The sequence below is a fragment of the Bacillus sp. SIMBA_031 genome, from assembly GCF_046535225.1.
GTDB classification, from domain to species: Bacteria; Bacillota; Bacilli; order Bacillales; family Bacillaceae; genus Bacillus; species Bacillus velezensis.
Genome location: NZ_JAWRXC010000010.1, coordinates 1 through 55,057, shown reverse-complemented (window position 1 = coordinate 55,057; position 55,057 = coordinate 1). Strand labels below are relative to the sequence as shown.

Here is a 55,057-nt window from a genome sequence, read left to right as displayed (position 1 = left end):
AAAGGGAAAAAGCATGCTTTGTTGATAGTGGAAATCCTCCCAAATGAAGGAGTTTTATGTTAACTGGAAGAATAAAGAGCTGAGGTGACGTGATGAAAAAGCTGTTTCAATACAATTGGACGGTGCGTGACGAGTGGTTTATGATATGTGAAAAGCTGAGCCGGGAGGAACTGACGAAAACCCGGACGGGCGGAATGGAGAGCATCTTGCGGACTTTATTTCATATCATTGATGTCGAGATCAGCTGGGCTCGTGCCATTTTAGGTAAAGATGATGTTTTACCTGCTGAGTCTGACTATACGAGCATTCAGGATCTCAGAAAGCTGTCTGAACAGTATCGGGAGGATGTCATTCATGCGGTCTCCCTCAAAGGACCGGATCTTGTTAAGCCGGACTGGATGGACCAAACCTTTCCTAAAGAAGATATTCTCCGCCACATCCTTGCGCATGAGATTCACCATATGGGACAACTGTCGGTTTGGGCCAGAGAAATTGGAATAGAACCGGTTTCGGCTAATGTGATCAGCCGACCGCAGGAAAAAGCCGCAAAAAAACAGCACCTCTGACGGGATGCCGTTTTTATATTTTAATGCTTCTTGTTACGGAGTATGTATTAATGTATTCATCCAGCACGAGGCCGCCTTTGTCCTCGTAAAAACCGGCAACCATGAAGCCTGCGTCAATCTGACCTTTAATTTGATCCTCCAGCGTATGGCCGAATTCAAGCGCTTCATGATTATCAATAAGTTCCTTTACCTTTTTCTTACTCAGGTCTTTTTCATCCGAAAACGGAATGGAATACTTTACTTTGAGTACACCTTCCTGCTCTAAATCCATATCAAATAAGAACACGACGGGATTTACAAAACCGGAGACTAAAGACCCGCCTTTTTTCAATACGCGATGAGCTTCTTTCCATACCGGAAGAACCGTATCAACAAAGCAATTCGATACCGGGTGCACAATAAAATCAAATGACTCATCATCAAAACAGCTCAGATCATTCATGCTGCCTTTGACAGTCCGAAGCGTAAGATCGTCCCGCTCGGCAACCATTCTGTCTTGCGCAAGCTGTTTTTCCGAATTGTCAAAGATGGTCACGTCCGCTCCTGCAGCAGCAAGGACCGGCCCTTGCTGTCCTCCTCCTGAAGCGAGACAAAGAACCTTCAGACCCTCTATGGGCGGAAACCAATCCGCCGGCACATCTTTTCCGGGGGTCATTCTGATGCTCCAATTGCCTTTTTTCGCTTCACCAATCGTATGAGAATCAACCGCAACCGTCCATTCATTGCCTGTTTCGACTTTTTTATCCCATGCCTTGCTGTTATGTATGACTAACTTATTCATTATAACTGCGCTCCTTATTGGTAATGAATAGAGTATAACAAACAATTCTAGAAAAGCATCGGATAACCTCTTGAATATGAGAAAAAAATACAAAAAAACCACAACCAAGAAGTTGTGGTTTTTGCCATCCAAAACGATTAACGTTTTGAGAACTGAGGTGCACGACGAGCGCCTTTAAGACCGTATTTTTTACGTTCTTTCATACGAGCGTCACGAGTCAGAAGACCAGCACGTTTAAGTGTTGCACGGTATTCTGGATCTGCTTCAAGCAAAGCACGAGCGATACCATGACGGATTGCTCCAGCTTGACCAGATAAGCCGCCTCCATGTACGTTTACTAAAACATCATAAGTACCAGCTGTTTCAGTTAAAGTTAATGGTTGTTTGATATCTTCGATTAGAGCTGGAGATGGAATGTGCTCGCTGATTTCACGATTATTAACGACGATACGACCTTCTCCTGGAACTAAGCGCACACGCGCTACAGAACTTTTACGACGGCCAGTACCGTAATATTGAACCTGTGCCAAATTGGTAACCTCCTTTTTAATTAACCGCGAAGTTCGTAAACTTCAGGTTTTTGTGCTTCATGTGGATGCTCAGAACCACGGTATACGTTCAATTTCTTGAACATTTGACGACCTAGAGAACCTTTTGGAAGCATGCCTTTGATAGCAAGCTCAAGCATTTTCTCAGGGTAGTTTGTACGCATTTCAAGAGCAGTTCTTGATTTTAATCCGCCTGGATGTTGAGTGTGACGGTAGTAGATTTTGTCAGTTAACTTTTTACCAGTTAACTCGATTTTTTCAGCGTTGATGATGATCACATGATCTCCAGTATCAACGTGCGGTGTGTAAGTCGGTTTGTGTTTCCCGCGAAGGATAGATGCAACTTCTGTAGAAAGACGTCCTAAAGTCTTGCCTGCTGCATCAACAACTAACCACTTGCGTTCAATAGTACTTGCGTTAGCCATAGGTGTTGTACGCATTGAATTTCCCTCCTAAATGATCTGTCATTTTCAATAATCTTCGATTACGTTCTATTTCACAACACAATAAGTTCCGGGGCTTATCGTGGGGTTGAAATACATACCATATGATATCTTATAACTTTATGCAGACTCTGTCAAGAAAATGTTACACCTGGTTTAGTTGTCATAGCAAACGCTCCATAAATACAGCCCGTGCCCCGGTGCGGTGCGCCCCGCGGCTTCGCGATCTTTCGCTTCGAGCATTGCTTTTACATCATCCGGAGAAAATTTTCCAGCTCCTGTATCCAATAACGTTCCGGCAATGATTCTGACCATATTATAGAGAAAACCGTTACCGGTGATCCGCATCTGCAGGCCGTCTCCGGTCTCAGTCCAATCCAGCTCGTAAATCGTTCTGACCTTATCCTGAACCGCGGTATCAGCCGCGCAAAAGCTTGTGAAATCATGTGTCCCGATGAGGTGCCTTGAAGCTTCCCTCATTTTCTGCACATTAAGCTGATATGCAAAATGGTAAGCGTAATGTCGTTTAAATACGTCCGGGTGTTTCTCCGTATATACAATGTAGCGATATTCCTTTTGGACCGCGCTAAATCGTGCATGGAACCCATCATCCGCAATCTCTGCTGTTTTGACGGCAATATCATCAGGCAGCAGGGCATTGAGCGCAAACGGCCATTTCTCAGCCGGGATGGACAGCGGCGTATCAAAATGAATGACCTGCCCGGCAGCATGAACATCGCTGTCCGTGCGGCCGGATGAGTACACAGGCACTCTGCCGTCCGTTTTATGGATGATGGCCAGCGCTTTTTCCAATTCACTTTGAACGGTCCGCTTTCCAGGCTGAACCTGATATCCGTTAAATAAATGCCCGTCATAAGCAATGGTACATTTCACTCTCATTCAGCAGCACCTCTAACTTCTTAAGAAAAACAATAACACGGCTAATACCATGATGAGCAGAATAGCTCCGGTATCCTTTCCGGTCCAGACAAGCTTTCTGTATTTCGTTCTCCCCTCACCGCCCTGGTAGCCTCTCGCCTCCATGGCGACCGCGAGCTCTTCTGCGCGTTTAAAGGCGCTGACAAACAGCGGGACAAGCAGCGGAACAACCGCTTTGATTCTGTCTTTCACCGGGCCGCTTGTAAAGTCCGCACCCCTCGCCATTTGCGCCTTCATGATTTTATCTGTCTCTTCCATCAATGTCGGGATAAATCGCAATGATATCGACATCATCAATGCGAGTTCGTGTACGGGCAGCTTCACCTTTTTAAAAGGATTCAGCAGCTGCTCCATTCCATCCGTTATTTCAATCGGCGTTGTTGTCAGCGTCAGCAGCGTCGTCATAAAGATAAGGTAAACGAAACGGAGGGAGATAAAAATACCCTGTATAAGTCCGCCCTCATACACTTTAAACCAGCCAAGCTGAAAAATGACAGATCCTTCATGCGTCATGAAAATGTGTAATAAAAAGGTAAACGCCACAATCCAGATAATCGGCTTAAGCCCCTTCAGCAAAAAGCTGAACGGCACTCGTGTTAAGGCAATCACCCCGAATGTAAACAAACCGAGCAAAGCGTACGTCTGTACGTTGTTTGCCAAAAAAACGATACATACAAAAAGAAAGATGCTGACAAGTTTTGTTCGCGGGTCCAATCGGTGAATAAGCGATGATCCGGGAACATACTTTCCGATAATCATGCTGTCCATCATTGGTCCTTTTCCTCCTGAAAGAAAGCCTTAATTTCACTGGCGGCATCCTGCAGGGTCAGCATGGGTTTCTCATACTTGACGCCGAGAGCCTTCTCAAGCCGTCTCTGAAACTTCACCGATTCAGGAAGATCCAGGCCCATTTCAGCCATCTCTTCACCTTTTACAAACAAGTCACGCGGACTCCCCGTCGCTTTAATGGTTCCTTTGTGCATGACGATCATTTCGTCAGCATAGCGGGCGGCGTCCTCCATGCTGTGGGTGACGAGAACGGTAGTCAGGTTTCCCCGCTGATGAAGCGCATAGAACATGTCCATAATGTCCTGGCGCCCTCTCGGATCAAGACCGGCCGTTGGTTCATCCAAAACCAGCACTTCCGGCTCCATCGCGAGAACGCCGGCAATCGCCACTCTGCGCATCTGGCCGCCGCTGAGCTCAAATGGTGAACGATCCAAAATGTCTTCCGGAAGGCCCACAAGCCCCAGCATTTCTTTGGCTTTCCGTTCAGCGTCTTCTTTTTTTACACCGAAATTCATCGGTCCGAATGCGATGTCCTTCAGCACAGTCTCTTCAAACAGCTGATGTTCGGGAAATTGGAAAACGATTCCGACTTTTTTTCGTAAAGTCTTAAGGTCTTTATTCTTTTTACCGGCTGCCAGAATCGTGCTCCCGAGTTCAAGCTGTCCTTTAGTCGGTTTCAGCAAACCGTTTAAATGCTGCAGGAGCGTCGATTTGCCCGACCCTGTATGCCCGATGACGGCAACGTAGCTGCCCTCTTTTATTACAGCATTGATATCATACAGAGCAAGCCGTTCAAACGGTGTCTTCATTTGATAGCGGTGTTCTACATCATTGATTTTAATGTCCACAGCTCATTCACCAGCCCTTCCTGAGTCAGATGGTTTTTCGTTAACGCCAGTCCGCTTTCTTTCAAAAGCAGGCTGAGCTGGAATGAGAAAGGCAAATCAAGACCGATGCGAACCAAGTCTTCGTTTAATTTAAAAATCTCTTCAGGCGTGCCCTCTGCATATTTCCTGCCGCCGTTCATCACAATGATCCTGTCCGCCCTTGCGGCTTCTTCCAGATCATGTGTTATCGAAATGACGGTGGCCATGCCCTGATCTTTTAAGCGTCTGACAGTATCAAGGACTTCTTCTCTCCCAATCGGGTCAAGCATGGATGTCGCTTCATCCAAAATCATAATATCAGGACGCGCGGCAATAATTCCCGCGATCGCCACTCTTTGTTTTTGACCTCCGGAGAGATGGTGCGGCTCTTGATCAAGAAAATCCTGCATATTGACTTGTGTGACAGCCCAATCTACTCTCTCAATCATTTCTTCGCGCGGAACACCATTGTTTTCTAAACCAAAAGCCACATCATCGCGAACAGTCGTTCCGACAAATTGGTTATCGGGATTCTGAAAGACCATCCCTATTTTTTTTCGCACATCCCACACGGTATCCTCAGTCAGTTTGATGCCGCCGACTTCGATTTCTCCGGCCTCGGGCAAAATCAGTCCGTTCAGCGCTCTGGCCAAAGTCGACTTCCCTGAACCGTTGTGGCCTACGATAGCAAGCCATTCTCCTTCGTATACCTCCAGACTCACACCGTCCAGCGCCGGTCTTTCCGCATCTTTGCGGTATCGGAATAGAATGTCTTTTACGGATATAAGCTGTTTTTGATCCACGGGCGCCTGGCCTCCTCTCAGCTATAGCTCTGCTTGTCTGTCTCATGATAAAAAGTTCTGATATCTAAAAAAAGGGCATAGATCCAGTTAGAAACTGTCCCGCCCTTCTTTAGATACACAAAAATATGTGATTAAACCAATTCGATGATTGCCATTGGTGCACCGTCACCACGGCGAGGACCAAGCTTCATAATACGTGTGTATCCGCCTTGGCGCTCCTCGTAACGAGTTGCAATGTCAGAGAACAATTTTTGAAGTGCATCTTGGTTATTTTCCTCATTAGCAACCTCGTTGCGAATGTATGCAGCAGCTTGACGACGAGCATGCAAGTCACCGCGCTTACCAAGAGTGATCATCTTTTCAACAACAGAGCGAAGTTCTTTCGCACGTGTTTCAGTTGTTTCAATTCTTTCGTTGATGATCAAATCTGTTGTAAGATCACGAAGCATAGCTTTACGCTGTGAACTCGTACGTCCTAGTTTTCTGTATGACATGTGATGTCCCCTCCTTTAATGGAATGCTGTTTCTAAATAAAAAACACACGAAAATCCTAGTTCACATGGAAACTAGATCAATCGTCTTTGCGAAGGCCGAGTCCAAGTTCTTCTAGTTTCGCTTTCACTTCTTCAAGTGATTTGCGTCCCAGATTGCGAACTTTCATCATATCTTCTTCCGTCTTGTTCGCAAGTTCTTGAACCGTGTTAATGCCCGCACGCTTCAAGCAGTTGTAAGACCGGACAGAAAGGTCAAGTTCCTCAATCGTCATTTCAAGAACTTTTTCTTTTTGGTCCTCTTCTTTTTCAACCATGATTTCAGCATGCTGAGCTTCGTCAGTTAAACCGACGAATATATTAAGGTGTTCAGTTAAAATCTTTGAACCGAGCGCAATTGCTTCTTTCGGTCCAGTGCTTCCGTCAGTCCAAACATCAAGTGTAAGTTTGTCATAGTTTGCAACCTGGCCTACACGAGTGTTTTCTACCTGATAAGATAAACGAGAAACTGGCGTAAAGATTGAATCGATCGGAATCACGCCGATTGGCTGATCGTCTCTTTTGTTCGAATCAGCAGGTGTATACCCACGTCCTCTTTGTGCAGTAAGGCGAACTCGGAAACTCGCATTCTCACCAAGAGTCGCGATATGAAGATCCGGATTAAGGATTTCAACATCGCTGTCGTGTGTAATATCAGCTGCTGTGACAGTTCCTTCGCCCTGTACATCAATTTCAAGCGTCTTCTCTTCATCAGAGTAGATTTTCAATGCAAGCTTTTTAATGTGCAAGATTATCGTTGTAACATCTTCCACAACGCCTTCGATTGTCGAGAATTCGTGCAGTACACCATCTATCTGGATCGATGTTACAGCGGCACCAGGGAGTGAGGATAAGAGGATACGACGCAAGGAGTTACCCAGAGTTGTACCATATCCACGCTCAAGCGGCTCTACGACAAACTTACCAAATTTGGCATCGTCGCTGATTTCAACCGTTTCGATTTTTGGTTTTTCAATCTCGATCATTACTTAAAACCCTCCTTCAAAACGTCGAAACCTCGAATAGAATCATATGAGATTCCATCCGAAATTCCCCATTGTTTAGTCCCGTATGTGCTCAGGCAACGAGTCGGTGCATTCGTTTCATAAATAACTGTATCATAACCCATTATTGACAGGGACACAAAATCTATACAAACAAATTACACGCGGCGACGTTTTGGTGGACGGCATCCATTATGAGGAACAGGAGTTACGTCTCTGATAGCTGTAACTTCAAGTCCGGCAGCTTGTAAAGCACGGATTGCAGCTTCACGGCCAGAACCTGGTCCTTTAACAGTTACTTCAAGAGTTTTAAGTCCGTGTTCGATTGAACCTTTAGCAGCTGTTTCAGCAGCCATTTGCGCAGCAAAAGGAGTAGATTTACGAGAACCTCTGAATCCTAGAGCTCCGGCACTTGACCAAGAAATAGCATTACCATGAGTATCAGTGATCGTAACGATCGTGTTGTTGAAAGTTGAACGAATATGAGCGATTCCTGACTCAATATTCTTTTTCACGCGACGTTTACGCGTGTTTTGTTTACGAGCAGCAGCCATTGTTTAGGTACCTCCCTTACTTATTTTTTCTTGTTAGCTACAGTACGACGCGGACCTTTACGAGTACGCGCATTGTTTTTAGAGTTTTGTCCGCGAACAGGCAAACCTCTGCGATGGCGGATTCCGCGGTAGCTTCCGATTTCGATCAGACGCTTGATGTTAAGAGAAACTTCACGGCGAAGGTCACCTTCTACTTTCAGTTTGTCAATAACATCACGGATTTTACCAAGTTCTTCTTCAGTAAGATCACGCACACGAGTATCTTCAGAAACACCAGCCTCTTTCAAGACTTGCTGAGCCGTTGTGCGGCCAATTCCGAAGACATATGTTAAAGAAATAACAACACGTTTGTCACGTGGGATATCTACACCAGCAATACGAGCCATTCTCTGGGCACCTCCTTATTAATTATCCTTGTTTTTGTTTATGCTTTGGATTTTCACAGATCACCATTACTTTTCCTTTTCTGCGAATAACTTTACATTTTTCGCAGATTGGTTTAACTGATGGTCTCACTTTCATGTGTTTCCAACCTCCTTCAGTTTCCGGAGTGCTTTATTTGTAACGGTACGTAATCCTGCCACGAGTTAAGTCATATGGAGATAATTCTACCGTAACTTTGTCTCCAGGTAAAATGCGAATGAAGTGCATGCGGATTTTACCAGATACGTGAGCCAAAACCGTATGGCCATTTTCGAGTTCAACTTTGAACATCGCGTTTGGCAGTGTTTCGACAATCGTACCTTCCACTTCAATTACATCGTCTTTCGCCATTCAAGTGTTCTCCCTTCTTCAAATCAGTAACTTGCTCTCTGACAAATTTCAAAAGAGAAAATCTCAGTTATCCGTTTGTCACACGCCCTGTTTCGTTTATACTGTTCTGAACTTCCGGAGATACGCAATCATAAAGGGTGAATGATTGATATTCTTTTTCTAAGGAGAATGAAATGTACGCTTTTCTCCGTCTGCTTTAGTACACGATGATGAATCTTCATTCCGATGACAGCAGCTAGCCGGTTTTTCTTCCGACCAATTGTAAACCTACAATCTGCCCAGGTGCGGAATGAAAAACATATGTCATGGAATTCATTTCATCATCTAGACTTTTGTCAGTATATCAAAACCCGTTTCCGTAATCGCAATCGTATGTTCAAAATGAGCACACTTTTTCCCATCTACCGTTACAACCGTCCAGTTATCAGCCAATGTTTTCACATATCGGCTGCCAGCGTTAACCATCGGTTCTATAGCGAGAACCATACCAGGCTTCAGCCTAGGTCCTTTGTTTGGCGGACCGTAATGAGGAATTTGCGGATCCTCATGCAAGTCTTGACCAACACCATGTCCGACATACTCCCTAACAACTGAAAACTGCTCATTTTCGACATACGTTTGTATTGCGTGGGAAATATTCGACAAACGTTCACCTGGTTTTGCTTCCTTCAAGCCTTTATATAAAGACTCCTCTGTTACTTCCAGCAGTCGTTTATCATCATCACTGATGTTTCCTACCGGATATGTCCAAGCAGAGTCACCATGATAACCATTTAATTTAGCACCGATATCAATGCTGATAATGTCACCGTCACGCAAAACCCTTTTACCGGGAATTCCGTGAACGAGTTCTTCATTAACTGATACACAGATGCTCCCGCGAAACCCATTATACCCCTTAAAAGATGGGATTGCACCCTGCTTCTCAATAAAACGTTCGGCAATTTGATCCAATTCTTTTGTCGAGATTCCTGGTTTAATGTGCTTTTTCATCTCTTCATGAGTCAAAGCCACGATTCGCCCTGCTTCCCGCATGATGCCAAGCTCACGAGGGGTCTTACAGATAATCATTTGCTCAATCCTCCAAGAAGCTCTTTCACATCTTTGTACACGTCGTTAATGTCCTGCTGGCCATTGACGTTGACAAGATACCCTTTCTCAGAATAAAAATCGAGTAAAGGCTGAGTCTGCTTCATGTTGACCTCAAGCCGTTTTGAGACGGTTTCCTCATTATCATCTGCCCGTTGATAAAGGTCTCCTCCGTCTTTATCACAAACACCCGGCGTTTTCGGCGGATTGAAAACCAAATGATAGGTTGTGCCGCAAACACTGCAAATTCTGCGTCCAGTCAAACGTTCCATTAAAGAGTCTTTGTCTACTTTAATGTTAATGACATAATCAATCGGCTTGCCGTATTCCTCAAGAATGTTTTCAAGAGCTTCAGCCTGAGCGACTGTTCGCGGAAATCCGTCCAGAAGAAAACCTCTTTCACAATCATCTTTGCCGAGTCTTTCTTTGACAATGCCGATTGTGACTTCGTCCGGTACGAGCTCGCCTTTATCAATATAAGACTTTGCTTCGAGTCCGAGTGGTGTTTCTTCTTTCATAGCAGCACGGAACATATCTCCCGTTGAGATATGAGGTATCCCATAATCCTCAACAATTCGTTCTCCCTGTGTGCCTTTACCGGCTCCAGGAAGTCCCATTAAGACTAAGTTCATTCGGATTTCCCCCGTCCTCTCTTATTTAGAGGAATGGTTAAAACCAGTCCTCTAATTTTTCATAAATCCTCGGTAATTACGTTTCACTAACTGGCTCTCCAGCTGCTTCATTGTCTCCAAGGCTACCCCGACGACAATTAACAATGATGTTCCGCCAATCTGTGCACTTTGAGGCAATCCAGCGAATTGAATGAAAAAGATAGGAAGAATGGAAATCACGGCTAAGAATATAGAACCCACAAACGTAAGTCGATACAAAATGCTCGTAATTCTATCTTGAGTCATTTTCCCTGGACGAACCCCCGGGATATAGCCACCCTGTTTTTTTAGGTTATCAGCCATTTGTTCAGGGTTTACCTGCACAAAAGCATAGAAGTACGTAAAGGCGATAATTAATGCGACATAAACCGCCATGCCCACCGGATGTGTATTGTCAAAGTTGGCTTGAATCCACTTTGTCACATTGTTTTCTCCGAAAAATGACGCGATAGTACGCGGCGTAATAAGAAACGCAACCGCAAAGATTACCGGAATAACCCCTGCCGGATTCACTTTAAGCGGAAGGTGAGTTGACTGGCCTCCGCCAACAGGTGAACGACCTTGCCCTTTTGCATATTGAATCGCGATTTTGCGTACGGCCTGCTGAATGAAAATAACACCAACAATAACGGCCAAAATCGCAATCACCAGTAAGGCGATTTTTACAATATGAATAAACAGCTGATCGCTGCTGCCGACAAATTGAGTCTCATAAATCTGCCCAACAGTTTTCGGAATACTAGCCACAATCCCCGCGAAGATGATGATCGAAATTCCGTTACCTACTCCATTGGAAGTAATTTGTTCTCCCAGCCACATTAAAAAAGCAGTTCCTCCAGTGAGTACTAAAGCAATAATCAGATATGTCGATATGCCGGATTTCTCAATCAGCATACCGTTTGCCAGGTTGTTAAACCCGTAAGACATACCTAATGCCTGGATAAAACCAAGCACAATCGTAAAATATCTCGTGAACTGAGCTAATTTACGGCGGCCGACTTCACCTTGCTTAGACCACTCGGTAAACTTCGGCACAACATCCATCTGAAGCAGCTGAATGATGATTGAAGCAGTGATGTAAGGCGTAATTCCCATCGCAAAAATGGAGAACTGATAAAGCGCACCGCCGCCAAATGTATTAAGGAGATCAAAAACCCCCATCGAACTTTGTGTCTGCAACGCCTGAGCATTTACATATGGCACAGGGATAAACGCACCTATGCGAAAGACGATAAGCATGAGTAATGTAAAAATGATTTTATTCCGAATATCACTCACACGCATAAAGTTGGAGATTGTCTTAAACAAGTTAGATCACCTCAGCTGTACCGCCAGCAGCTTCAACAGCTTCTTTCGCAGAAGCAGAGAATTTATTGGCTTTTACAGTTAATTTTTTCTCTAATTTACCGTTGCCAAGAATCTTTACTCCTGCATTAAGTTTGCTAATAACACCAGTCTCAAGAAGAAGTTCAGGAGTGACTTCCGTTCCTTCCGCAAAACCGTTCAATTTGTCTACGTTCACAATAGCGTAATCCTTACGGTTGATGTTTGTAAAACCGCGTTTAGGAAGACGTTGGAATAAAGGCATTTGTCCCCCCTCGAATCCAGGGCGTACACCGCCGCCAGAACGAGCGTTTTGACCTTTGTGACCTTTACCAGCTGTTTTACCGTTACCAGAACCAATACCACGACCTACGCGATTGCGTACTTTACGTGAACCTTCTGAAGGCTTTAATTCATGAAGTTTCATTAGGACACCTCCTTAGCCTATAATTTATTTTTATTGTTCTTTAACAGAAACTAGATGAGATACTTTATTAATCATACCGCGGATCGCAGCGTTATCTTCATGAACGACAGTTTGGTTTGTTTTCTTTAAACCAAGTGTTCTTACAGTAACGCGCTGATCTTCCGGGCGACCGATTACACTGCGTTTGAGGGTAATTTCTAATTTAGCCATTAATGTTCCCTCCTTATCCTAACAGTTCTTCTACAGATTTTCCACGAAGCTTCGCAACCTCTTCGGCACGTTTAAGCTCACTTAAACCTTGAAGTGTTGCACGGATCATGTTGATCGGTGTGTTAGAACCTAAAGACTTAGAAAGGATATCAGCAACGCCAGCAAGCTCAAGTACCGCACGTACAGGGCCTCCAGCGATAACTCCAGTACCTTCAGAAGCAGGTTTCAACAAGATATTGCCTGCACCGAAACGTCCGATGATTTCGTGTGGAATCGTAGTTCCAACCATTGGTACTTCAATCAAATTCTTTTTCGCATCTTCAACAGCTTTGCGGATTGCTTCAGGTACTTCTTGTGCTTTACCAGTACCGAAACCTACGTGACCGTTTTTGTCACCGACAACGACTAGAGCTGCGAAACGGAAACGACGACCACCTTTAACAACTTTCGCTACGCGGTTAACCGTAACTAAGCGTTCTTCTAACTCTAATTTGCTTGGGTCAATACGACGCATAATCATGTGTCCCTCCTTTTTTTATTAAAATTTCAGTCCGGCTTCACGAGCTGCATCGGCCAGAGCTTTTACACGTCCATGGTATAAGTATCCGCCGCGGTCAAATACTACGTCAGAAACACCTTTCTCAGAAGCGCGTTTCGCAACGAGTTCACCGACTTTAGCAGCAGCAGCGCTGTCACCAGTGCTTTCCACGTTCAAATCTTTATCGAGAGTAGAGGCACTAGCAAGTGTAACGCCATTTACATCATCGATGATTTGAGCATAAATGTGTTTGTTTGAACGGAACACATTCAGACGAGGTCTTTCAGCTGTGCCTGAAAGTTTAGCACGAACACGGGCATGTCTTTTTTGACGAGCAGCATTTTTGCTAGTTTTCGTAATCATCCTTAGGTCACTCCTTTCTTCACTTTAAGCGGTCTTACTTAGCAGATTTACCTTCTTTACGGCGAACAACTTCACCTTCGTAGCGGATTCCTTTACCTTTGTAAGGCTCTGGAGAACGTACAGCGCGGATGTTAGCAGCGATAGCTCCTACACGCTCTTTGTCTGTACCTTTTACAACTACTTTAGTTTGAGAAGGAACTTCGATTTCGATGCCCTCTTCAGGAACGATCTCAACAGGATGAGAGTATCCAACGTTTAAAACAAGTTTGTTTCCGGATTTAGCCGCACGATAACCGACACCGACTAATTCCAAACCTCTTTCAAATCCTTTAGATACGCCTTCAACCATGTTTCCAAGCAGACTGCGAGTCGTACCATGCAGCGCACGGTGCTCTTTGTGATCAGAAGGACGAGTAACTGTAAGCACGTTGTCCTCAATTTTGATTTCCATATCAGGATGGAAAGTACGAGTTAATTCTCCTTTTGGTCCTTTTACAGCTACAGTGTTGCCTTCGTTCAGCGTTACTGTAACTCCAGAAGGGATCTCAAGCAGTTTTTTTCCTACACGAGACATACTAAAACACCTCCATTCTTGTTAAACTTCTTACCAAACGTATGCTAGAACTTCTCCACCAGCTTGTTTTGCACGGGCTTCTTTGTCCGTTAAAACACCTTGTGATGTAGAAATAATCGCGATTCCAAGACCGTTAAGTACGCGAGGTACTTCATTTGATTTAGCGTATACACGCAAACCTGGTTTGCTGATTCTTTTAAGACCAGTGATAACGCGCTCGTTGTTTTGTCCGTATTTCAAGAAAACGCGGATGATACCTTGTTTGCTGTCTTCTACGAACTCAACGTCACGAATGAAACCTTCACGCTTTAAAATGTCAGCAATTTCTCTTTTCAATTTAGAAGCAGGAATTTCAAGCTTCTCATGACGTACCATGTTTGCATTGCGAATACGAGTCAGCATATCTGCAATTGGATCTGTCATAACCATTATATAATTACCTCCTTCCCATTCTTGGGGATTACCAGCTGGCTTTTTTCACGCCAGGAATTTGTCCTTTATATGCAAGCTCACGGAAACAAATACGGCAAAGTTTAAATTTACGAATGACTGAGTGCGGACGTCCGCAGCGTTCACAGCGAGTGTACTCTTGCACTTTAAACTTTGGTGTACGTTGTTGTTTCGCAATCATTGACTTTTTAGCCACGATTTCGCCTCCCTTTCATTGATTATTTCTGGAACGGCATACCTACTTGAGTTAATAGCTCACGAGCCTCTTCGTCAGAGTTAGCAGTCGTTACGATAACGATGTCCATTCCGCGAACCTTTGTTACTTTATCGTAGTCAATTTCAGGGAAGATTAACTGTTCTTTGATACCAAGAGTGTAGTTTCCGCGACCGTCGAAAGATTTCTTAGAAATCCCGCGGAAGTCACGCACACGCGGTAAAGATACAGAAATAAGTTTATCAAGGAAATCATACATGCGCTCTCCGCGAAGAGTTACTTTCGCACCGATAGGCATTCCCTCACGAAGACGGAATCCAGCAATTGATTTCTTCGCACGAGTAACGACAGGTTTTTGACCTGCGATAAACGTTAATTCTTCAACAGCACTGTCGATTGCTTTCGCGTTTTGAACAGCATCACCGACACCCATGTTGATTACGATTTTTTCGATTTTTGGCACCTGCATAACAGAGTCGTAGTTGAACTTCGTCATTAAAGCAGGTGAAATTTCTTTATTGTACTTTTCTTTAAGGCGGTTCATGAGATAGACCTCCCTTCCTTTAAATACTATTTATCTAAGACTTGCCCAGATTTTTTTGCAACACGAACTTTTTTGCCATCTTCCACTTTGTATCCTACGCGAGTCACTTCACCTGTTTTAGGATCGAGCGGCATAACGTTTGATACATGAATTGGCGCCTCTTGATTAGAAATACCGCCTTGAGGGTTTGCTTGAGTTGGTTTAGAGTGCTTCTTCACCATGTTTACGCCCTCAACTAGAACGCGGTCCTTTTTAGGGAAAGCAGCAAGGATTGTACCTTGTTTGCCTTTATCTTTACCAGAGATAACCATTACTTTATCGCCTTTTTTCACATGCATCCTGATCGCACCTCCTTGAGTAAGGCATTTATTTCATTAGATAACTTCTGGAGCCAGAGAAACAATTTTCATGAAGTTGTTTTCACGTAATTCACGGGCAACCGGTCCGAAGATACGAGTTCCACGCGGGCTCTTGTCGTCACGGATGATAACACATGCATTCTCATCGAAGCTGATGTATGATCCGTCAGTTCTGCGTGCTCCGCTTTTTGTGCGAACGATAACAGCTCTTACGACTTCACCTTTTTTGACAACGCCTCCTGGTGTTGCTTGTTTAACCGTGCAAACAATTACATCACCAATGTTAGCCGTTTTACGTCCAGAACCGCCAAGAACTTTAATAGTAAGTACCTCACGCGCACCGGAGTTGTCAGCAACTTTTAAACGAGTCTCTTGTTGAATCATTATTTGTTACCTCCCTTCGGAAAAAGAATTCCGAACTTTATTAGATAATAACAGCTTCTTCGACAACTTCTACTAGACGAAAACGCTTAGTTGCAGATAATGGACGAGTTTCCATGATCTTTACGATGTCTCCGATTTTAGCTTGGTTATTTTCATCATGTGCTTTGAATTTCTTCGAGTATTTTACGCGTTTACCGTAAATAGGATCCTTTTTGTATGTTTCAACAACAACAGTGATGGTTTTATCCATTTTGTCAGAAACAACACGGCCTTGGTAAACTTTGCGTTGGTTACGTTCGCTCATGCTCACGACCTCCCCTCAGTGATTATTTGTTGGCAGCAATTTCTCTTTCACGAATCACAGTTTTCATGCGCGCGATAGCTTTGCGCACTTCACGAATGCGAGCAGTATTTTCAAGTTGTCCTGTCGCTAATTGAAAGCGAAGATTGAAAAGTTCTTCTTTAAGAGACTTTACTTTTTGTTCAATTTCAGCAGTGGTAAGGTCACGAATTTCATTAGCTTTCATTTGATTCACCACCAATTTCTTCACGTTTTACGAACTTCGTTTTAATTGGCAATTTGTGAGATGCAAGGCGAAGAGCTTCACGAGCTACCTCTTCAGACACACCAGAAATTTCAAATAAAACTTTGCCCGGTTTTACAACAGCTACCCAGCCTTCAGGAGCCCCTTTACCGGAACCCATCCGTACCTCAAGCGGTTTAGCAGTGTAAGGTTTTGAAGGGAAAATTTTAATCCAAACTTTACCGCCACGTTTCATGTAACGAGTCATCGCAATACGTGCAGCTTCGATTTGGCGGTTCGTAATCCAAGAAGCTTCAAGAGCCTGGATACCGTACTCACCAAAATGTACTTCAGTACCGCCTTTAGCGCGACCGCGCATTTTTCCGCGATGCTCTCTGCGATATTTAACGCGTTTTGGTAATAACATATTATTTTCCTCCTTCCTCAGTTTTCTTCTTAGTAGGAAGAACCTCTCCACGATAGATCCAGACTTTTACACCAAGCTTACCGTAAGTTGTGTCAGCTTCAGATGTTGCATAGTCGATGTCAGCACGCAAAGTGTGCAATGGAACAGTTCCTTCACTGTAATATTCAGAACGAGCAATGTCAGCTCCGCCAAGACGGCCGGAAACCATTGTTTTCACACCTTGTGCTCCAGCACGCATAGTGCGTTGGATTTGTTGTTTCTGCGCACGGCGGAAAGAAATACGGTTTTCTAGTTGACGAGCGATGTTGTCAGCTACAAGCTGAGCATCAAGATCTGCTCTTTTGATTTCAAGAATGTTAATGTGTACACGCTTGCCAGTAAGGCTGTTAAGGGCTTTACGAAGTGCTTCAACTTCAGATCCGCCTTTACCGATTACCATACCAGGCTTAGCAGTGTGGATCGTAATGTTAACGCGGTTTGCTGCGCGCTCGATTTCTACTTTAGAAACAGAAGCGTCAGAAAGGCGTTTGCTAATGAATTCACGAATTTTTAAATCTTCGTGCAGGAAGTCAGCGTAATCTTTACCAGCGTACCACTTAGATTCCCAATCACGAATGACTCCGATACGAAGACCGACTGGATTTACCTTTTGACCCACTACTTATCCCTCCTTCTTTTCTGATACAACGATTGTAATGTGGCTCGTACGTTTGTTGATTTGGCTCGCACGTCCCATAGCACGCGGGCGGAATCTTTTTAACGTTGGGCCTTCGTCAACAAATGCCTGAGAAATAACCAGATTGTTAGCGTCCATCTCGTAGTTGTGCTCAGCATTTGCGATAGCAGATTTTAAAACTTTTTCGATGATCGGAGAAGCAGCTCTCGGAGTTAAGTTCAGGATAGATACTGCTTCGCCTACTTGCTTACCTCGAATCAGGTCCATTACTAGACGTGCTTTACGAGGAGCAATACGGACTGTTCTTGCAACAGCTTTAGCTTGCATTTAAAAGCCTCCTCTCTTAGCGTCTTGTTTTTTTATCGTCACTGGCGTGGCCTTTGTAAGTACGAGTCGGTGCGAATTCGCCCAACTTGTGGCCTACCATGTCTTCAGAAATGAATACAGGCACGTGTTTACGTCCGTCATATACTGCGATAGTGTGACCGATAAATTGTGGGAAAATAGTTGAACGGCGAGACCAAGTTTTTACAACTTGTTTCTTGTCCGTTTCATTTAATTTCTCGATTTTTGTCATCAAGTGTCCATCGACAAATGGTCCTTTTTTCAAGCTGCGAGCCATTTTGGAACCTCCCTTCGTGATTGCACTACGGTCCGAAATGAACCGTAGACAACCCCGTTATTTATTTTTACGACGACGTACGATAAATTTATCAGATTTGTTCTTTTTCTTACGTGTCTTGAATCCAAGAGTCGGTTTGCCCCAAGGAGACATTGGTGATTTACGTCCGATTGGCGCGCGACCTTCACCACCACCGTGTGGGTGATCGTTAGGGTTCATTACAGAACCGCGGACTGTAGGGCGGATGCCTTTCCAGCGAGAGCGTCCTGCTTTACCAACGTTGATAAGTTCGTGCTGCTCGTTACCTACTTGACCGATAGAAGCGCGGCAAGCAGAAAGGATCATGCGAACTTCACCAGAGTTAAGACGTACAAGAACGTATTTGCCTTCTTTACCAAGAACCTGAGCAGATGTACCAGCTGAACGTACAAGCTGTCCGCCTTTACCAGGCTTTAATTCAATGTTATGCACAACTGTACCAACAGGGATGTTGATAAGCGGAAGTGCGTTACCTACTTTGATGTCAGCTTCAGGGCCGGACATGATTTCAGTACCTACTTGAATTCCTTTTGGTGCAAGAATGTAACGTTTTTCTCCGTCTACATAGTTGATTAGTGCAATGTTAGCTGAACGGTTTGGATCGTACTCAACTGTAGCAACGCGTCCAGGTATACCATCTTTATCGCGTTTGAAGTCGATAACACGGTATTGGCGTTTGTGTCCGCCACCTTGGTGACGTACAGTCAATTTACCTTGGTTGTTACGTCCGCCTTTTTTGTGAAGGGGCGCAAGCAAGGATTTTTCCGGCTGGTCAGTCGTGATTTCAGCAAAATCTGAAGTTGTCATGCCACGACGTCCGTTAGAGGTCGGTTTATACTTTTTAATCGCCATTTTGAATTTCCCTCCTTCTTTTTACAGATAATTAAGCTTCAAAAATTTCGATTTCTTTGCTGTCTGCAGTAAGTTTTACGATCGCTTTTCTGCGACGGCTAGTCATACCAGTGTAGCGGCCGACACGTTTTGATTTCCCTTTGTAGTTCATGATGTTGACTTTGTCAACTTTCACTCCAAAGATACTTTCAACTGCATCTTTCACTTCTGTTTTATTAGCTCTTACATCAACTTCAAAAGTATATTTTTTTTCAGTCATTAAATCAGCAGAACGTTCAGTAATGACGGGGCGCTTAAGAACATCACGAGGATCTTTCATTATGCAAGCACCTCCTCTACTTTTTCAACCGCAGCTTTTGTAATCAGAAGCTTCTCGTGGTTGACAACGTCTAACACGTTGATTCCGTTAGCTTGAACAACTGTAACTCCAGGGATGTTGCGTGCAGAAAGAGATACTGCTTCGTTTGCATCCGCAGTTACGATTAAAGCTTTTTTCTCAACAGATAATCCTTTAAGGATAGCTGCCATTTCTTTTGTTTTAACCGTATCAAGAGTAAGATCTTCAAGAACAATAATGTTGTTGTCGTTCACTTTAGAAGACAATACTGATTTGATTGCCAAGCGGCGAACTTTTTTAGGTAATTTGTAAGAATAGCTGCGTGGTGTTGGGCCGAATACGACACCACCTCCGCGCCATTGCGGTGAACGGATTGAACCTTGACGGGCACGACCTGTACCTTTTTGACGCCATGGTTTGCGACCTCCGCCGCGTACTTCAGAACGATTTTTTACTTTGTGAGATCCTTGACGTAAGGAAGCTCTTTGCATAAGAATAGCGTCGAATACTACGCTCTCATTTGGCTCAATTCCAAATACAGACGCGTTTAATTCGATATCACCAGCAGTAGAACCGTTTTGGTTGTATAATGCTACTTTTGGCATGATCAATTTCCTCCTTTCCTAAGAGACTTATTTAGATTTAACAGCACTTTTAACAGTGATTAAAGTTTTTCTCGCACCAGGTACGTTACCTTTAATCAAAAGAAGATTGCGCTCAGCATCTACTTTTACGATTTCAAGGTTTTGGACAGTGATTTGATCTCCGCCCATGCGTCCAGGTAATAGTTTACCTTTGAATACACGGTTAGGATCTACAGGTCCCATTGAACCAGGACGACGGTGGTAGCGTGAACCGTGAGACATAGGTCCGCGAGATTGTCCGTGGCGCTTGATTGCACCTTGGAAACCTTTACCTTTAGATACTCCTGTTACATCTACGATTTCTCCTGCAGAGAAAATTTCAACCTTGACTTCCTGACCAATTTCATACGCATCCATATCCACGCCGCGTAATTCTTTAACGAAGCGCTTAGGAGCAGTTTCCGCTTTTGCAACGTGTCCTTTTTCCGGTTTGTTTGAAAGCTTTTCACGCTTATCGTCAAAACCAAGCTGGATCGCTTCATAGCCATCGTTTTCAGCTGTTTTCTTTTGAAGAACAACGTTTGGAGCTGCTTCAATAACAGTTACCGGGATAAGATCACCGTTCTCTGCGAATACTTGCGTCATACCAATTTTTCTTCCTAAGATTCCTTTGGTCATTCGTCACACCTCCTATTAAGATCATTCTATATTTTAGAATTAAAGTTTGATTTCGATATCGACACCAGATGGTAAGTCTAATCGCATGAGAGCATCAACAGTTTGTGGTGTTGGGTTCACAATGTCGATTAAACGTTTATGTGTACGCATTTCAAATTGCTCACGAGAATCTTTGTATTTGTGCACCGCACGAAGGATTGTGTAAACTGATTTTTCAGTTGGCAACGGAATCGGACCAGATACGCTGGCACCAGAACGTTTTGCCGTTTCAACAATCTTCTCTGCAGATTGATCAAGGATTCTATGATCATATGCTTTTAAACGAATACGAATTTTTTGTTTTGCCATTATTTTCCCTCCTTTTCGCCTACATCACGTTAGACAGTTCTCCGTGAGAAAAACCTGATCACCTTGCCATGGCAAAGCGGCCGGGTGTGTCAGCAACCTCTCACTTCATCGCAGTCAAAGACCAACATACACTATTATACAGAAAATAGACGCATGTTGCAAGGTTTATTTAAGGAACCTTGTGGTTTTCACACTTTGATTATTATACAGGTGATACCATGATTAATCAAGGATATGCCTGTTTTCTTTCAGAGATGGAACGATGCGAACCGGCTGACAACTTCGGCAAAGCGATCCGGCTCCTCCAAGTGAGGCGAATGGGCTGAGTTCTCAAACCAATACCATTCTTTATACGGCGCATCAACCTTCTGATAATATTCATAAGACGTCGTCCCTGGTACCGTCAAATCGTATCTCCCTGACATAAAACAGCACGGTATTATAATAGAAGAAACTGATTCCCCGGCATCAAAGAAAATGAGATCCTCCCACAGGTGTTTCAGGCTGAACATTTGTCCCCGCGCGGCTAAGAAGCTCCCTCTCACACCGTACGGTTCACCAAACAGCATTCGCCCCCCTGCTTTAAGAGCACCGATCGGATGATGGGTAAAGCCCCCTCCCCTCATCTCGATACAAAGCAGAAATAACGATCGCTGCAGCTGTTTCTCCCATGGAGGCGCTCCGATAAAGCTCAGCGTCTTTTCCAGCAGGAAATGTTTGCGTTGCCTGCTCCATTCCATCATCAGCCGGTAAGCTTCCGTTTCTTCCTTTTGAATATTAACCACCTGACTGATACCGATATACCCATAATACAAATCAGGTCTCTCTTGAAGAACATGAAGCGCCAGAACTGAACCCCACGAATAGCCGGCGATATATATTTTTTGCCTGCTGAATTGCTTGCATAAGCGTTCGGTCAAATGAATGGTATCGGCTGTCAGCTGATCCAAAGTCATAGATGAACCCGGAATTTCCTTTGAATAAGAGAGACCCGCCCCTCTCTGATCCCAGTTCACAACGGTGAAATGCTTTTCCAGCTTATTCTGGTATTTTCTCGCATAGCCGATTTGAGGCGTGCCGGGACCGCCGTGCAAAAATAAAAGCAGCGGATTACTCCTGTCATCACCATTAATCATAATGGTTTGTTCACTGCCATTAATCAGCAATTGCTGAAGCATTGAAATACGATTGGTTTTCTTGAAGTTATCGTTCATCGGTCTGCTCCTAAAATTTGTATACGTTCTATTATACATGTAATCAGCGGGGAAACAAAAAAACGAGGCCCCATAAGGGACCCCGCATTAATGAACGAGTCGATTACTCAGTGATTGTAGAAACAACGCCTGAACCAACTGTACGTCCGCCTTCACGAATAGAGAAACGAGTTCCTTCTTCGATAGCGATTGTAGAGATAAGTTCAACGATCATTTCAGTGTTATCTCCAGGCATAACCATTTCTACGCCTTCTGGAAGATTGATGATACCAGTTACGTCAGTTGTACGGAAGTAGAACTGAGGACGGTAGTTAGAGAAGAATGGAGTATGACGTCCACCCTCTTCTTTAGAAAGAACGTAAACTTCAGCTTTGAATTTGCTGTGTGGAGTGATTGTACCTGGTTTAGCAAGTACTTGTCCACGTTGGATGTCTTCACGAGCTACACCGCGAAGAAGTGCACCGATGTTGTCTCCAGCTTCAGCATAGTCAAGAAGCTTACGGAACATTTCAACACCTGTAACAGTTGTTTTGCTGTTTTCTTCTTGAAGACCGATGATTTCAACTTCGTCACCGACTTTAACTTGTCCGCGTTCTACACGGCCAGTAGCAACTGTACCACGACCAGTGATTGAGAATACGTCCTCAACTGGCATCATGAATGGTTTGTCAGTGTCGCGTTCTGGAGTTGGGATGTACTCATCAACTGCAGCCATAAGTTCAAGAATTTTTTCTTCGTACTCAGCGTCACCTTCAAGAGCTTTAAGAGCAGAACCTTTAACAACTGGTACATCATCACCAGGGAAGTCGTATTCGCTAAGAAGATCGCGAACTTCCATTTCAACAAGCTCAAGAAGCTCTTCGTCGTCTACCATGTCGCATTTGTTAAGGAATACTACGATGTATGGTACACCAACGTTTTTAGAAAGAAGGATGTGCTCACGAGTTTGTGGCATTGGGCCATCAGCAGCAGATACTACAAGGATAGCTCCGTCCATTTGCGCAGCACCAGTGATCATGTTTTTAACATAGTCAGCGTGTCCTGGGCAGTCAACGTGTGCATAGTGACGAGTGTCAGTTTCGTACTCAACGTGTGCAGTAGAGATTGTGATACCGCGCTCACGTTCTTCTGGAGCACCATCAATTTGATCGTACGCCATAGCTGTACCTTTACCAGATTTCTTATGAAGTACTGTTGAGATAGCAGCAGTTAATGTTGTTTTACCATGGTCAACGTGTCCAATTGTACCGATATTGGCATGTGATTTGGAACGGTCGAATTTTTCTTTAGCCATTCTAAAATCCTCCTTAAGAGCTTTTAATTAGTAATGTATAGAGTGATAGAAAGTGAAAGCAAGCTCTCACTTCCTCATCTTACAATAGTAGTTATACTTGAGTTAAGTGGCAAAATCAATTATTCGCCTTTATTTTTTTTGATAATTTCTTCAGCGATGCTCTTCGGCACTTCTTCGTAGTGATCCATGAACATTGTGAACGTACCGCGTCCTTGCGTGTTAGAACGAAGGGCAGTAGCGTAACCGAACATTTCAGCAAGAGGTACCATCGCACGCACAACTTGAGCGTTACCGCGAGCTTCCATACCTTCTACGCGTCCGCGACGAGAAGTAACATCACCCATGATGTCTCCCATGTATTCTTCAGGAATAACAACTTCAACTTTCATGATTGGTTCAAGAAGAACTGGGTTACATTTGCTGACTGCATTTTTCAATGCCATAGAAGCAGCGACTTTAAACGCCATTTCGTTTGAGTCAACATCATGGTAAGATCCATCAAAAAGTTTCGCCTTGATGTCGATTAGCGGGAATCCGGCTAGGACACCATTTTCAAGAGAATCTTCAAGACCTGCTTGTACGGCTGGGATGTATTCACGAGGAACAACACCACCGACGATTGCGTTTTCGAATTCAAAGCCAGCGCCTTCTTCGTTCGGTTCAAATTCGATCCAAACGTGACCGAACTGACCGCGTCCGCCTGATTGACGTACGAATTTACCTTCAACTTTTGCACCGGTACGGAATGTCTCACGGTACGCAACTTGAGGAGCACCAACGTTAGCTTCAACTTTGAACTCACGCTTCATACGATCAACAATGATATCAAGGTGAAGCTCACCCATACCAGAGATGATTGTTTGACCCGTTTCAGGGTTAGTTTGTGTACGGAATGTAGGATCTTCTTCAGCAAGTTTAGCTAAAGCGATACCCATTTTATCTTGGTCAGCTTTTGATTTAGGCTCAATCGCTACGTCGATAACAGGCTCTGGGAATTCCATTGATTCAAGGATTACAAGATCCTTCTCATCACATAGAGTATCTCCAGTAGAAGTATCTTTTAGACCTACAGCAGCTGCGATGTCTCCAGCGTATACAGTAGAGATCTCTTCACGGCTGTTAGCGTGCATTTGAAGGATACGTCCTACGCGCTCACGCTTGCCTTTTGTAGAGTTCTTTACATATGAACCGGAATCAAGTGTACCGGAATATACGCGGAAGAATGTCAGCTTACCGACATAAGGGTCAGTCATAACTTTAAATGCAAGTGCAGAGAATGGCTCTTCATCAGAAGAATGACGAACGATCTCTTCATCTGTATCAGGACGTACACCTTTGATTGCAGCAACATCAGTTGGCGCAGGAAGGTAGTCAAGAACAGCATCAAGTACAAGCTGAACACCTTTGTTTTTGAAAGCAGAACCAACAAGTACAGGGTAGAATTCAACATTCAGTGTACCTTTACGGATAGCAGCTTTCAATTCAGGGATAGTGATTTCTTCACCTTCAAGGTACTTTTCCATAAGCTCTTCATCAAGCTCAGCTACAGCTTCAATCAGGCTGCTGCGAAGCTCTTCAGCTTGTTCTTTGTACTCTTCAGGGATTTCTTTCGCATCTGAACGAGTTCCAAGGTCATCTTCATAGAAATACGCAACGTTTTCTACTAAGTCGATGATACCTTCGAAGTTGTCTTCAGCGCCGATCGGCAATTGAATTGCGTGAGCGTTAGCTTGAAGACGGTCTCTTAAAGTGCCTACAGAGTAAAGGAAGTCTGCGCCGATTTTGTCCATTTTGTTGACAAATACAACACGCGGTACTCCGTAAGTTGTTGCTTGGCGCCATACTGTTTCTGTCTGAGGCTCAACACCTGATTGAGCATCAAGTACGGCAACCGCACCATCAAGTACACGGAGTGAACGTTCAACTTCAACTGTGAAGTCTACGTGTCCCGGTGTATCGATGATGTTTACACGGTAACCTTTCCACTGTGCAGTCGTTGCTGCAGAAGTGATTGTGATACCGCGTTCTTGTTCCTGCTCCATCCAGTCCATTTGCGAAGCACCTTCGTGAGTTTCGCCAATTTTGTGGATACGGCCTGTGTAGAACAAGATCCGTTCTGTAGTAGTCGTTTTACCGGCATCGATGTGAGCCATGATCCCGATATTACGAGTTTTTTCTAAGGAGAACTCTCTTGCCATTGGGTAATTTCTCCTTCCTTATTAGGGAATTATTATTTTGATTATATGAATCCTACCAGCGGTAGTGAGCAAATGCTTTGTTCGCTTCTGCCATCTTGTGAGTGTCTTCACGTTTCTTAACGGCAGCACCAGTGTTGTTAGCTGCATCAAGAATTTCGTTAGCCAGGCGCTCTTCCATTGTTTTTTCTCCGCGAAGACGCGCATAGTTAACCAACCAGCGAAGACCAAGAGTTGTACGGCGTTCAGGACGAACTTCTACAGGCACTTGGTAGTTAGCTCCACCTACACGGCGTGCTTTTACTTCAAGTACAGGCATGATGTTTTTCAATGCTTGTTCGAAAACCTCCATTGCATCATTGCCAGTGCGTTCTTTAATGATATCGAATGACTTGTATAGGATTGTTTGAGATTTACCTTTTTTACCGTCGATCATCATTTTGTTGATCAGGCGGGATACCAGCTTAGAGTTGTAAAGCGGATCAGGTAAAACATCTCTTTTTGCTACAGGACCTTTACGTGGCATCTGAATATCCTCCCTTCATAGTTTTAATGATTTATTTGATTACTTTGCTTTAGGACGTTTCGTACCGTATTTAGAACGGCCTTGCGCACGGTTTTCAACTCCGGCAGTATCAAGCGCGCCACGAACGATGTGGTAGCGTACCCCCGGTAAGTCTTTTACACGTCCGCCGCGGATCAGTACAACGCTGTGCTCTTGCAGGTTGTGACCGATACCAGGAATGTAGGCAGTAACCTCGATTCCGTTAGTCAAACGAACACGAGCATATTTACGAAGTGCTGAGTTCGGTTTTTTCGGTGTCATTGTACCCACACGAGTACATACCCCGCGTTTTTGTGGAGAAGATACGTTAGTGTGCTCTTTTTTAAAGCTGTTGTATCCTTTGTTTAGTGCAGGTGACTTAGAGTTTTCAACTTTGCTCACGCGTCCCTTGCGAATTAGCTGATTAATTGTAGGCATGTTGTGTTCCTCCCTTCATTACGTTTTATAACCCACATACCCAGGTGGTTCATCATTAGGCAAAAAACAATGTCTTTACACAAGAATGATATCTTATATAAAAACAAAAAGTACGCTATAACATAATGGCAACAGCTGCTGCTCCCACTTCAATTCCGCAGGCTTTGCCGAGCTTTTTCATGGAATCCACCATACAGACAGCGGTATTTTGGTTCTTTGCAAGCTGGATAACGCCAGCCGTAAGAACTGAATCCGCGTCTTTTGCCACGACGACTTCCTTCACTGAACCTCGTTTTAGAGCTTTCACTGTTTGCTTCGTACCAATAATAATTGATTTGGCCTGTGATACTTTATCATAAGACATAAACATATCCTCCAAAGTAACAGGTTTTATTTCGAGCACCTTGGTTATATTATCACTCTGCGGGACGGATGTCAACAACGTATGACATTTTTTAGTGCAGTCCCCCGCCAGAATAATTGTAATACTGAGGAAAAGCTGTCGAAACAGCCTTTCCTGCAGCAGTTTCTATTATTCAGCCGGAACCATATCTTCCGAAGGCTGAACGTTTGAAACAGGTTTTACTTTTCTGTAATTCATCATACCGGTACCGGCCGGAACCAGTTTACCGATGATAACATTCTCTTTCAAGCCGAGAAGTTCATCGCGCTTGCCTTTAATCGCAGCATCTGTAAGAACACGTGTTGTTTCTTGGAATGATGCGGCAGACAAGAATGAATCCGTCTCGAGTGAAGCTTTTGTGATACCGAGAAGGACAGGGCGGCCTGTAGCAGGTCGATTGCCTTCAAGCAGCACTTTTTTGTTCGCTTCTGTAAATTGGTGAATATCAAGCAATGTGCCAGGGAGAACATCAGTATCTCCGGCATCGATCACACGGACTTTGCGAAGCATCTGGCGAACCATTACTTCTACGTGTTTATCGCCGATTTCAACCCCCTGCATACGGTAAACCTTCTGAACCTCATGCAGAAGATATTCCTGAACCGTTGTCAGGTCAGTGACTTTAAGAAGTTCTTTCGGATCGATAGAACCTTCTGTCAGCACTTGACCGCGGGTAATCTGATCACCCTCAGCCACTTTCAGGCGTGAGTTGTAAGGTGCCGTGTATGAACGTGTCTCAACAGCGCCCTGAACAACAATCTCCTGCTGTTTGTCGCGGACTTCATTGATTTCGGCAATTGTACCGTCAATCTCAGAAATCGTCGCTTGACCTTTCGGATTACGCGCTTCGAAAAGCTCTTGGATACGCGGAAGACCTTGTGTGATATCGTCTCCGGCAACCCCGCCTGTGTGGAACGTACGCATTGTTAACTGTGTTCCAGGCTCACCGATAGATTGAGCGGCGATAATACCTACTGCTTCGCCGACTTCAACATCAGTTCCGGTTGCAAGGTTACGTCCGTAGCATCGTTTACATACACCATGAGGAGTGTTACATGTGAACGCGGAACGGATCCACACTTCTTCGATTCCGGCTTCAACGATTTCCAGCGCTTTATCTTCATCGATCAATTCATTTTCGTTAATGAGCACAGCACCCGTTTCAGGATGTTTGATCTGTTTTCTGGCGAAACGTCCGATCAGACGCTCTTCCAGACGCTCGATGATTTCCGTGCCTTCTTTGAGCGGTTTTGCAAGAATACCGCGGTCTGTTCCGCAATCTGTTTCACGAATGATAACATCCTGCGCAACATCAACAAGACGGCGTGTAAGGTAACCTGAGTCAGCTGTTTTCAGGGCGGTATCGGCAAGACCTTTACGCGCACCGTGAGTGGAGATAAAGTACTCCAATACTGTCAGACCTTCACGGAAACTTGATTTAATCGGCAATTCAATGATTCGTCCAGCCGGGTTGGCCATCAGACCGCGCATACCCGCAAGCTGTGTAAAGTTAGATGCGTTACCACGGGCGCCTGAGTCACTCATCATGTAGATCGGGTTGACTTCGTCTAATGATTTCATCAGTTTGCCTTGGATAACATCTTTCGCTGAACTCCAAATTGAAATGACTCTTTCATAACGTTCTTCTTCGGTGATTAAACCGCGTCTGAACTGTTTCAGGACATTATCAACTTTGCTTTGTGCTTCTTCAAGGATTTCCTGTTTGTCATCGAGAACGACGATATCAGAAACCCCTACTGTGATGCCGGCTTTCGTTGAATATCTGAAACCGAGGTTTTTCATGCGGTCAAGCATTTTAGACGTTTCCGTGATATGGAATCGTTTAAAGATTTCCGCGATGATTTTACCGAGAATGCCTTTTTTAAACGGTGCGTTGATCGGCTGCTCAGCAATCACAGCTTTTACGTCAGCACCTTTATCTAAGAAGAAACGGTCAGGTGTCTTCTCTTCAATGTTGCTCTTCGTTGGTTCATTCATGTAAGGGAATGATTCCGGAAGAATTTCATTGAAGACGAGCTTACCGACAGTTGTAATTAACAATTTTGAACGCTGTTCTTCAGTAAAAGTCACATTCTTAAGGGAGTTCGCTGCAACAGCAACTCTCGTATGAAGGTGAACATAACCGTTTTGATAAGCAAGAAGCGCTTCGTCCGTATTTTTGAAAACCATACCCTCGCCGACTGCTCCGGCGCGCTCAAGCGTCAGGTAGTAGTTTCCTAATACCATATCCTGAGACGGCGTAACAACCGGTTTACCATCTTTAGGGTTCAAGATGTTTTGGGCCGCAAGCATCAGAATGCGCGCCTCAGCTTGAGCCTCAGCTGATAAAGGTACGTGAACCGCCATTTGGTCACCGTCAAAGTCAGCGTTATAAGCTGTACATACTAACGGGTGAAGACGGATGGCGCGTCCTTCAACAAGCGTCGGTTCGAAAGCCTGGATACCTAATCTGTGAAGAGTAGGGGCACGGTTCAGTAAGACCGGATGCTCCTTAATGACAGATTCAAGTACATCCCATACTTCAGGCTGCACGCGTTCGATTTTGCGTTTTGCGCTCTTGATATTGTGAGCAAGGCCTTTTTCAACAAGCTCTTTCATGACGAAAGGCTTGAAGAGCTCAAGCGCCATTTCCTTCGGCAAACCGCACTGATACATTTTCAGATGCGGACCTACGACGATAACGGAACGTCCTGAGTAGTCTACACGTTTACCGAGAAGGTTCTGACGGAAACGCCCTTGTTTCCCTTTCAGCATGTGAGAAAGAGATTTAAGCGGACGGTTACCCGGTCCGGTAACCGGACGGCCGCGGCGTCCGTTGTCAATCAGAGCGTCGACTGCTTCCTGAAGCATACGTTTTTCGTTCTGAACGATGATGCTTGGCGCGCCGAGGTCTAACAGACGTTTTAAACGGTTATTACGGTTGATGACACGACGGTAAAGGTCGTTCAGGTCAGACGTAGCGAAACGTCCGCCGTCAAGCTGAACCATCGGTCTTAATTCAGGCGGAATAACCGGAAGCACGTCGAGAATCATCCAAGACGGCTTGTTTCCTGAATTACGGAAGGCTTCAAGCACTTCAAGGCGTTTGATCGCACGTGTACGGCGCTGCCCTTGAGAAGTCTTCAGCTCTTCTTTTAACATATCAACTTCTTTGACAAGGTCGATGTCCTGCAGAAGTTTATTAATGGCTTCCGCGCCCATAGAGGCTTGGAATTTGTTTCCGTACTTATCCAGATACGCACGGTATTCCTTTTCAGATAAAAGCTGTTTCTTTTCGAGCGGTGTATTGGCCGGGTCAGTTACGACGTAAGAAGCAAAGTAAATAACTTCTTCCAGCGCACGCGGTGACATATCCAATACAAGACCCATACGGCTCGGAATACCTTTGAAATACCAAATGTGAGAAACCGGGGCAGCCAGTTCAATATGCCCCATTCTCTCACGACGGACTTTAGCCCGCGTTACTTCAACTCCGCAACGGTCACAAACTACGCCTTTATAACGAACCCGCTTGTACTTGCCGCAATGACATTCCCAGTCCTTAGTCGGTCCGAAAATGCGTTCGCAGAACAGGCCGTCCTTTTCAGGTTTCAATGTACGATAGTTTATCGTTTCAGGCTTTTTCACTTCACCAAAAGACCATGAACGGATTTTATCCGGTGAAGCAAGACCGATGTTCATATACTCAAAATTGTTCACATCTAGCAAGGGGCCTACCTCCCTTTTTATCTTCGGATTAACCGATGTCACTTGCCTTTATCAATCAGAGACTATTCTTTCGTTACTGCGTCACGTTCAACGTCTGGAGATGCTGTTTCTTCCGGCGCTTCATCACCTGATAATGCAAGGCCGTCAGCTTGTTTCGCATCTTCCTCGTCTTCTAGATCTCTCATTTCTATTTCTTCTTCATCGCCTGAAAGGATTTTTACGTCCATACCTAAGCTTTGAAGCTCTTTGATCAATACTTTGAATGATTCCGGAACACCAGGCTCTGGAACATTGTCGCCTTTGACGATGGCTTCATATGTTTTCACACGTCCGACCACGTCATCGGACTTCACAGTCAGGATTTCTTGAAGCGTGTAAGCTGCGCCGTAAGCTTCAAGCGCCCAAACCTCCATCTCACCGAAACGCTGTCCGCCGAATTGGGCTTTACCGCCGAGAGGCTGCTGCGTAACAAGTGAGTAAGGACCTGTAGACCGGGCATGAAGTTTATCATCAACCATGTGCGCCAGTTTGATCATGTACATGATTCCGACAGATACACGGTTGTCAAACGGTTCTCCCGTACGGCCGTCATAAAGAACTGTTTTAGCGTCTCTTGACATGCCTGCTTCTTCAAGTGTTTCCCACACATCTTCTTCACGCGCGCCGTCAAATACAGGTGACGCGATGTGAATGCCGAGGTAGCGGGCAGCCATACCCATGTGAAGTTCTAATACCTGACCGATATTCATACGTGATGGTACACCCAGCGGGTTAAGCATGATATCGATCGGCGTGCCGTCAGGAAGGTAAGGCATATCTTCTTCAGGAAGAATCTTCGAGATAACCCCTTTGTTTCCGTGACGTCCGGCCATTTTATCACCTTCAGAAATCTTACGTTTCTGAACGATATATACGCGTACAAGCTGGTTCACTCCCGGAGGAAGTTCGTCGCCGTCTTCACGGTTGAAGACTTTTACGTCGTGGATAATTCCGCCGCCGCCGTGAGGCACACGGAGAGAAGTATCACGGACTTCACGCGCTTTTTCTCCAAAGATCGCATGCAGAAGGCGTTCTTCAGCCGTAAGCTCAGTTACACCTTTAGGCGTTACTTTACCTACGAGAAGGTCTCCGTCGTTGACTTCCGCACCGATACGGATAATTCCGCGGTCATCAAGATTGCGAAGCGCGTCTTCCCCTACGTTTGGAATATCGCGGGTGATCTCTTCAGGCCCAAGCTTTGTATCACGTGCTTCTGATTCATATTCTTCAATGTGAATAGATGTGTATACATCATCTTTCACAAGGCGTTCACTCATGATGATGGCATCCTCATAGTTGTAACCATCCCATGTCATGAAGCCGACCATTACGTTGCGGCCGAGAGCAAGTTCGCCAAGCTCCATTGAAGGTCCGTCAGCAAGGATTTCTCCTTTGACTACTTCATCGCCGACACTGACGATCGGACGCTGGTTGTAGCACGTACCTTGGTTGGAGCGGACAAATTTCAGCAAGCTGTACTTATCCAGGTTGCCTTTTACTTTTTGGCCGTCAATTTCTTCATAGCGGCGCACCCATACGTTTTTCGCTTCCACCCGTTCAACGATACCAGGGTGTTTACAAATAACGGCTGCACCGGAGTCTTTACCGGATACGTATTCCATACCCGTTCCGACGATCGGAGCTTCCGGCTGCATCAAAGGCACAGCCTGACGCTGCATGTTCGCTCCCATGAGGGCGCGGTTCGAGTCATCGTTTTCCAAGAACGGAATACATGCTGTCGCAGCAGAAACAACCTGTTTAGGAGAAACGTCCATGTAATCCACGCGGTTGCGGGCTACAACGGTGTTTTCCCCTCTGAAACGCGCTACGATGCTGTCATCCAAGAAAGAACCGTCATCGCTCAGCTTAGCATTCGCTTGGGCTACGACATAGTTATCCTCTTCATCAGCAGTCAGGTAGTCGATTCTAGGCGTTACTTTTCCTGTTTCAGGATCAACGCGGCGGTATGGCGTCTCAATGAAACCAAAGCGGTTTACTTTCGCAAATGATGACAATGAGTTGATCAAACCGATGTTCGGGCCCTCAGGCGTTTCAATCGGACACATACGGCCATAGTGAGAGTAGTGAACGTCACGTACTTCCATACCTGCGCGCTCACGTGTCAAACCGCCCGGTCCGAGAGCTGACAGACGGCGTTTGTGCGTCAATTCAGCAAGCGGGTTCGTCTGATCCATGAATTGAGAAAGCTGTGAGCTTCCGAAGAACTCTTTAATAGACGCAATAACAGGTCTGATGTTAATCAGCTGCTGCGGCGTAATTGTATTTGTGTCTTGAATAGACATTCTTTCACGTACGACACGTTCCATCCGGCTTAAACCGATACGGAATTGGTTTTGCAGGAGCTCACCTACAGAACGCAGACGGCGGTTTCCGAGATGGTCGATATCATCAGTGTCGCCCACTCCGTGCAGGAGGTTGAAGAAGTAGCTGATAGAAGAAATAATATCAGCAGGCGTAATGTTTTTAATCGCTTCTTCGATGTAAGCATTGCCGATCACATTGATCGTCTGCTCTCCTTCTGCATCGGTAGGAGCATAGATTTTAATGGATTGAAGCATCACTTCATCCTCGACAACGCCGCCGTTAGGATAAAGTTTTCTGAAGCCGATTCCATTTTCTAAGTATGGCAGTACTTTATCAAGTGTTCTTCTGTCAAGAATCTGCCCTTTTTCAGCGAGAATTTCACCGGTTTCCGGATCCACCAGTGTTTCTGCAAGGCGCTGGTTAAACAGGCGGTTCTTGATATGAAGCTTTTTATTAATTTTATAGCGTCCTACATTCGCAAGGTCGTATCGCTTCGGATCGAAGAAACGGGAATCCAGCAAGCTTTTTGCGTTTTCTACTGTAGGCGGCTCTCCGGGACGAAGGCGCTCATAGATTTCAAGAAGCGCTTTGTCACTGTTTTCAGTGTTGTCCTTATCCAGTGTATTGCGGAGATATTCGTTCTCACCAATGAGATCGAGAATCTCTTGGTCTGAACCGAAGCCGAGAGCACGCAAAAGAACCGTAACCGGCAACTTACGTGTGCGATCAATGCGGACATACACAACATCTTTCGCATCAGTTTCGTATTCTAACCATGCGCCACGGTTTGGAATGACAGTCGCGGTAAAACCTTTTTTACCGTTTTTGTCTACTTTACCACTGAAATATACACTTGGAGACCGAACAAGCTGAGATACGATAACACGTTCTGCACCGTTGATGATAAAAGTACCGGTATCTGTCATAATAGGGAAATCACCCATGAAGACATCCTGGTCTTTTACCTCTCCAGTTTCTTTGTTAATTAAACGAACCTTCACTCTCAGCGGAGCTGAGTAAGTCACATCACGTTCTTTTGACTCTTCAACGGGATACTTAGGATCTCCTAAACTGTAGTCAATGAACTCTAGAGAGAGGTTACCAGTGAAATCCTCAATTGGTGATATGTCTTGAAACATCTCTCTAAGACCCTCATCAAGAAACCACTGATAAGAAGAGGTTTGAATTTCAATGAGATTTGGTAATTCTAACACTTCGCTAATGCGAGCATAGCTTCTGCGCTGGCGGTGTCGTCCATACTGAACTAGTTGACCTGTCAACTGATTCACCCCTCAAATCATGCGTATTATATGTGTAATAAGCATCTCTTACGATAAAGAAATACTTTTACAAGACAAAAGAAAAAAGGGTTTCTAATTAAGAAAACCACATCCAAAAACAAATACCGATTTTATTAGCATTTCCATGTTTGTATAATTTATACATGCACTATGATTATTTCAGCATATCATGCAAAATATATACATTGGCATTTTACAATATTAACATAGCTGAAAATTCAAGTCAAACTTTTTTTGCTTTTATGATATAATAGCCTTTCTTTTTTTGAACCACAGAAACTTCGTCAAAAAGCTCCTTCAGTTTTTCAATGGCAGAAGGCCCGCCCTGTTTTTTCTGTATAACGATCCACAATTCACCTGAAGCCCTTAAATGCTCAGCGCTTTTTTCAAAAATGGCATGGACAACTTTTTTTCCGGCGCGGATTGGGGGGTTTGTAAAAATAGAAGCAAATGTTTGAGCAGAATCAATATTTGAAAATAAATCACTCTGATAAATCCGAACGTTTTTTATTCCGTTTTTTTCTGCATTTTCATTCGACAGCTCTACGGCTCTTTCATTCACGTCAATCATGTGCACGGTCCGGTCTGTAAATGCACCGGCGAGCGACAGACCGATCGGGCCGTAACCGCAGCCTGCATCCAGGAAGTCACCATCGATCTCCGGCTCTTCAAACGCTTCAATTAAGACACGCGAACCGAAATCAACTTCCTTTTTCGAGAAAACGCCGCTGTCACTTGTGAATGTATAAGATCTGTTCCGCAGTGTAAATGACCATGTCTGTTTATCGCTTTTAACTGAAGGTTTTTCTGAATAATAGTGTTCACTCATTATTAGAACCTCCTTTTTTAATGGCACTTAAAGAAAAGCAAAGAAAAAGCCCGCCTCATAAAAGCGAGCTTCCCCTACAGGCAAGTGAAGATTACTTAACTTCTACAGAAGCGCCAACTTCTTCAAGTTTAGCTTTAAGCTCTTCAGCTTCTTCTTTCGCAATACCTTCTTTAAGTGGTTTTGGAGTGTTGTCAACAAGTTCTTTAGCTTCTTTCAAGCCAAGACCAGTGATTTCACGAACAACTTTGATAACTTTGATTTTCTGAGAACCTGCACCAGCAAGGATAAGGTCGAATTCGCTTTGCTCTTCAGCAGCGCCGCCAGCAGCAGCTCCGCCAGCTACAGCTACAGGAGCAGCAGCAGTTACGCCAAATTCTTCTTCGATTGCTTTTACTAGGTCGTTCAATTCAAGTACAGTTGCTTCTTTAACGGAAGCAATGATTTCTTCGATATTTAAAGCCATTTGAAATTCCTCCATTTGTTTTACTTTAGGGTAAAATCAGATTAAGCGCCTTGTTCTTCCTTTTGGTCTGCAACTGCTTTAGCTGCAAGTGCAAGGTTGCGAACTGGAGCTTGAAGTACGCTAAGCAACATAGAAAGTAAGCCATCGCGTGAAGGAAGTTCAGCAAGAGCTTTCACTTCTTCAACAGAAGATACTTTTCCTTCGATAACGCCCGCTTTGATTTCCAGAGCTTCGTGATTTTTCGCGAACTCGTTAAGAACTTTTGCCGGAGCGATAACATCTTCAGTACTGAATGCGATCGCATTCGGTCCAGTTAAGACATCATTCAAACCATCAAGTTCAGCTTGTTCAACCGCACGGCGAGTCATTGTGTTTTTGTACACTTTGAACTCTACGTTAGCTTCGCGAAGCTGTTTACGGAGTTCAGTTACTTCAGAAACGTTAAGTCCGCGGTAGTCAACGATGATCGTTGATTTGCTTTCTTTCAGTTTAGAAGCAATCTCTTCAACAACAACTTTTTTTGTATCAATTGCGCTGCTCATGGTTACACCTCCTGTAGATTTTGTGTAACACTTATACCGCTAGGTGATCACGACTGTGACGACGATTTCATATAAAAAGCCTCCATGTGGACATGGAGGCTGTATATACAAGCATACGTAACGTAATAGCTGTGATATATATACACCTCGGCAGGATATTAAGCCTTAACGGCCCCTGCTGTCTACGGTATAAATGACATATTATATTTTACAACATTTTGAATCATATCAGAATGCTGATCTAAAGTCAAATATTATTTTACGTTGAAAGTAGAAGCGTCTACTTTGACACCAGGGCCCATAGTAGAAGTAACGGCAACGTTTTTCACGTAAACACCTTTAGCCGCAGCCGGTTTTGCTTTCAGGATTGTATCATACATTGTTGTGAAGTTCTCAACAAGTTTTTCATCCTCGAAAGAAACTTTTCCGATCGGAACATGGATGTTACCAGCTTTGTCAACGCGGTATTCTACTTTACCAGCTTTGATTTCGCCGATTGCTTTTTCTACTTCGAATGTAACAGTTCCTGTTTTAGGGTTTGGCATAAGACCTTTTGGTCCAAGCACACGGCCGATTTTACCGACTTCACCCATCATGTCAGGAGTCGCAACGATTACATCGAATTCGAACCAGCCTTGCTGGATTTTCGCGATGTAATCAGAATCGCCAACGTAGTCTGCACCGGCAGCTTCAGCTTCTTTTGCTTTTTCGCCTTTAGCGAATACAAGCACGCGCTGAGTTTTACCAGTTCCGTTAGGAAGTACAACTGCACCGCGGATTTGCTGATCGTTTTTACGAGGGTCAACCCCTAAACGAAAAGCAACTTCAACTGTAGCGTCGAATTTAGCTGTGTTTGTTTTTTTAGTAAGCGCCACTGCTTCAGCGACGTCGTAAGCTTTCGCACGGTCTACAAGCTTCGCAGCTTCAACGTACTTTTTACCTTTTTTAGCCATTTTAAAATTTCCTCCTTATGTGGTTATAGCGGAATAACCTCCCACGAATAAGGGTTGCGAACTTGTGAAAACTCGCAACCCGACAAGAAACAAATTAATCCTCGATAACGATACCCATACTGCGGGCAGTACCTTCAACCATGCGCATTGCCGCTTCAACGTCTGCTGCGTTTAAGTCAGGCATTTTCGTTTCAGCGATTTCGCGAACCTTATCGCGCTTAACGGTTGCCACTTTATTACGGTTTGGTTCACCAGAACCAGACTCAATTCCAGCTGCTTTTTTAAGCAATACTGCAGCAGGCGGAGTTTTTGTAATAAATGTAAATGAACGGTCTTCGTAAACCGAAATTTCAACAGGAATGATTAAACCAGCTTGGTCAGCTGTACGAGCGTTAAACTCCTTACAGAATCCCATGATATTTACACCGGCTTGACCTAGTGCAGGTCCAACTGGCGGCGCTGGGTTAGCTTTTCCAGCAGGAATTTGCAATTTTACAACTTTTACTACTTTTTTAGCCACGAGACACACCTCCTTAAGTCCGTGATGTGGTAATAGGGTAAACCCTCCCACTCAAGGTTTCATTCTTTATATGAATGACGAAATATCAAGCTAGCTGCCTTGGATTAGTCCAAGACGTACCTTTGCTATATTATCATTAATATATAGCAATTTCAAGTTTTTTCACATTACAATTTGTCGATCTGGGTAAATTCCAGTTCAACCGGCGTTTCACGACCGAACATGTTAACAAATACTTTCACTTTGCTCTTATCATAATCAATCTCTTCAATTGATCCTGTAAAGTTGGCGAAAGGTCCGTCTATGACTTTGACTGTCTCATTCAATTCAAAATCAATGTCGGTTTTCCGCTCATCCATGCCCATGCGTTTTAAGATGGTTTCCGCTTCGCCAGGAAGAAGCGGAGTCGGCTTTGAGCCTGAACCGGCTGATCCGACGAATCCGGTAACGCCCGGCGTGTTGCGGACCACATACCAGGAATCATCAGTCATGACGATTTCAACAAGCACATAACCCGGGAACACTTTCTTTTTGACTACTTTTTTCTTCCCGTTCTTAATATCAGTCTCTTCTTCTTCAGGGACGACAACGCGGAAAATTTTATCCTGCATTCCCATTGATTCCACACGTTTTTCAAGGTTTGCTTTTACTTTGTTTTCATAACCGGAATACGTATGAACAACATACCAATTCTTTTCCATTCTATCAGGACTCTGCAGTCCTTCCCTCCCCGCATTTAAAAATGAAGTGTAAAACAAAAAATAGGCTCAGGGCCTATGAATCCTTTTTTCAACAACACAATAAAAAACCCGCTGAACGGGTTTTGGCAAACGATATTATGATCTATTATAGCACGTATTGCTGATCATTATTCAACTATTAAACGAATTAATTGAGAAATTCCTGTATCAAGGAGGGCAAAAAAGATAACAAAAAAGATAACCGTTGAAATCACCGTGATCGTATAGCGCGTTAACTCTTTGCCTTTAGGCCAGCTAACCTTTTTCATTTCTTTCCCAACATCTTTAAAGAAACTCATCATGCGCATGTAAAAGACCTCCACAATTTAAAAAGCGAACACTATTTTGTTTCTAAATGAGCTGTATGTGAATTGCAAGTGCTGCAGTACTTCTTAACTTCTAACCGCTCAGCCGCTGATGCAGAGCTTTTCATTGTCGTATAATTACGATTTCCGCATGTTTTGCATGCCAGCGTAATCTTTTTTCTCATGTCGTTACACCTTTTCCTAAACATTCATTTATCTTAATAAAATAGCACAGTCAGAAAAATTCTGTCAATATGACACAGAAACCTGCTACAGGCTGATCTCTCTTATTTCTAAATACTTTTCAAGCTTGCGCTTCACGCGCTGCAGGGCATTATCGATTGATTTTACGTGTCGGTTTAAGTCATCTGAAATCTCTTGGTAACTTCTTCCGTCCAAGTACAAAACAAGCACCTTTCTCTCCAGATCGCTCAGCAGTTCTCCCATTTTCATTTCGATATCATCAAATTCTTCCTGATTAATAATCATCTCTTCAGGATTTAACGTTTTAGCGCCTGAAATGACATCAAGCAGTGTTCTGTCAGATTCTTCATCAAAAATAGGTTTGTCTAAAGAAACATAGGAATTTAAAGGAATGTGTTTCTGACGGGTAGCTGTCTTTATTGCGGTAATAATCTGGCGGGTAATGCATAATTCTGCAAAAGCTTTAAATGAAGTAAGCTTGTCCTCTCTAAAGTCTCGGATAGACTTATATAAGCCTATCATCCCTTCCTGTACAATATCTTCTCTGTCGGCCCCTATTAAAAAATAAGACCTTGCTTTCGCCCGTACAAAATTACGGTACTTCGTAATCAAGTAATCTAACGCATCACTATCCCCAACATGAACCTTTTCAATGACCTGCTCGTCCTCCAACTGGCAAAATTGCACTTTGTTGAACTTTCCCTTGCTGTTCTGTAGATTCACTGCGATCCCCCCGGCGCACGTAGATAGAAATATTATACATTAATGGGCGAAAAAGCGTCAACCTAATCCAGACCGCCTCGGCGCCACTTTTCAAACGTTTTCAAAACCTCTTCGGACAGCTCGATTTTACCCGGTGGTTTTTCAGAAGTGATCTTTGAAACCCGCCTTTGAATCCGGCGCTCTATCGTATCCACTTCCCTCAGGAGCTCCCGGGCGGATTTACGGAGAGCCCCTTGTCCGAAAATCGCCCACTGCTCCGTATAATCGGAGGTTGCGACATGAATCTGTGTCGCAATATTATTTAGCGCCTGGGCAAGCTTCTCGATCCGCTCATCCGCCGTTTCATTCTCCCGTGTAAAAATCACTTCGACTCTGTGATTCGTTTGTTTTTTCTCTATGCCTTTTACCAGGTGTGCGTCAAACACCACAATGACTCTGATTCCCGTGTAGGACTGATATTCCGCCATCTTCTGGATCAGTACATCTCTCGCTTCTTCAAAACTGTTCGCTTTTAAATCCTTTAGCTGCGGCCAAGCTCCAATCATGTTGTATCCGTCTACTAACAGGATGTCCATCTGTCTTCATTCCCCTAAAGGATTGCGCTTCCGGTAGACTTCATACATGAGAAGGCCGGCCGCAACCGACGCATTCAAAGACGTGACTTTTCCGGCCATCGGAAGCTTAATGAGAAAATCACATTTCTCTTTCACAAGCCGGCCCATTCCTCTGCCTTCGCTTCCGATAACGAGCGCCAAAGGCATCTTGCCGTCCATAGAGCGGTAGTCTTCCCGGGCGGATGCATCCGTTCCGACGACCCAAATCCCCCGCTCCTTCATTTCATCAAGTGTCCGGGCAAGGTTGGTCACCTTCACGACGGGAATGTGTTCAATCGCACCGGTCGAAGCTTTTGCGACCGTCGAAGTCAGTCCGACCGCTCTGCGTTTCGGAATCACGATGCCGTGTGCACCGACAGCGTCAGCCGTTCTCATGATGGAACCGAGATTATGAGGGTCTTCCAGCTCGTCCAGTATGAGAAAGAAAGGCTGTTCGTTTCTCTCTTCCGCTCTTTTATATAATTCGTCTAATTGTGCATATTCATATGCCGCCACTTGGGCGACAACACCCTGATGCTGCCCCTCCACCATCTGATCGAGTTTTTTCCTCGGTACAAATTGAATGGTGACGCCGCGCTTTTTAGCAAGCTCCATAACTTGCTGCGCCTGTCCTTTTACTGTGTTTTCCGCCATCCATAACTTATACAGCTTGCGATCTGACTTTAACGTCTCAATCACAGCGTTTTTTCCTATGACGTAATCATGTTGCTGACTCATTTGTTTTCCTCCCTGACGTCCCGACTTGTATAGCCTCAGCAATCAGCTGATTCAGTCTTTCTTCTCTTTTCTCAAGAAAAAGGTATCCGAGTAAAGCCTCAAAAGCTGTACTATGGCGGTACGTCTGTACATCTGTGTTTTTAGGCGTCGTCCCTGATTTCGCGTTTCTGCCTCTTCTCAGCACGGCTTCCTCTTCCTCCGTGAAAAAGGATTCGTCCTGAAGGCGGAACAATATGTCTGCCTGTGATTTTGCCGATACAATCCGGCTCGCCTTCTTATGAAGGTCATTCGGTTTCGTAAAGCCCTGCTTAAGCAGGTGATGCCGGACGTATATTTCAAAAATGGCATCACCCATATAAGCAAGCGCAAGACCGTTTAACTGCTTTGAATCTTTGATTTGTTCAAATTGAAGCATCCGCTTACTCTCCCCGCTTCCAGCGAGTTCCCTGGGCCGTATCTTCAAGAATGATATTCATGCTTTTCAGCTGATCGCGAATCTGGTCTGACAAAGCAAAATCGCGATTGCGGCGGGCTTCATTTCTCTTCTCAATCAACTCTTCAATCTCTTCGTCGACAAGCTCTTCTTCGCCGAGCGTAAGTCCGAGAACAGATCCGATTCTGTCAAACATGCTGATAAAGGCTTTAATGACGTGATCCGCCGTATTGTCTTCCTGCATGTAGTAATTGGCGAGCTTCGCCAGATCAAACCAAACGGAAATCGCATTCGCCGTATTAAAATCATCATCCATCGCTTCTTCAAACGCAGTGCGGTGCTCTTCGATTTTAGCGAGCCATTCCTCATCATTGTCAGTCAGATTCGTGCTGCTAATCAAACGATGGTTTAAATTACTATAGGCCGTCTTCAGGCGGTTAAACGCGTTTTTTGTTTTCTCAAGCAGCTCTTCCGAATAGTTGATCGGGTGGCGGTAATGAACGGACAGCATGAAAAATCTCAAAAGCTGCGGGTCATATTGCTTAATGATATCGTGTACCAAAACAAAGTTGCCGAGAGATTTTGACATCTTCTCATTATCGATATTGATATATCCGTTGTGAAGCCAGTATTTTGCGAATGTCTTGCCTGTTAATGCTTCAGATTGGGCAATTTCGTTTTCATGGTGCGGGAATGTCAGGTCCTGACCGCCGGCATGAATATCGATTTCGTCACCCAAATACTTTTTCACCATTGCGGAGCATTCAATATGCCAGCCCGGGCGGCCTTTTCCCCAAGGGCTATCCCATGAAATTTCTCCGTCCTTAGCAGCTTTCCAAAGAGCAAAGTCCAGCGCATCATCTTTCTTCTCGCCGACACGGATACGCGCGCCTGATCTGAGTTCATCAATTGATTGCTGAGATAGCTTGCCGTACCCTTCGAAGGCCCTTGTTTTGAAATAGACGTCGCCTTCTGATTCATAAGCGTAGCCTTTTTTAATCAGCTCGCTGACAAATTCAATAATGGCGTCCATGTTTTCCATGACCCGGGGGTGAAGATCCGCTTTCCGGCATCCGAGGGCGCCCACGTCTTCAAAATACGCTTTAATGAACCGTTCAGAAACGGCCGGGACGTCCTCGCCGAGCTCGTTGGCCGCCTTAATCAGTTTGTCGTCAACATCGGTGAAATTCGATACGTATTGAACATCGTATCCTTTATACTCTAAATAGTTGCGTACGGTATCATACACAATCGCCGGACGGGCGTTTCCGATATGAATATAGTTGTATACAGTCGGTCCGCACACGTACATTTTTACTTTGCCTTCCTCAAGAGGAACGAATGTTTCCTTTTTCCGTGTCAATGTATTATAAAGTGTAATGGTCATTTTTGGTTGATCCTTTCTTTTTTATCTTCCAGTTCAGCCTGCAGTTCAAAAATCTGCTGCTCCAATGCTCTAAACCGGTCAGCAACCGGATCGGGCAAGTCTTGGTGATTGAGATCGCGTTTGATTTTTCTTCCGTTCTGAATGACGACTTTCCCCGGTATGCCGACAACGGTCGAAAAGTCGGGAACATCACGAAGCACAACGGAGCCGGCCCCTACTTTAGAACCCTGCCCGACCGTAATAGAGCCGAGCACCTTCGCTCCGGTTGCAATTAAAGCATCATCTTTTATGGTCGGATGCCGCTTCCCCTTTTCTTTTCCCGTTCCCCCGAGAGTGACACCTTGGAATACCGTCACGTTATTGCCGATTTCACATGTTTCCCCTATGACGACCCCCATACCGTGGTCAATGAAAAACCTTCTCCCGATGGTCGCGCCGGGATGGATTTCAATTCCGGTAAAGAAACGGGCAATCTGTGATATCAGGCGCGCCAGGAAGAAAAAACTCCGTTTATATAAAGCATGTGCAATCCGATGCGCCCATATAGCATGTAAACCAGAATAAGTTAAAACAACTTCGAAATAGCTTCTTGCTGCCGGATCTTGATCGAACACTGTATCTATGTCTTCTTTTAGCATTTTAAAAAACACATGCTTCCCCCCATTCTCTCCCCGCTCCAGTCTGTTTTTCCGCCTATAAAAAAAGCGCCTCTGCATGTAAACATGACAGAGACGCTTTTACCGCGCGGTTCCACTCTGTTTGAAAAACAAGTCACTGTTTTCCCAACTTAAAAGCCGGTAACGGCGGCGGCCGCCTTTAAATACTGATTTCCGCAGAAATGTTCTTCAAAGGTCTTAAGGGCGCACTTCTAAAACATGACGCATGAATCTCTCTCAGCCGATGAAGATTCTTTCTGTAATGGTCATTGTTTTATACTCTTCCCTGTCAACAATCGTATATTTAAATGCTTTTCAGGCGTCTGACGGCTGTTTCTCTGCCGATCAGCTCAATGGCCTGCGGAAGCTCCGGACCGTGTGTCTGACCGGTAACCGCTACACGAATCGGCATGAACAGCTTTTTGCCTTTATGGCCTGTTTCTTTCTGAACAGCTTTAATTGAGGCTTTGATCAGCTCAGGCGTAAATTCTTCAAGCTCTTCAAGCTTCGCAGCAAATACGCTGAGCACTTCAGGCACCTGTTCTTCTTCCAGAACGGCTTTTGCCTCTTGATTATACTCGATCTCATCTTTAAAGAACAAATCAGTCAGCTCGACAATTTCAGCACCGTAGCTCAATTGCTCATGGTAAAGAGAGATTAATTTACGAACCCATTCCTGCTCCTCGGCAGAAAGCTCAGTGCCGACTTTTCCTGCTTTTTGCAGGTGCGGCAGGGTCAGCTCAACCACTTGATCAAGATCCAGCGCTTTGACGTATTGGTTGTTGACCCATTTCAGTTTATGCATATCAAACAGAGCCGGTGACTTAGACAAACGATTCACATCAAAAATTTCAATGAATTGTTCTCTTGTGAAAAGCTCTTCTTCACCGACGGGAGACCAGCCGAGAAGTCCGATAAAGTTAAACAGCGCTTCAGGCAGGTAACCCAGCTCATCATACTGCTCAATAAACTGGATAATTGATTCATCACGTTTACTTAATTTTTTGCGGCTTTCGTTTACGATAAGCGTCATATGTCCGAAGACAGGAACATCCCAGCCGAATGCCTGGAAAATCATGATCTGTTTCGGTGTATTTGAAATGTGATCCTCACCGCGGAGCACGTGCGTCATTTTCATTAAGTAATCGTCAATCGCGACAGCAAAGTTATACGTCGGTGTTCCGTCTTTTTTGACGATGACAAAGTCGCCGATGCCGTCTGATTCAAAAGAAATCTCACCTTTTACGATATCGTTAAATGCGATGATTTTCCCTTCCGGCACGCGGAAACGGATGCTCGGCTGTCTGCCTTCGGCTAAAAACTGCTCCTGCTCTTCCTGAGTCAGGTTTCTGTGTTTGCCGGAATAGCGCGGCATTTCCCCGCGGGCGATTTGCTCTTCACGTTCTTTCTCAAGTTCTTCTTCCGTACAGAAACATTTATAAGCAAGCCCTTTTTCAAGAAGCTCTTCATAGTACTTTTTGTAAATGTCGTTACGCTCAGACTGGCGGTACGGGCCGTATTCTCCGCCGATATCCACACTTTCATCCCAGTCCATGCCGAGCCATTTCAAATAGTTGAGCTGGCTTTGCTCTCCGCCTTCAATATTTCGCTTTTTGTCCGTATCCTCAATCCGGATAATAAACTTTCCGCCTTGGCTGCGGGCAAATAAATAGTTAAAAAGCGCTGTTCTGGCGTTACCGATATGCAAATGTCCGGTCGGACTCGGTGCATAACGAACGCGTACTTCATTTCCCATGTTCAAATACTTCCTTTCATCTCGTCTGTAGCCTCTAGCCGAATATATGTATCTATTCTACCACCAAATAGACCGGGCATCAAAACAATGATCAGGCTTTTTGGATCAGAACGGTCGCCTGAGCGGCAATTCCTTCAGCTCTTCCGGTAAACCCGAGCTTTTCAGTCGTCGTCGCTTTTACGTTTACTTGAGAGACGTCCGCCTCAAGGCCTTCCGCTATCCGCTTTCTCATAGCTTCAATATGCGGCGCCATTTTCGGCTTTTGCGCAATAATCGTGCAGTCTATATTTCCGAGTACGTATCCTTTTTCTTTAACAATGTTCCAGACATGCTGAAGCAGCTTAAAAGAATCCGCATCCTTGAATTCCGGATCAGTATCCGGGAAATGCTTGCCGATATCTCCTTCACCTGCCGCTCCGAGACACGCGTCTGCGACTGTATGCAGCAATACATCAGCATCTGAATGTCCGAGCAGCCCCTTTTCATAAGGAATTTCAATTCCGCCGATGATGAGAGGACGGCCTTCCGTTAATTGATGCACATCAAATCCTTGTCCGATTCTAAACATTATGATTCCCACTTTCCGCTTTCATGATTGCTTCCGCAAATATCAGGTCATCCGGCGTTGTCAGCTTAATATTGGTATAGCTGCCTTCAACGATACTCACCTGATATCCATCAAGACGCTCGACGAGGCTGGCGTCATCCGTACCTAAGAAGCCTTTGTTTTCCGCTTCCATATGCGCCGTCTTCAATAAAGAAAGACGAAAAGCTTGCGGCGTTTGAACGGCCCACAAGCTTGAACGATCAAAGGTCTCCGCAACCCGGGAGCCTTCCGCCCGTTTTATCGTGTCTTTCACAGGAACAGCCAGGACAGCCGCTCCCGCCTCCTCTGCTGTTTCAACGAGCTTATCGATATGCTGATGTGTGACAAACGGGCGCGCTCCGTCATGAACAAGGACGACCGATTCCTTATCAATCACTTTCAGTCCTTCGAATACACTGTGCTGACGCTCCACACCCCCGGTAACAAGCTCAATTTCCGTCTGAATCGGAAATTGGGCCAGCAGCTGGCGAAAATCTTCCCGTTCACTCTCGTTTATCACCAGGATTATTTTCTGACAGGGTGCGTGGCCTTCAAAAACCCGCAGTGTGTGTATAATAACAGGCGCACCTTTTAAGCTGATGAACAGCTTATTTTTTCCGGCCTTCATCCGTTTTCCTTGTCCGGCAGCCGGAATAATGACAACATACTCCATATGAACTCCCTCTTAAAGAGCTTTCTCAAGCAGCTTGGGCTTGGCAAAAATCATTCGTCCCGCCGCTGTCTGCAGTACGCTGGTTACGAGCACATCAATATGTTTCCCTATATAATTGCGGCCTTCTTCCACAACAATCATCGTCCCGTCATCCAAGTAAGCCACACCTTGATTATGCTCTTTCCCGTCCTTAATCACCTGCACATTCATCTCTTCGCCCGGAAGCACAACCGGCTTCACCGCGTTTGCAAGGTCATTAATATTCAGTACCGCAACCTTCTGAAGCTCACATACTTTATTTAAATTAAAATCATTCGTCACAACGACGCCGGATGTCAGCTTCGCAAGTTTGACAAGCTTGCTGTCAACCTCCTGAATGTCCTCGAAGTCGCCTTCATAAATTTCAACCGTAATATCCAGTTCCTTTTGAATGCGATTCAAGATATCCAGACCGCGGCGTCCTCTGTTACGTTTTAAAACATCTGAAGAATCAGCGATATGCTGTAATTCCTCCAGCACAAATTGAGGAATGACAATGACGCCTTCTAAAAAGCCCGTCTGACAAATATCTGCAATTCTCCCATCAATAATAACACTTGTATCTAAGATTTTCAGCCTTTTATCCTGTTCCTCCTGCTCCTCATCAGCACTTCCCTTTTTCTTCTGCATTCTTGCAGAAATGGAGAAAAGACTGATCAGTTCATCCTTTTTCTTAAATCCGACTTGGAAGCCCAGATAACCGAGAAAGAAAGCCAGAAAGACCGGAATGATGGTGCTGAATATACGGTACGGAATATTGTCCAGCGGAATCACGTTTACAATGAGATATGCGATGATAAGTCCAAAAACCAATCCGAGACTCCCGAATAACAGATCCGGCACCGGAGCTCTCAGCAAAGAATCTTCAATCCATTTTACCCAATTAATCACATATTCTGTCGTCCATATACTGATGAGAAAAAAGATAATAGCACCAATTGCAGCAGACGTATATGCGTTTGTTATTAAAGGTATGTCCTGTATATTTGACAGCACAAACAATTCAGGTATTAAAAAGATACCGACAACGCCGCCCACAATAATGAAGAACGCCTGAACTATTCGTTTTAACATACCTCCACCTCCTTTTAAGTAGCATTTTTTCAGCAGACTGTCAGAGCCTACAAATTCAGAATAAACAAAAACTAACAATAATATACCCGGATTCCGACAGGTTTAAGCGATTCTTAAAGCTGTCTATCTATATAGTGTTTTTCCTGAAGGCGTTTTAAGCCTTTTTTGATTTTTTTGGCGCGCACTTCGCCGATACCCTCAACATCATCAAGCTCTTCTACAGTGGCTTCCGTTATGCTTGGCAAAAATCCGAACGCCTCAACCACATTTTCGACAATCGGCATCGGCAGACGCGGAATTTTGTTCAGCAGCCTGTATCCTCTCGGGAGCACATAATCATCAATATTGGTAGAAGCCGGATATCCAAGCAGCTTAAACAGAATGGAATCATCAAGCAGATCATAGCTGGACATATCCTGAAGCTCTTTTAGCAGCACGAACGGATCTTTGATTTTTTCTTTGACATAGTCTTTGATGAAAAGTGCCGCCTCTTCTTCCATGTCCGTAATCAGTTCAATCACCTGCAGACGGATTAAGTGGCCTTCCGTTCCGAGTTCTTTAATATACATATTGATTTCATTTTTTATTCGGAGCACCATTTCATATCGATGCATGACGGACAGCACGTCACTGAATGTAACAAGCTCCTCAAACTCTAATGCGTTTAAAGCCGTAATCGTTTTGTCTAAAATGGTTTTATACTTCTCAAGCGTTTGAATAGCCTGATTTGCCTTTGTTAAAATAAATCCTATGTCCTTTAGTGTGTACTTCATGCTGTCCTGATATAACGTAATGACATTTCTGCGCTCTGAAATGGCGATGACAAGACAGCCGGTCTGCTTCGCCACCCGTTCCGCCGTACGGTGCCTCATTCCCGTTTCTGAAGAAGAAATGGTCGCTTCCGGCATAAGCTGCGTATTCGCATAAAGAATTTTCTGGCCGGAATCACTTAAAATAATGGCACCGTCCATTTTGGCCAGCTCGTATAAGTGAGCGGGCGCAAATGATGTATTAATATGAAAACCGCCATCCACGACTTGCTTTACCTTATCATTGTATCCGACAACAATCAGGCCGCCTGTATTTGCCCGAAGTACATTCTCTATCCCGGCTCTGAGCGGGGTGCCCGGTGCAACGAACTGCAGAATTGCAGACAGGTCAAGCTCTTGTTTCGCCCCTTTTTTCTCTTTTTCCATCTATTATGATCCTCCTAATGAAGTACGAAGCGCTTCTGCAACATTTGCTACTCCGACAACCTCAATCCCTTTTGGTATTGTCCACCCATCTGCATTCGCCTCAGGTATGATCATACGCTTGAAGCCGAGTTTTGCCGCTTCTTTTACGCGCTGTTCGATTCTTGACACCCTCCGGACTTCTCCTGTCAGACCCACTTCACCGATAAAGCAATCTGCGGGATTCGGCGGTGTATCTCTGAAGCTTGAGGCAATGCTGACGGCTACTGCCAAATCAATCGCCGGTTCATCCAGTTTGACCCCGCCGGCGACCTTTAAATACGCATCTTGATTTTGAAGCAAAAGACCCACCCGCTTCTCAAGCACAGCCATAATTAACGACACCCTGTTGTGGTCAATGCCTGTAGCCATGCGGCGCGGGTTTCCAAAACTGGTCGGTGATATGAGCGCCTGGATTTCAACCAGGATCGGTCTCGTTCCTTCCATTGACGCAACGATACTCGAACCCGATGCCCCGGCAGAACGTTCTTCCAAGAATATTTCAGAAGGGTTCAGCACTTCCGTAAGCCCCTCTTCCCGCATTTCAAAGATGCCCATTTCATTTGTTGAGCCGAAACGGTTTTTTACGGCCCGCAAAATACGGAATGTATGGTGCCGCTCTCCTTCAAAGTATAGAACGGTATCGACCATGTGCTCAAGCAATCTCGGCCCTGCGATCGATCCTTCTTTTGTGACGTGCCCGACGATAAAAATAGGTATGCCGTTTGTTTTCGCGATTTTCATCAATTCGGCCGTACACTCTCTTACTTGTGATACACTGCCGGGAGCCGAGGTGATATCACTTTGGTACACGGTCTGAATGGAGTCTACGACAACAAATGCGGGTTTCATCTCTTGTATAGCAGACGAAATATACTCCATATCGGTTTCAGATAAAACATGTAACATTTGGCTGTTGATTCCAAGTCTGTCGGCGCGCAGCTTCGTTTGCTTCACGGATTCTTCCCCTGAAATGTAAAGCACGCTGCCGGCCGTATCTGCTAATTGTGCGGATACTTGGAGAAGGAGCGTTGATTTTCCGATCCCGGGATCGCCGCCGATTAATACTAACGAGCCTTTCACAACGCCGCCGCCAAGCACTCTGTTGAATTCTTCGAGCTTTGTGTGAACGCGGGGTTCTTCCGATGTTTCAATTGATGTAATGGGTGATGGTTTCTGGACGGTTTGAACGGAGTGGGAGAAAGCCGCCCGCCGATTCGCCGGCGCTTTTTTTATGGTTTCTTCCACCATTGTATTCCAAGCCCCGCAGCCCGGGCACTTTCCCATCCACTTTGCGGATTCATAACCGCATGAGTGGCAGATGAATTTTGTTTTTGATTTAGCCATATATGTTGTAAGACCTCTTCCTTATCGAATATTTCTCTATATAACAAATTGAGGCATACACTCGCTTACGTATGCCTCATGTTTGTCACTATATTAGTTCGTTTTAGCAGTTGTTTTTACGACAAATTCGCCGTCCTCAACATCAAGAACAATGTGCTGGCCTTTATCAATATTGCCTCTGAGGAGTTCTTCTGATAACCGGTCCTCCACATGCTTTTGAATCGCTCTTCTTAGCGGACGTGCGCCGTATTCCAAATCGACGCCCTCTTCTGCCACTTTCGCTTTTGCAGCATCCGTCAGCTCGATAGAGAGATCTTGTTCTTTCAGACGTTTTGTTAACTGATCAGACATAAGCGACACGATGTCTGTAAGATGTTTTTTCTCAAGGGAGTGGAAGACAATAATTTCGTCAATCCGGTTGATAAACTCAGGTCTGAAGGCACGCTTCAGCTCTCCCATGACTTTGTCTTTCATGTCTTTATGGTTTTGTGATTCATCCTGCACATTGAAGCCCACATATTTGTTGCGTTTCAGCTCGCTCGCTCCGACGTTTGACGTCATAATCAGGATCGTGTTGCGGAAATCCACAGTGCGTCCTTTTGAATCAGTCAAGCGTCCGTCTTCAAGCACTTGCAGGAGTATGTTAAACACATCAGGATGCGCTTTTTCAATTTCATCAAGCAGTACGACAGAGTAAGGTTTTCTTCTCACTTTTTCTGTCAGCTGGCCGCCTTCATCATAGCCGACATATCCCGGAGGAGAACCGACAAGACGTGAAGTCGAGTGTTTCTCCATGTATTCGGACATATCCACTCTGATCATCGCTTCCTCATCACCGAAAATGGATTCCGCCAGCGCTCGTGCCAGCTCTGTCTTCCCAACGCCTGTAGGGCCTAAGAAGATGAATGAACCAATCGGGCGTTTCGGGTCCTTCAGACCGGCTCTTGCACGTCTGACAGCCTTTGCAACGGCTACAACAGCTTCATCCTGGCCGATGACGCGGGAGTGCAGAATGTTTTCCATATTGAGAAGCTTATCTGTTTCCGTTTGGGCAATTTTAGATACAGGCACCCCGGTCCAGCTGGATACAACCATCGCAATATCCTCTACAGAAACTTCGGAGTTCTCCTGGCCTTGTTTTTCTTTCCACGTTTTTTTCGTGTCTTCCACCTGTTCTCTCAGGCGCTGCTCCGTATCACGAAGAGAAGCCGCTTTTTCAAACTCCTGGCTCTGAACGGCAGCGTCTTTTTCCTTGCGAACTTCATCGAGTTTCTGCTCAAGCTCTTTTAAGTTCGGAGGCGTTGTGAAAGAACGGAGACGCACTTTTGAACCCGCTTCATCAATTAAATCGATCGCTTTATCCGGAAGGAAGCGGTCAGAAATATAACGGTCGGACAATTTTACCGCTGCTTCAATCGCTTCATCGGTAATGGATACGCGGTGATGCGCTTCATAGCGGTCACGGAGCCCTTTTAAAATTTGAATGCTTTCATCGGCTGACGGCTGATCCACCTGAATCGGCTGGAAACGGCGCTCCAGAGCGGCGTCTTTTTCGATATATTTACGGTATTCATCAAGCGTTGTCGCACCGATGCATTGGAGCTCTCCGCGGGCCAGTGAAGGTTTTAAGATATTCGATGCGTCAATCGCACCTTCTGCTCCCCCCGCTCCAATCAGTGTATGCAGTTCGTCAATGAATAAAATAATATTGCCGGCCTGACGTATTTCATCCATTACTTTTTTCAAGCGGTCTTCAAATTCTCCGCGGTATTTCGTACCGGCTACAACCGTCCCCATGTCTAATGTCATTACGCGTTTATCACGTAAAATTTCCGGCACTTCATTATTGATGATCTGCTGTGCGAGGCCTTCAGCAATCGCAGTTTTACCTACACCCGGTTCCCCGATAAGAACGGGGTTATTCTTCGTTCTGCGGCTTAATACCTCAATAACACGCTGAATTTCTTTGCTTCGGCCGATAACCGGATCAAGACTGTCTTCCTTCGCAATCGCGGTTAAATCACGAGCCAGACTGTCAAGCGTCGGCGTGTTTGCATTGCTGTTCGTACCGGATGCAGAAGATCCCGTCTCATTGCTTCCCAGAAGCTGCAGCACTTGCTGTCTCGCCTTATTCAAGCTGACACCGAGATTATTCAAAACTCTCGCGGCCACGCCTTCTCCTTCACGAATCAGTCCGAGAAGTATGTGTTCTGTTCCCACATAAGAATGTCCTAGCTTTCTGGCTTCATCCATGCTGAGCTCAATGACTTTTTTTGCTCTTGGCGTATAATGAATCGTTTGAGACATTTCCTGTCCCCGTCCGATTAAGCTCTCCACTTCTTTCTGAATTTTATCCGAACCGAGTCCGAGTGCTTGGAGTGCTTTAGCTGCAATCCCTTCTCCTTCACGAACCAGACCTAATAAGATATGTTCAGTTCCAATATTGTTATGGCCTAAGCGCAGTGCTTCTTCCTGTGCCAGTGCCAATACCTTTTGAGCTCGCTCTGTAAACCTTCCAAACATCATATCGAATCATCCTCCTGTCTATTTGCACTCATTTCTAAATGCAGCCTTTCCCTGATAAGAGCCGCTCTTCTCGCGTCTCTTTCGTTCGGCCGTAATGCACCGCCCGAATATTGCTGGAGAAAACCCGGCTGTGTCAAAATCATCAGTTCATTAAGTATATTGCTTGATAGCCCTTTGATGATTCCAAGGTCTATCCCCAGCCGAACGTCAGAAAGGCATTTCGCCGTTTCCTTTGATTCAATCATACGGCAGTTGGATAAAACACCGTAAGATCTGAATACCCGGTCCTCCAATTCAATTTTCGAGGTTTGGTAAAGCGCTTCTCGGGCTGAACGTTCCTGCTCAATCAGCTGGGCAGCCACACTGTTTAAATCATCTACAATGTCCTGTTCTGATTTTCCGAGTGTGATTTGATTTGAAATTTGAAAGATATTTCCTAATGCTTCGCTGCCTTCACCGTAAATTCCTCTAACAACTAAGCCTAATTGGTTAATTGCCGGTATAATTCGATTCATTTGCCTAGTTAATACAAGGCCCGGCAAATGCATCATGACTGAAGCCCTTAGTCCCGTCCCTACATTTGTAGGACAGCTTGTTAAGTACCCTCTCTTCTCTCCAAAGGCGTAATCCACTTTCTCCTCAATCCAGTCATCAACCTGGTTTGCCGCTTTTATAGCGTTGAGAAGCTGGAAGCCGGGGAAGAGGCATTGAATTCTGATATGATCTTCTTCATTTAACATAATGCTGACTTCTTCATTTTCAGAAAGCAGACAGCCGCCAAAAGGAGATTCCGTTAAATTAGGACTGATCAGATGTTTCTCCATCAGCACCCGTTTTTCCAAAGGCTGAGCTTCACTCATTCTGATTAAATGAAATTGACCGATATCAGGCAGTTCTTTTCCTGAAAAATGATCTTCGAATTGCTGAATGATGGATGAGGCTTCTTCATTCGTATACCTGGCAGGAAACTTTATATTTTCAAAGTTTCGGGCCAACCGTATACGGCTGCTGAGTACAATGTCACTTTCAGGTCCCTTTTGCTTCATCCAATTGCTTAGTGCGTCCTGAATAAAATGCTTGAGCGACATTACCCTTGTTCCCCCTCACTGTCTTTACTTTTTAATTTTTGCTCTAACGATCGGATCTGATCCCTGACCTCCGCTGCTCTTTCAAACTCTTCGTGGTGTATTAAAGATTCAAGTTCTTTTTTTAACATTTCCATTTGCCGTCTTACATGCAGGTTTCCGCCTATTCGTTTTGGAATTTTCCCGGCATGCACCGTATTCCCGCTGTGAACTTTTCGCAAGATCGGCGTAATTTGGCTGTAGAACGTATCGTAACATTCCGCACAGCCGAAACGCCCTGTTTTTCTCAGCTGCTGAAACGTCATACCGCATTTCTTACAAGCTGTCCCTTGCTCTGAATAGCCGAACATTTGAGAACCGGTGTTTTGAAATGAAGACTCCATATTCAGCAGCCCTGATAATAAATTATGAATCGAGAACCCTTGGTTTCCACTTATACTGTATGAATCGCTATTTTCTTTTGCACATTGTTCACAAATATGAACTTCTTGTTTTTCTCCATTAACAACTTTCGTAAAGTGAAAAGTGGCCGGTCTCTCATTGCATTCTTGACAAATCAATCTTTTCACCCGCTTACTTTAGTTTTAAAGATGTGAGCATTGCTTTCATCATTCTGGCTCTTAGTTCATCCCGTTCGGGCAAATCAATATATAGAACTGAACGATCCATTACACTCACCATCATTTTAGCTTCTCTTTCCGAAATAACTCCGTCCTCTAACAGTCTGAGAATAATGTCATCAGAGGCTGCCTGGGACAAGTGGGTATGAATCTGCGAAATAATATTATTGATGAGGACGACTTCGTTATTCATTTTAATTTTGATAATACGAATATAACCGCCGCCTCCCCGTTTACTTTCAACAATATATCCTCTTTCACTTGTAAATCTGGTGTTGATGACATAATTTATTTGGGAAGGAACACATTGAAATTTATCAGCGATTTCACTGCGTTTGATCTCTAAAATTTCTTTGCCATTTTGATCTAATACTTGTTTCAAGTACTGTTCAATGATGTCAGAAATATTATGTCCCACTCAACCCCCTCCTTCATTGACTTTGACTATATTTGACTTTAACCTTACTATAAGGTGTTTCGCAAAATTTTTCAACTGTATCGCTCTATCTCTATTATTTCCACTTTGCACAAGCATAAAACCTGCTTTTGCAAAAAGGCATATCGTTACGTTTCTCATATTATATAATGTATGCAGAAAAACACAAAAAAGGCAGCTCATGATGAGCTGCCTTTACCATAACGATAGCTTGGCGGCGTCCTACTCTCACAGGGGGAAACCCCCGACTACCATCGGCGCTGAAGAGCTTAACTTCCGTGTTCG

70 protein-coding genes, 1 rRNA gene, 1 pseudogene and 2 other annotated features are annotated in these 55,057 nt (G+C 44.6%); of the genes and pseudogenes, 1 reads left to right on the top strand and 71 read right to left on the bottom strand.

Features of this window, described 5'->3' with window-relative positions; all coding sequences use genetic code 11:
* Nucleotides 1–92: 92 nt before the first annotated feature.
* The gene (locus SB724_RS18300; protein WP_044803070.1) at nucleotides 93–566 is read left to right on the top strand and encodes a DinB family protein; all 474 of its coding nucleotides are present in this window, start codon (nucleotides 93–95) and stop codon (nucleotides 564–566) included.
* 13 nt (nucleotides 567–579) lie between these two features.
* On the opposite strand, the gene SB724_RS18295 is transcribed toward SB724_RS18300, so the two are convergent.
* From SB724_RS18295 to rrf, 71 genes and pseudogenes are all read right to left on the bottom strand, one after another.
* A complete protein-coding gene (locus SB724_RS18295) occupies nucleotides 580–1,347 on the bottom strand; it encodes a class I SAM-dependent methyltransferase (RefSeq protein ID WP_410572224.1) in 768 nt (255 codons plus the stop codon).
* A 137-nt stretch (nucleotides 1,348–1,484) separates the two neighbouring features.
* Complete coding sequence (rpsI, locus tag SB724_RS18290; RefSeq protein WP_003225846.1) at nucleotides 1,485–1,877, bottom strand: 30S ribosomal protein S9; 393 nt, start codon at nucleotides 1,875–1,877, stop codon at nucleotides 1,485–1,487.
* A 20-nt stretch (nucleotides 1,878–1,897) separates the two neighbouring features.
* Nucleotides 1,898–2,335, bottom strand: coding sequence for a 50S ribosomal protein L13 (gene rplM, locus SB724_RS18285; protein WP_003225844.1), 438 nt, complete (start codon nucleotides 2,333–2,335; stop codon nucleotides 1,898–1,900).
* 159 nt (nucleotides 2,336–2,494) lie between these two features.
* Complete coding sequence (gene truA, locus SB724_RS18280; protein ID WP_410572222.1) at nucleotides 2,495–3,238, bottom strand: tRNA pseudouridine(38-40) synthase TruA; 744 nt, start codon at nucleotides 3,236–3,238, stop codon at nucleotides 2,495–2,497.
* Between the two features lie 12 nt (nucleotides 3,239–3,250).
* On the bottom strand, nucleotides 3,251–4,048 hold the full coding sequence (locus SB724_RS18275) for an energy-coupling factor transporter transmembrane component T family protein (RefSeq protein WP_007410412.1): 798 nt from the start codon (nucleotides 4,046–4,048) through the stop codon (nucleotides 3,251–3,253).
* Entirely contained in the window at nucleotides 4,045–4,914 is an 870-nt protein-coding gene (locus SB724_RS18270) for an energy-coupling factor ABC transporter ATP-binding protein (RefSeq protein WP_265973555.1), read from the bottom strand. The genes SB724_RS18275 and SB724_RS18270 overlap by 4 nt, the downstream gene beginning before the upstream one ends.
* On the bottom strand, nucleotides 4,890–5,735 hold the full coding sequence (locus SB724_RS18265; protein ID WP_410572220.1) for an energy-coupling factor ABC transporter ATP-binding protein: 846 nt from the start codon (nucleotides 5,733–5,735) through the stop codon (nucleotides 4,890–4,892). Before SB724_RS18265 ends, SB724_RS18270 begins: the two co-directional genes overlap by 25 nt.
* A 131-nt stretch (nucleotides 5,736–5,866) precedes the next feature.
* Nucleotides 5,867–6,229 (bottom strand): 50S ribosomal protein L17, encoded by a 363-nt coding sequence (rplQ, locus tag SB724_RS18260; protein ID WP_003156550.1) that lies wholly within the window; start codon nucleotides 6,227–6,229, stop codon nucleotides 5,867–5,869.
* Nucleotides 6,230–6,306: 77 nt separating this feature from the next.
* Nucleotides 6,307–7,251 carry a DNA-directed RNA polymerase subunit alpha gene (locus SB724_RS18255; RefSeq protein WP_003156549.1) on the bottom strand — a complete coding sequence of 315 codons (945 nt, stop codon included), beginning with the start codon at nucleotides 7,249–7,251 and terminating at the stop codon, nucleotides 6,307–6,309.
* Between the two features lie 176 nt (nucleotides 7,252–7,427).
* Nucleotides 7,428–7,823, bottom strand: a complete 396-nt coding sequence (rpsK, locus tag SB724_RS18250) for a 30S ribosomal protein S11 (protein WP_003156547.1) — start codon at nucleotides 7,821–7,823, stop codon at nucleotides 7,428–7,430.
* 20 nt (nucleotides 7,824–7,843) lie between these two features.
* Complete coding sequence (gene rpsM, locus SB724_RS18245) at nucleotides 7,844–8,209, bottom strand: 30S ribosomal protein S13 (RefSeq protein ID WP_003156545.1); 366 nt, start codon at nucleotides 8,207–8,209, stop codon at nucleotides 7,844–7,846.
* A 22-nt stretch (nucleotides 8,210–8,231) separates the two neighbouring features.
* Nucleotides 8,232–8,345, bottom strand: coding sequence for a 50S ribosomal protein L36 (rpmJ, locus tag SB724_RS18240; protein ID WP_003156543.1), 114 nt, complete (start codon nucleotides 8,343–8,345; stop codon nucleotides 8,232–8,234).
* Between the two features lie 33 nt (nucleotides 8,346–8,378).
* Nucleotides 8,379–8,597: a translation initiation factor IF-1 gene (infA, locus tag SB724_RS18235; RefSeq protein ID WP_003156508.1), complete on the bottom strand. Its 219-nt coding sequence runs from the start codon at nucleotides 8,595–8,597 to the stop codon at nucleotides 8,379–8,381.
* Nucleotides 8,575–8,899 (bottom strand): annotated as a pseudogene (locus SB724_RS18230) (KOW domain-containing RNA-binding protein). Before SB724_RS18230 ends, infA begins: the two are co-directional and overlap by 23 nt.
* A gap of 22 nt (nucleotides 8,900–8,921) precedes the next feature.
* Nucleotides 8,922–9,668: a type I methionyl aminopeptidase gene (gene map / locus SB724_RS18225; protein ID WP_007410408.1), complete on the bottom strand. Its 747-nt coding sequence runs from the start codon at nucleotides 9,666–9,668 to the stop codon at nucleotides 8,922–8,924.
* The gene (locus SB724_RS18220; RefSeq protein WP_007410407.1) at nucleotides 9,665–10,318 is read right to left on the bottom strand and encodes an adenylate kinase; all 654 of its coding nucleotides are present in this window, start codon (nucleotides 10,316–10,318) and stop codon (nucleotides 9,665–9,667) included. Before SB724_RS18220 ends, map begins: the two co-directional genes overlap by 4 nt.
* 51 nt (nucleotides 10,319–10,369) lie before the next feature.
* Nucleotides 10,370–11,665, bottom strand: coding sequence for a preprotein translocase subunit SecY (secY, locus tag SB724_RS18215; protein ID WP_007615246.1), 1,296 nt, complete (start codon nucleotides 11,663–11,665; stop codon nucleotides 10,370–10,372).
* A 1-nt stretch (nucleotide 11,666) separates the two neighbouring features.
* On the bottom strand, nucleotides 11,667–12,107 hold the full coding sequence (gene rplO, locus SB724_RS18210; protein ID WP_007410405.1) for a 50S ribosomal protein L15: 441 nt from the start codon (nucleotides 12,105–12,107) through the stop codon (nucleotides 11,667–11,669).
* 30 nt (nucleotides 12,108–12,137) lie between these two features.
* Entirely contained in the window at nucleotides 12,138–12,317 is a 180-nt protein-coding gene (rpmD, locus tag SB724_RS18205) for a 50S ribosomal protein L30 (RefSeq protein ID WP_003156497.1), read from the bottom strand.
* A 13-nt stretch (nucleotides 12,318–12,330) separates the two neighbouring features.
* Complete coding sequence (gene rpsE / locus SB724_RS18200) at nucleotides 12,331–12,831, bottom strand: 30S ribosomal protein S5 (protein WP_003156493.1); 501 nt, start codon at nucleotides 12,829–12,831, stop codon at nucleotides 12,331–12,333.
* A gap of 24 nt (nucleotides 12,832–12,855) precedes the next feature.
* Entirely contained in the window at nucleotides 12,856–13,218 is a 363-nt protein-coding gene (rplR, locus tag SB724_RS18195) for a 50S ribosomal protein L18 (RefSeq protein WP_003156492.1), read from the bottom strand.
* A 34-nt stretch (nucleotides 13,219–13,252) separates the two neighbouring features.
* Nucleotides 13,253–13,792 (bottom strand): 50S ribosomal protein L6, encoded by a 540-nt coding sequence (gene rplF, locus SB724_RS18190; protein WP_003156490.1) that lies wholly within the window; start codon nucleotides 13,790–13,792, stop codon nucleotides 13,253–13,255.
* A gap of 30 nt (nucleotides 13,793–13,822) precedes the next feature.
* A complete protein-coding gene (gene rpsH, locus SB724_RS18185; RefSeq protein WP_003156489.1) occupies nucleotides 13,823–14,221 on the bottom strand; it encodes a 30S ribosomal protein S8 in 399 nt (132 codons plus the stop codon).
* A gap of 31 nt (nucleotides 14,222–14,252) precedes the next feature.
* On the bottom strand, nucleotides 14,253–14,438 hold the full coding sequence (gene rpsN, locus SB724_RS18180) for a 30S ribosomal protein S14 (RefSeq protein ID WP_003156488.1): 186 nt from the start codon (nucleotides 14,436–14,438) through the stop codon (nucleotides 14,253–14,255).
* 22 nt (nucleotides 14,439–14,460) lie between these two features.
* Nucleotides 14,461–15,000, bottom strand: a complete 540-nt coding sequence (gene rplE, locus SB724_RS18175; RefSeq protein WP_003156487.1) for a 50S ribosomal protein L5 — start codon at nucleotides 14,998–15,000, stop codon at nucleotides 14,461–14,463.
* Nucleotides 15,001–15,026: 26 nt separating this feature from the next.
* Nucleotides 15,027–15,338, bottom strand: coding sequence for a 50S ribosomal protein L24 (rplX, locus tag SB724_RS18170; protein ID WP_003156486.1), 312 nt, complete (start codon nucleotides 15,336–15,338; stop codon nucleotides 15,027–15,029).
* A 36-nt stretch (nucleotides 15,339–15,374) separates the two neighbouring features.
* Complete coding sequence (gene rplN, locus SB724_RS18165) at nucleotides 15,375–15,743, bottom strand: 50S ribosomal protein L14 (RefSeq protein WP_007410404.1); 369 nt, start codon at nucleotides 15,741–15,743, stop codon at nucleotides 15,375–15,377.
* 40 nt (nucleotides 15,744–15,783) lie between these two features.
* Nucleotides 15,784–16,047, bottom strand: coding sequence for a 30S ribosomal protein S17 (gene rpsQ / locus SB724_RS18160; RefSeq protein WP_003156484.1), 264 nt, complete (start codon nucleotides 16,045–16,047; stop codon nucleotides 15,784–15,786).
* 22 nt (nucleotides 16,048–16,069) lie between these two features.
* On the bottom strand, nucleotides 16,070–16,270 hold the full coding sequence (rpmC, locus tag SB724_RS18155) for a 50S ribosomal protein L29 (protein ID WP_003156482.1): 201 nt from the start codon (nucleotides 16,268–16,270) through the stop codon (nucleotides 16,070–16,072).
* Nucleotides 16,260–16,694 (bottom strand): 50S ribosomal protein L16, encoded by a 435-nt coding sequence (gene rplP / locus SB724_RS18150; RefSeq protein ID WP_003156478.1) that lies wholly within the window; start codon nucleotides 16,692–16,694, stop codon nucleotides 16,260–16,262. Before rplP ends, rpmC begins: the two co-directional genes overlap by 11 nt.
* A 1-nt stretch (nucleotide 16,695) precedes the next feature.
* The gene (gene rpsC, locus SB724_RS18145) at nucleotides 16,696–17,352 is read right to left on the bottom strand and encodes a 30S ribosomal protein S3 (RefSeq protein WP_003156476.1); all 657 of its coding nucleotides are present in this window, start codon (nucleotides 17,350–17,352) and stop codon (nucleotides 16,696–16,698) included.
* A gap of 3 nt (nucleotides 17,353–17,355) precedes the next feature.
* Nucleotides 17,356–17,697: a 50S ribosomal protein L22 gene (gene rplV, locus SB724_RS18140; protein ID WP_003156475.1), complete on the bottom strand. Its 342-nt coding sequence runs from the start codon at nucleotides 17,695–17,697 to the stop codon at nucleotides 17,356–17,358.
* A gap of 16 nt (nucleotides 17,698–17,713) precedes the next feature.
* The gene (gene rpsS / locus SB724_RS18135; RefSeq protein ID WP_003156472.1) at nucleotides 17,714–17,992 is read right to left on the bottom strand and encodes a 30S ribosomal protein S19; all 279 of its coding nucleotides are present in this window, start codon (nucleotides 17,990–17,992) and stop codon (nucleotides 17,714–17,716) included.
* Nucleotides 17,993–18,049: 57 nt separating this feature from the next.
* The gene (gene rplB, locus SB724_RS18130) at nucleotides 18,050–18,883 is read right to left on the bottom strand and encodes a 50S ribosomal protein L2 (protein ID WP_003156470.1); all 834 of its coding nucleotides are present in this window, start codon (nucleotides 18,881–18,883) and stop codon (nucleotides 18,050–18,052) included.
* Between the two features lie 31 nt (nucleotides 18,884–18,914).
* Nucleotides 18,915–19,202, bottom strand: a complete 288-nt coding sequence (rplW, locus tag SB724_RS18125) for a 50S ribosomal protein L23 (RefSeq protein WP_003156467.1) — start codon at nucleotides 19,200–19,202, stop codon at nucleotides 18,915–18,917.
* Nucleotides 19,202–19,825 (bottom strand): 50S ribosomal protein L4, encoded by a 624-nt coding sequence (gene rplD, locus SB724_RS18120; protein WP_007615239.1) that lies wholly within the window; start codon nucleotides 19,823–19,825, stop codon nucleotides 19,202–19,204. Before rplD ends, rplW begins: the two co-directional genes overlap by 1 nt.
* A 27-nt stretch (nucleotides 19,826–19,852) precedes the next feature.
* The gene (rplC, locus tag SB724_RS18115; protein ID WP_007410402.1) at nucleotides 19,853–20,482 is read right to left on the bottom strand and encodes a 50S ribosomal protein L3; all 630 of its coding nucleotides are present in this window, start codon (nucleotides 20,480–20,482) and stop codon (nucleotides 19,853–19,855) included.
* 39 nt (nucleotides 20,483–20,521) lie between these two features.
* On the bottom strand, nucleotides 20,522–20,830 hold the full coding sequence (rpsJ, locus tag SB724_RS18110; protein WP_003156464.1) for a 30S ribosomal protein S10: 309 nt from the start codon (nucleotides 20,828–20,830) through the stop codon (nucleotides 20,522–20,524).
* A 248-nt stretch (nucleotides 20,831–21,078) separates the two neighbouring features.
* Nucleotides 21,079–22,044, bottom strand: a complete 966-nt coding sequence (locus SB724_RS18105; RefSeq protein ID WP_410572217.1) for an alpha/beta fold hydrolase — start codon at nucleotides 22,042–22,044, stop codon at nucleotides 21,079–21,081.
* A 103-nt stretch (nucleotides 22,045–22,147) separates the two neighbouring features.
* Complete coding sequence (gene tuf, locus SB724_RS18100) at nucleotides 22,148–23,338, bottom strand: elongation factor Tu (protein WP_007410400.1); 1,191 nt, start codon at nucleotides 23,336–23,338, stop codon at nucleotides 22,148–22,150.
* A 119-nt stretch (nucleotides 23,339–23,457) separates the two neighbouring features.
* The gene (gene fusA / locus SB724_RS18095) at nucleotides 23,458–25,536 is read right to left on the bottom strand and encodes an elongation factor G (protein ID WP_007410399.1); all 2,079 of its coding nucleotides are present in this window, start codon (nucleotides 25,534–25,536) and stop codon (nucleotides 23,458–23,460) included.
* 52 nt (nucleotides 25,537–25,588) lie between these two features.
* Nucleotides 25,589–26,059 (bottom strand): 30S ribosomal protein S7, encoded by a 471-nt coding sequence (rpsG, locus tag SB724_RS18090; RefSeq protein WP_003156447.1) that lies wholly within the window; start codon nucleotides 26,057–26,059, stop codon nucleotides 25,589–25,591.
* A gap of 39 nt (nucleotides 26,060–26,098) precedes the next feature.
* The gene (rpsL, locus tag SB724_RS18085; protein ID WP_003156445.1) at nucleotides 26,099–26,515 is read right to left on the bottom strand and encodes a 30S ribosomal protein S12; all 417 of its coding nucleotides are present in this window, start codon (nucleotides 26,513–26,515) and stop codon (nucleotides 26,099–26,101) included.
* Nucleotides 26,516–26,630: 115 nt separating this feature from the next.
* Nucleotides 26,631–26,879, bottom strand: coding sequence for a 50S ribosomal protein L7ae-like protein (locus SB724_RS18080; RefSeq protein ID WP_003156443.1), 249 nt, complete (start codon nucleotides 26,877–26,879; stop codon nucleotides 26,631–26,633).
* A gap of 168 nt (nucleotides 26,880–27,047) precedes the next feature.
* A complete protein-coding gene (gene rpoC / locus SB724_RS18075) occupies nucleotides 27,048–30,647 on the bottom strand; it encodes a DNA-directed RNA polymerase subunit beta' (RefSeq protein ID WP_007410398.1) in 3,600 nt (1,199 codons plus the stop codon).
* Between the two features lie 62 nt (nucleotides 30,648–30,709).
* Complete coding sequence (rpoB, locus tag SB724_RS18070) at nucleotides 30,710–34,291, bottom strand: DNA-directed RNA polymerase subunit beta (RefSeq protein ID WP_003156440.1); 3,582 nt, start codon at nucleotides 34,289–34,291, stop codon at nucleotides 30,710–30,712.
* 244 nt (nucleotides 34,292–34,535) lie between these two features.
* Nucleotides 34,536–35,141 (bottom strand): class I SAM-dependent methyltransferase, encoded by a 606-nt coding sequence (locus tag SB724_RS18065; protein WP_029325705.1) that lies wholly within the window; start codon nucleotides 35,139–35,141, stop codon nucleotides 34,536–34,538.
* 91 nt (nucleotides 35,142–35,232) lie between these two features.
* Nucleotides 35,233–35,604, bottom strand: a complete 372-nt coding sequence (gene rplL / locus SB724_RS18060) for a 50S ribosomal protein L7/L12 (RefSeq protein WP_003156436.1) — start codon at nucleotides 35,602–35,604, stop codon at nucleotides 35,233–35,235.
* 41 nt (nucleotides 35,605–35,645) lie between these two features.
* Nucleotides 35,646–36,146, bottom strand: a complete 501-nt coding sequence (gene rplJ / locus SB724_RS18055) for a 50S ribosomal protein L10 (protein ID WP_007410396.1) — start codon at nucleotides 36,144–36,146, stop codon at nucleotides 35,646–35,648.
* 63 nt (nucleotides 36,147–36,209) lie between these two features.
* Nucleotides 36,210–36,352 (bottom strand) — a sequence feature (ribosomal protein L10 leader region).
* Nucleotides 36,353–36,400: 48 nt separating this feature from the next.
* Complete coding sequence (gene rplA / locus SB724_RS18050) at nucleotides 36,401–37,099, bottom strand: 50S ribosomal protein L1 (RefSeq protein WP_003156431.1); 699 nt, start codon at nucleotides 37,097–37,099, stop codon at nucleotides 36,401–36,403.
* A gap of 94 nt (nucleotides 37,100–37,193) precedes the next feature.
* On the bottom strand, nucleotides 37,194–37,619 hold the full coding sequence (rplK, locus tag SB724_RS18045; protein ID WP_003156430.1) for a 50S ribosomal protein L11: 426 nt from the start codon (nucleotides 37,617–37,619) through the stop codon (nucleotides 37,194–37,196).
* 167 nt (nucleotides 37,620–37,786) lie between these two features.
* Nucleotides 37,787–38,320, bottom strand: coding sequence for a transcription termination/antitermination protein NusG (nusG, locus tag SB724_RS18040; protein WP_003156423.1), 534 nt, complete (start codon nucleotides 38,318–38,320; stop codon nucleotides 37,787–37,789).
* A gap of 167 nt (nucleotides 38,321–38,487) precedes the next feature.
* Complete coding sequence (gene secE / locus SB724_RS18035) at nucleotides 38,488–38,667, bottom strand: preprotein translocase subunit SecE (protein ID WP_003156422.1); 180 nt, start codon at nucleotides 38,665–38,667, stop codon at nucleotides 38,488–38,490.
* Between the two features lie 32 nt (nucleotides 38,668–38,699).
* Nucleotides 38,700–38,849 (bottom strand): 50S ribosomal protein L33, encoded by a 150-nt coding sequence (rpmG, locus tag SB724_RS18030; RefSeq protein ID WP_003156421.1) that lies wholly within the window; start codon nucleotides 38,847–38,849, stop codon nucleotides 38,700–38,702.
* An 85-nt stretch (nucleotides 38,850–38,934) separates the two neighbouring features.
* Entirely contained in the window at nucleotides 38,935–39,591 is a 657-nt protein-coding gene (gene sigH, locus SB724_RS18025; protein WP_003156415.1) for an RNA polymerase sporulation sigma factor SigH, read from the bottom strand.
* Nucleotides 39,592–39,653: 62 nt separating this feature from the next.
* Complete coding sequence (rae1, locus tag SB724_RS18020; RefSeq protein ID WP_003156414.1) at nucleotides 39,654–40,166, bottom strand: ribosome-dependent mRNA decay endonuclease Rae1/YacP; 513 nt, start codon at nucleotides 40,164–40,166, stop codon at nucleotides 39,654–39,656.
* Nucleotides 40,167–40,172: 6 nt separating this feature from the next.
* Entirely contained in the window at nucleotides 40,173–40,922 is a 750-nt protein-coding gene (gene rlmB / locus SB724_RS18015) for a 23S rRNA (guanosine(2251)-2'-O)-methyltransferase RlmB (protein ID WP_003156413.1), read from the bottom strand.
* Nucleotides 40,906–41,337, bottom strand: coding sequence for a Mini-ribonuclease 3 (locus SB724_RS18010; protein ID WP_003156412.1), 432 nt, complete (start codon nucleotides 41,335–41,337; stop codon nucleotides 40,906–40,908). The genes rlmB and SB724_RS18010 overlap by 17 nt, the downstream gene beginning before the upstream one ends.
* Nucleotides 41,338–41,341: 4 nt before the next feature.
* Nucleotides 41,342–42,742 (bottom strand): cysteine--tRNA ligase, encoded by a 1,401-nt coding sequence (gene cysS, locus SB724_RS18005; RefSeq protein ID WP_410572214.1) that lies wholly within the window; start codon nucleotides 42,740–42,742, stop codon nucleotides 41,342–41,344.
* Complete coding sequence (cysE, locus tag SB724_RS18000) at nucleotides 42,739–43,392, bottom strand: serine O-acetyltransferase (protein ID WP_410572212.1); 654 nt, start codon at nucleotides 43,390–43,392, stop codon at nucleotides 42,739–42,741. Before cysE ends, cysS begins: the two co-directional genes overlap by 4 nt.
* 74 nt (nucleotides 43,393–43,466) lie before the next feature.
* Nucleotides 43,467–43,700, bottom strand: a binding site (T-box leader).
* 2 nt (nucleotides 43,701–43,702) lie between these two features.
* Nucleotides 43,703–45,154, bottom strand: coding sequence for a glutamate--tRNA ligase (gene gltX, locus SB724_RS17995; protein ID WP_007410392.1), 1,452 nt, complete (start codon nucleotides 45,152–45,154; stop codon nucleotides 43,703–43,705).
* Between the two features lie 91 nt (nucleotides 45,155–45,245).
* A complete protein-coding gene (gene ispF, locus SB724_RS17990; protein ID WP_038456712.1) occupies nucleotides 45,246–45,722 on the bottom strand; it encodes a 2-C-methyl-D-erythritol 2,4-cyclodiphosphate synthase in 477 nt (158 codons plus the stop codon).
* The gene (gene ispD, locus SB724_RS17985) at nucleotides 45,715–46,413 is read right to left on the bottom strand and encodes a 2-C-methyl-D-erythritol 4-phosphate cytidylyltransferase (RefSeq protein ID WP_410572209.1); all 699 of its coding nucleotides are present in this window, start codon (nucleotides 46,411–46,413) and stop codon (nucleotides 45,715–45,717) included. The genes ispF and ispD overlap by 8 nt, the downstream gene beginning before the upstream one ends.
* 12 nt (nucleotides 46,414–46,425) lie before the next feature.
* Nucleotides 46,426–47,526 (bottom strand): PIN/TRAM domain-containing protein, encoded by a 1,101-nt coding sequence (locus SB724_RS17980; RefSeq protein ID WP_003156403.1) that lies wholly within the window; start codon nucleotides 47,524–47,526, stop codon nucleotides 46,426–46,428.
* A gap of 113 nt (nucleotides 47,527–47,639) precedes the next feature.
* Complete coding sequence (disA, locus tag SB724_RS17975) at nucleotides 47,640–48,722, bottom strand: DNA integrity scanning diadenylate cyclase DisA (RefSeq protein WP_007615225.1); 1,083 nt, start codon at nucleotides 48,720–48,722, stop codon at nucleotides 47,640–47,642.
* Nucleotides 48,723–48,725: 3 nt separating this feature from the next.
* Nucleotides 48,726–50,105 (bottom strand): DNA repair protein RadA, encoded by a 1,380-nt coding sequence (radA, locus tag SB724_RS17970; protein WP_014416742.1) that lies wholly within the window; start codon nucleotides 50,103–50,105, stop codon nucleotides 48,726–48,728.
* 93 nt (nucleotides 50,106–50,198) lie between these two features.
* On the bottom strand, nucleotides 50,199–52,631 hold the full coding sequence (clpC, locus tag SB724_RS17965) for an ATP-dependent protease ATP-binding subunit ClpC (RefSeq protein ID WP_015239036.1): 2,433 nt from the start codon (nucleotides 52,629–52,631) through the stop codon (nucleotides 50,199–50,201).
* Nucleotides 52,628–53,719, bottom strand: coding sequence for a protein-arginine kinase McsB (gene mcsB, locus SB724_RS17960; protein WP_003156398.1), 1,092 nt, complete (start codon nucleotides 53,717–53,719; stop codon nucleotides 52,628–52,630). The genes clpC and mcsB overlap by 4 nt, the downstream gene beginning before the upstream one ends.
* Nucleotides 53,719–54,276, bottom strand: coding sequence for a protein-arginine kinase activator protein McsA (mcsA, locus tag SB724_RS17955; RefSeq protein ID WP_007410387.1), 558 nt, complete (start codon nucleotides 54,274–54,276; stop codon nucleotides 53,719–53,721). Before mcsA ends, mcsB begins: the two co-directional genes overlap by 1 nt.
* A 13-nt stretch (nucleotides 54,277–54,289) precedes the next feature.
* The gene (ctsR, locus tag SB724_RS17950; protein WP_003156396.1) at nucleotides 54,290–54,754 is read right to left on the bottom strand and encodes a transcriptional regulator CtsR; all 465 of its coding nucleotides are present in this window, start codon (nucleotides 54,752–54,754) and stop codon (nucleotides 54,290–54,292) included.
* A gap of 227 nt (nucleotides 54,755–54,981) precedes the next feature.
* Nucleotides 54,982–55,057 (bottom strand): 5S ribosomal RNA (gene rrf, locus SB724_RS22215); the annotation flags it as partial.

Excerpts from the sequence above, each read along its gene's own strand:
- SB724_RS18300 (WP_044803070.1), top strand. The coding sequence starts at position 93 with ATGAAAAAGCTGTTTCAATACAATTGGACGGTGCGTGACGAGTGGTTT.
- SB724_RS18295 (WP_410572224.1), bottom strand. The coding sequence starts at position 1,347 with ATGAATAAGTTAGTCATACATAACAGCAAGGCATGGGATAAAAAAGTC.
- rplM (WP_003225844.1), bottom strand. The coding sequence starts at position 2,335 with ATGCGTACAACACCTATGGCTAACGCAAGTACTATTGAACGCAAGTGG.
- truA (WP_410572222.1), bottom strand. The coding sequence starts at position 3,238 with ATGAGAGTGAAATGTACCATTGCTTATGACGGGCATTTATTTAACGGA.
- SB724_RS18275 (WP_007410412.1), bottom strand. The coding sequence starts at position 4,048 with ATGATGGACAGCATGATTATCGGAAAGTATGTTCCCGGATCATCGCTT.
- rplQ (WP_003156550.1), bottom strand. The coding sequence starts at position 6,229 with ATGTCATACAGAAAACTAGGACGTACGAGTTCACAGCGTAAAGCTATG.
- SB724_RS18255 (WP_003156549.1), bottom strand. The coding sequence starts at position 7,251 with ATGATCGAGATTGAAAAACCAAAAATCGAAACGGTTGAAATCAGCGAC.
- rpsK (WP_003156547.1), bottom strand. The coding sequence starts at position 7,823 with ATGGCTGCTGCTCGTAAACAAAACACGCGTAAACGTCGCGTGAAAAAG.
- rpsM (WP_003156545.1), bottom strand. The coding sequence starts at position 8,209 with ATGGCTCGTATTGCTGGTGTAGATATCCCACGTGACAAACGTGTTGTT.
- rpmJ (WP_003156543.1), bottom strand. The coding sequence starts at position 8,345 with ATGAAAGTGAGACCATCAGTTAAACCAATCTGCGAAAAATGTAAAGTT.
- infA (WP_003156508.1), bottom strand. The coding sequence starts at position 8,597 with ATGGCGAAAGACGATGTAATTGAAGTGGAAGGTACGATTGTCGAAACA.
- map (WP_007410408.1), bottom strand. The coding sequence starts at position 9,668 with ATGATTATCTGTAAGACCCCTCGTGAGCTTGGCATCATGCGGGAAGCA.
- SB724_RS18220 (WP_007410407.1), bottom strand. The coding sequence starts at position 10,318 with ATGAACTTAGTCTTAATGGGACTTCCTGGAGCCGGTAAAGGCACACAG.
- rplO (WP_007410405.1), bottom strand. The coding sequence starts at position 12,107 with ATGAAACTTCATGAATTAAAGCCTTCAGAAGGTTCACGTAAAGTACGC.
- rpmD (WP_003156497.1), bottom strand. The coding sequence starts at position 12,317 with ATGGCTAAATTAGAAATTACCCTCAAACGCAGTGTAATCGGTCGCCCG.
- rpsE (WP_003156493.1), bottom strand. The coding sequence starts at position 12,831 with ATGCGTCGTATTGACCCAAGCAAATTAGAGTTAGAAGAACGCTTAGTT.
- rplR (WP_003156492.1), bottom strand. The coding sequence starts at position 13,218 with ATGATTACGAAAACTAGCAAAAATGCTGCTCGTCAAAAAAGACATGCC.
- rplF (WP_003156490.1), bottom strand. The coding sequence starts at position 13,792 with ATGTCTCGTGTAGGAAAAAAACTGCTTGAGATCCCTTCTGGAGTTACA.
- rpsH (WP_003156489.1), bottom strand. The coding sequence starts at position 14,221 with ATGGTTATGACAGATCCAATTGCAGATATGCTGACTCGTATTCGCAAT.
- rplE (WP_003156487.1), bottom strand. The coding sequence starts at position 15,000 with ATGAACCGCCTTAAAGAAAAGTACAATAAAGAAATTTCACCTGCTTTA.
- rplX (WP_003156486.1), bottom strand. The coding sequence starts at position 15,338 with ATGCATGTGAAAAAAGGCGATAAAGTAATGGTTATCTCTGGTAAAGAT.
- rplN (WP_007410404.1), bottom strand. The coding sequence starts at position 15,743 with ATGATTCAACAAGAGACTCGTTTAAAAGTTGCTGACAACTCCGGTGCG.
- rpsQ (WP_003156484.1), bottom strand. The coding sequence starts at position 16,047 with ATGAGCGAACGTAACCAACGCAAAGTTTACCAAGGCCGTGTTGTTTCT.
- rpmC (WP_003156482.1), bottom strand. The coding sequence starts at position 16,270 with ATGAAAGCTAATGAAATTCGTGACCTTACCACTGCTGAAATTGAACAA.
- rplP (WP_003156478.1), bottom strand. The coding sequence starts at position 16,694 with ATGTTATTACCAAAACGCGTTAAATATCGCAGAGAGCATCGCGGAAAA.
- rplV (WP_003156475.1), bottom strand. The coding sequence starts at position 17,697 with ATGCAAGCTAAAGCTGTTGCAAGAACAGTCCGTATTGCTCCTCGTAAA.
- rpsS (WP_003156472.1), bottom strand. The coding sequence starts at position 17,992 with ATGGCTCGCAGCTTGAAAAAAGGACCATTTGTCGATGGACACTTGATG.
- rplB (WP_003156470.1), bottom strand. The coding sequence starts at position 18,883 with ATGGCGATTAAAAAGTATAAACCGACCTCTAACGGACGTCGTGGCATG.
- rplW (WP_003156467.1), bottom strand. The coding sequence starts at position 19,202 with ATGAAAGATCCTCGTGATGTTCTTAAGCGCCCCGTCATTACTGAACGT.
- rplD (WP_007615239.1), bottom strand. The coding sequence starts at position 19,825 with ATGCCAAAAGTAGCATTATACAACCAAAACGGTTCTACTGCTGGTGAT.
- rplC (WP_007410402.1), bottom strand. The coding sequence starts at position 20,482 with ATGACCAAAGGAATCTTAGGAAGAAAAATTGGTATGACGCAAGTATTC.
- rpsJ (WP_003156464.1), bottom strand. The coding sequence starts at position 20,830 with ATGGCAAAACAAAAAATTCGTATTCGTTTAAAAGCATATGATCATAGA.
- SB724_RS18105 (WP_410572217.1), bottom strand. The coding sequence starts at position 22,044 with ATGAACGATAACTTCAAGAAAACCAATCGTATTTCAATGCTTCAGCAA.
- tuf (WP_007410400.1), bottom strand. The coding sequence starts at position 23,338 with ATGGCTAAAGAAAAATTCGACCGTTCCAAATCACATGCCAATATCGGT.
- fusA (WP_007410399.1), bottom strand. The coding sequence starts at position 25,536 with ATGGCAAGAGAGTTCTCCTTAGAAAAAACTCGTAATATCGGGATCATG.
- rpsG (WP_003156447.1), bottom strand. The coding sequence starts at position 26,059 with ATGCCACGTAAAGGTCCTGTAGCAAAAAGAGATGTTTTACCTGATCCG.
- rpsL (WP_003156445.1), bottom strand. The coding sequence starts at position 26,515 with ATGCCTACAATTAATCAGCTAATTCGCAAGGGACGCGTGAGCAAAGTT.
- SB724_RS18080 (WP_003156443.1), bottom strand. The coding sequence starts at position 26,879 with ATGTCTTATGATAAAGTATCACAGGCCAAATCAATTATTATTGGTACG.
- SB724_RS18065 (WP_029325705.1), bottom strand. The coding sequence starts at position 35,141 with ATGAGTGAACACTATTATTCAGAAAAACCTTCAGTTAAAAGCGATAAA.
- rplL (WP_003156436.1), bottom strand. The coding sequence starts at position 35,604 with ATGGCTTTAAATATCGAAGAAATCATTGCTTCCGTTAAAGAAGCAACT.
- rplJ (WP_007410396.1), bottom strand. The coding sequence starts at position 36,146 with ATGAGCAGCGCAATTGATACAAAAAAAGTTGTTGTTGAAGAGATTGCT.
- rplA (WP_003156431.1), bottom strand. The coding sequence starts at position 37,099 with ATGGCTAAAAAAGGTAAAAAGTACGTTGAAGCTGCGAAGCTTGTAGAC.
- nusG (WP_003156423.1), bottom strand. The coding sequence starts at position 38,320 with ATGGAAAAGAATTGGTATGTTGTTCATACGTATTCCGGTTATGAAAAC.
- secE (WP_003156422.1), bottom strand. The coding sequence starts at position 38,667 with ATGCGCATGATGAGTTTCTTTAAAGATGTTGGGAAAGAAATGAAAAAG.
- rpmG (WP_003156421.1), bottom strand. The coding sequence starts at position 38,849 with ATGAGAAAAAAGATTACGCTGGCATGCAAAACATGCGGAAATCGTAAT.
- rae1 (WP_003156414.1), bottom strand. The coding sequence starts at position 40,166 with ATGGACATCCTGTTAGTAGACGGATACAACATGATTGGAGCTTGGCCG.
- rlmB (WP_003156413.1), bottom strand. The coding sequence starts at position 40,922 with ATGAGTCAGCAACATGATTACGTCATAGGAAAAAACGCTGTGATTGAG.
- SB724_RS18010 (WP_003156412.1), bottom strand. The coding sequence starts at position 41,337 with ATGCTTCAATTTGAACAAATCAAAGATTCAAAGCAGTTAAACGGTCTT.
- cysS (WP_410572214.1), bottom strand. The coding sequence starts at position 42,742 with ATGACCATTACACTTTATAATACATTGACACGGAAAAAGGAAACATTC.
- gltX (WP_007410392.1), bottom strand. The coding sequence starts at position 45,154 with ATGGGAAATGAAGTACGCGTTCGTTATGCACCGAGTCCGACCGGACAT.
- ispF (WP_038456712.1), bottom strand. The coding sequence starts at position 45,722 with ATGTTTAGAATCGGACAAGGATTTGATGTGCATCAATTAACGGAAGGC.
- ispD (WP_410572209.1), bottom strand. The coding sequence starts at position 46,413 with ATGGAGTATGTTGTCATTATTCCGGCTGCCGGACAAGGAAAACGGATG.
- SB724_RS17980 (WP_003156403.1), bottom strand. The coding sequence starts at position 47,526 with ATGTTAAAACGAATAGTTCAGGCGTTCTTCATTATTGTGGGCGGCGTT.
- disA (WP_007615225.1), bottom strand. The coding sequence starts at position 48,722 with ATGGAAAAAGAGAAAAAAGGGGCGAAACAAGAGCTTGACCTGTCTGCA.
- radA (WP_014416742.1), bottom strand. The coding sequence starts at position 50,105 with ATGGCTAAATCAAAAACAAAATTCATCTGCCACTCATGCGGTTATGAA.
- clpC (WP_015239036.1), bottom strand. The coding sequence starts at position 52,631 with ATGATGTTTGGAAGGTTTACAGAGCGAGCTCAAAAGGTATTGGCACTG.
- mcsB (WP_003156398.1), bottom strand. The coding sequence starts at position 53,719 with ATGTCGCTCAAGCATTTTATTCAGGACGCACTAAGCAATTGGATGAAG.